The sequence below is a fragment of the Seohaeicola zhoushanensis genome (assembly GCF_014656415.1).
GTDB lineage: Bacteria > Pseudomonadota > Alphaproteobacteria > Rhodobacterales > Rhodobacteraceae > Seohaeicola_A > Seohaeicola_A zhoushanensis.
The window spans coordinates 706618-760113 of record NZ_BNCJ01000001.1 but is presented as its reverse complement, the minus strand read 5'-3'; the positions used below and the strand labels follow the sequence as shown (position 1 = coordinate 760113).

58 protein-coding genes and 1 riboswitch (2 of these 59 cut by a window edge) are annotated in these 53496 nt (G+C 68.4%); of the genes, 23 read left to right on the top strand and 35 right to left on the bottom strand.

Features of this window, described 5'->3' with window-relative positions:
- The 4 genes in view from IE266_RS03750 to IE266_RS03735 are tightly spaced (each overlapping or abutting the next) and all read right to left on the bottom strand, a layout consistent with a single transcriptional unit that may run on beyond the window.
- On the bottom strand, window positions 1–488 hold the 5' portion of the coding sequence (locus IE266_RS03750; protein WP_189678685.1) for a pyridoxamine 5'-phosphate oxidase family protein. 130 nt of this gene lie to the left of the window's left edge; 488 of the gene's 618 nt are visible here — the first part of the coding sequence; its start codon is at window positions 486–488; its stop codon lies beyond the left edge, outside the window.
- Entirely contained in the window at window positions 472–1206 is a 735-nt protein-coding gene (locus tag IE266_RS03745) for a lysophospholipid acyltransferase family protein (protein WP_189678684.1), read from the bottom strand. Before IE266_RS03745 ends, IE266_RS03750 begins: the two co-directional genes overlap by 17 nt.
- On the bottom strand, window positions 1206–2105 hold the full coding sequence (locus IE266_RS03740; protein WP_189678683.1) for a cell division protein FtsX: 900 nt from the start codon (window positions 2103–2105) through the stop codon (window positions 1206–1208). Before IE266_RS03740 ends, IE266_RS03745 begins: the two co-directional genes overlap by 1 nt.
- Entirely contained in the window at window positions 2102–2779 is a 678-nt protein-coding gene (locus IE266_RS03735) for a cell division ATP-binding protein FtsE (RefSeq protein ID WP_189678682.1), read from the bottom strand. The genes IE266_RS03740 and IE266_RS03735 overlap by 4 nt, the downstream gene beginning before the upstream one ends.
- A gap of 178 nt (window positions 2780–2957) precedes the next feature.
- On the opposite strand from IE266_RS03735, the gene IE266_RS03730 reads away from it, so the two are divergent.
- Window positions 2958–3725 carry a zinc-ribbon domain-containing protein gene (locus IE266_RS03730; protein WP_189678681.1) on the top strand — a complete coding sequence of 256 codons (768 nt, stop codon included), beginning with the start codon at window positions 2958–2960 and terminating at the stop codon, window positions 3723–3725.
- A gap of 3 nt (window positions 3726–3728) precedes the next feature.
- On the opposite strand, the gene IE266_RS03725 is transcribed toward IE266_RS03730, so the two are convergent.
- Window positions 3729–4157 (bottom strand): organic hydroperoxide resistance protein, encoded by a 429-nt coding sequence (locus IE266_RS03725; protein ID WP_189678680.1) that lies wholly within the window; start codon window positions 4155–4157, stop codon window positions 3729–3731.
- A 123-nt stretch (window positions 4158–4280) separates the two neighbouring features.
- Between IE266_RS03725 and IE266_RS03720 the strand changes: the two genes are divergently transcribed.
- Together IE266_RS03720 and IE266_RS03715 are read left to right on the top strand one after the other, a co-directional pair.
- Window positions 4281–4718, top strand: coding sequence for a MarR family winged helix-turn-helix transcriptional regulator (locus IE266_RS03720; protein WP_229863876.1), 438 nt, complete (start codon window positions 4281–4283; stop codon window positions 4716–4718).
- Between the two features lie 120 nt (window positions 4719–4838).
- Window positions 4839–6392, top strand: a complete 1554-nt coding sequence (locus IE266_RS03715; RefSeq protein WP_189678678.1) for an alkaline phosphatase D family protein — start codon at window positions 4839–4841, stop codon at window positions 6390–6392.
- A gap of 54 nt (window positions 6393–6446) precedes the next feature.
- Here the strand turns inward: IE266_RS03715 and IE266_RS03710 are convergent, their stop codons facing one another.
- From IE266_RS03710 to IE266_RS03695, 4 genes are read right to left on the bottom strand one after another with little or no spacing between them, the layout of a single operon-like run.
- Window positions 6447–7829 (bottom strand): PepSY-associated TM helix domain-containing protein, encoded by a 1383-nt coding sequence (locus tag IE266_RS03710; protein ID WP_189678677.1) that lies wholly within the window; start codon window positions 7827–7829, stop codon window positions 6447–6449.
- 41 nt (window positions 7830–7870) lie between these two features.
- Entirely contained in the window at window positions 7871–8251 is a 381-nt protein-coding gene (locus IE266_RS03705) for a hypothetical protein (RefSeq protein ID WP_189678676.1), read from the bottom strand.
- 49 nt (window positions 8252–8300) lie between these two features.
- Window positions 8301–8891, bottom strand: a complete 591-nt coding sequence (cobO, locus tag IE266_RS03700; protein WP_189678675.1) for a cob(I)yrinic acid a,c-diamide adenosyltransferase — start codon at window positions 8889–8891, stop codon at window positions 8301–8303.
- 29 nt (window positions 8892–8920) lie between these two features.
- The gene (locus tag IE266_RS03695; protein WP_189678674.1) at window positions 8921–9859 is read right to left on the bottom strand and encodes a DMT family transporter; all 939 of its coding nucleotides are present in this window, start codon (window positions 9857–9859) and stop codon (window positions 8921–8923) included.
- 100 nt (window positions 9860–9959) lie between these two features.
- Here IE266_RS03695 and IE266_RS03690 point away from each other — a divergent pair, with 100 nt between their 5' ends.
- The gene (locus IE266_RS03690) at window positions 9960–11465 is read left to right on the top strand and encodes a malonate--CoA ligase (protein ID WP_189678673.1); all 1506 of its coding nucleotides are present in this window, start codon (window positions 9960–9962) and stop codon (window positions 11463–11465) included.
- Window positions 11466–11576: 111 nt separating this feature from the next.
- Here IE266_RS03690 and IE266_RS03685 read toward each other — a convergent pair whose 3' ends face one another.
- Window positions 11577–12521 carry an AEC family transporter gene (locus IE266_RS03685; protein ID WP_189678672.1) on the bottom strand — a complete coding sequence of 315 codons (945 nt, stop codon included), beginning with the start codon at window positions 12519–12521 and terminating at the stop codon, window positions 11577–11579.
- A gap of 4 nt (window positions 12522–12525) precedes the next feature.
- The gene (gene aroC / locus IE266_RS03680; RefSeq protein ID WP_189678671.1) at window positions 12526–13629 is read right to left on the bottom strand and encodes a chorismate synthase; all 1104 of its coding nucleotides are present in this window, start codon (window positions 13627–13629) and stop codon (window positions 12526–12528) included.
- 163 nt (window positions 13630–13792) lie between these two features.
- Here aroC and IE266_RS03675 point away from each other — a divergent pair, with 163 nt between their 5' ends.
- From IE266_RS03675 to IE266_RS03655, 5 genes are all read left to right on the top strand, one after another.
- Window positions 13793–14662, top strand: a complete 870-nt coding sequence (locus IE266_RS03675; protein ID WP_189678670.1) for a 1-acyl-sn-glycerol-3-phosphate acyltransferase — start codon at window positions 13793–13795, stop codon at window positions 14660–14662.
- A gap of 35 nt (window positions 14663–14697) precedes the next feature.
- Window positions 14698–14797, top strand: a riboswitch (TPP riboswitch).
- A 34-nt stretch (window positions 14798–14831) separates the two neighbouring features.
- Window positions 14832–15812 carry a thiamine ABC transporter substrate binding subunit gene (gene thiB, locus IE266_RS03670; RefSeq protein ID WP_189678669.1) on the top strand — a complete coding sequence of 327 codons (981 nt, stop codon included), beginning with the start codon at window positions 14832–14834 and terminating at the stop codon, window positions 15810–15812.
- The gene (locus IE266_RS03665; protein ID WP_189678668.1) at window positions 15788–17335 is read left to right on the top strand and encodes an ABC transporter permease family protein; all 1548 of its coding nucleotides are present in this window, start codon (window positions 15788–15790) and stop codon (window positions 17333–17335) included. The genes thiB and IE266_RS03665 overlap by 25 nt, the downstream gene beginning before the upstream one ends.
- Window positions 17322–18014, top strand: coding sequence for a thiamine ABC transporter ATP-binding protein (locus IE266_RS03660; protein WP_189678667.1), 693 nt, complete (start codon window positions 17322–17324; stop codon window positions 18012–18014). The genes IE266_RS03665 and IE266_RS03660 overlap by 14 nt, the downstream gene beginning before the upstream one ends.
- A gap of 234 nt (window positions 18015–18248) precedes the next feature.
- Window positions 18249–18677 (top strand): hypothetical protein, encoded by a 429-nt coding sequence (locus IE266_RS03655; protein ID WP_189678666.1) that lies wholly within the window; start codon window positions 18249–18251, stop codon window positions 18675–18677.
- A 5-nt stretch (window positions 18678–18682) separates the two neighbouring features.
- Here IE266_RS03655 and IE266_RS03650 read toward each other — a convergent pair whose 3' ends face one another.
- Window positions 18683–19252 carry a DNA-3-methyladenine glycosylase I gene (locus tag IE266_RS03650; protein WP_189678665.1) on the bottom strand — a complete coding sequence of 190 codons (570 nt, stop codon included), beginning with the start codon at window positions 19250–19252 and terminating at the stop codon, window positions 18683–18685.
- 108 nt (window positions 19253–19360) lie between these two features.
- Between IE266_RS03650 and IE266_RS03645 the strand changes: the two genes are divergently transcribed.
- From IE266_RS03645 to phbB, 3 genes are all read left to right on the top strand, one after another.
- The gene (locus tag IE266_RS03645; protein ID WP_373310487.1) at window positions 19361–20200 is read left to right on the top strand and encodes an EAL domain-containing protein; all 840 of its coding nucleotides are present in this window, start codon (window positions 19361–19363) and stop codon (window positions 20198–20200) included.
- 139 nt (window positions 20201–20339) lie between these two features.
- Window positions 20340–21515 (top strand): acetyl-CoA C-acetyltransferase, encoded by a 1176-nt coding sequence (locus IE266_RS03640; protein WP_189678664.1) that lies wholly within the window; start codon window positions 20340–20342, stop codon window positions 21513–21515.
- A 179-nt stretch (window positions 21516–21694) separates the two neighbouring features.
- On the top strand, window positions 21695–22417 hold the full coding sequence (gene phbB / locus IE266_RS03635; protein WP_189678663.1) for an acetoacetyl-CoA reductase: 723 nt from the start codon (window positions 21695–21697) through the stop codon (window positions 22415–22417).
- Between the two features lie 46 nt (window positions 22418–22463).
- Here phbB and IE266_RS03630 read toward each other — a convergent pair whose 3' ends face one another.
- Window positions 22464–22625, bottom strand: a complete 162-nt coding sequence (locus IE266_RS03630; RefSeq protein WP_189678662.1) for a hypothetical protein — start codon at window positions 22623–22625, stop codon at window positions 22464–22466.
- Between the two features lie 110 nt (window positions 22626–22735).
- On the opposite strand from IE266_RS03630, the gene IE266_RS03625 reads away from it, so the two are divergent.
- Both IE266_RS03625 and yddG read left to right on the top strand, forming a co-directional pair.
- Window positions 22736–23683, top strand: coding sequence for a transcriptional regulator GcvA (locus tag IE266_RS03625; protein WP_189678661.1), 948 nt, complete (start codon window positions 22736–22738; stop codon window positions 23681–23683).
- Complete coding sequence (gene yddG / locus IE266_RS03620; protein WP_189678660.1) at window positions 23680–24546, top strand: aromatic amino acid exporter YddG; 867 nt, start codon at window positions 23680–23682, stop codon at window positions 24544–24546. Before IE266_RS03625 ends, yddG begins: the two co-directional genes overlap by 4 nt.
- Here yddG and IE266_RS03615 read toward each other — a convergent pair.
- The 3 genes from IE266_RS03615 to IE266_RS03605 all read right to left on the bottom strand — a co-directional run bounded on the left by IE266_RS03615 (window position 24543) and on the right by IE266_RS03605 (window position 25812).
- The gene (locus IE266_RS03615; protein ID WP_189678659.1) at window positions 24543–24707 is read right to left on the bottom strand and encodes a YdcH family protein; all 165 of its coding nucleotides are present in this window, start codon (window positions 24705–24707) and stop codon (window positions 24543–24545) included. The two genes, yddG and IE266_RS03615, sit on opposite strands and share 4 nt — an antisense overlap.
- A 125-nt stretch (window positions 24708–24832) precedes the next feature.
- Window positions 24833–25603: a tRNA1(Val) (adenine(37)-N6)-methyltransferase gene (locus tag IE266_RS03610; protein ID WP_229863888.1), complete on the bottom strand. Its 771-nt coding sequence runs from the start codon at window positions 25601–25603 to the stop codon at window positions 24833–24835.
- Complete coding sequence (locus IE266_RS03605; protein WP_189678658.1) at window positions 25597–25812, bottom strand: putative signal transducing protein; 216 nt, start codon at window positions 25810–25812, stop codon at window positions 25597–25599. Before IE266_RS03605 ends, IE266_RS03610 begins: the two co-directional genes overlap by 7 nt.
- Window positions 25813–25868: 56 nt before the next feature.
- Here IE266_RS03605 and IE266_RS03600 point away from each other — a divergent pair, with 56 nt between their 5' ends.
- The gene (locus IE266_RS03600) at window positions 25869–26867 is read left to right on the top strand and encodes a polyprenyl synthetase family protein (protein ID WP_189678657.1); all 999 of its coding nucleotides are present in this window, start codon (window positions 25869–25871) and stop codon (window positions 26865–26867) included.
- A 7-nt stretch (window positions 26868–26874) separates the two neighbouring features.
- Here IE266_RS03600 and IE266_RS03595 read toward each other — a convergent pair whose 3' ends face one another.
- The 5 genes from IE266_RS03595 to soxR form a co-directional block, all read right to left on the bottom strand.
- A complete protein-coding gene (locus IE266_RS03595; protein ID WP_189678656.1) occupies window positions 26875–27708 on the bottom strand; it encodes a 4-(cytidine 5'-diphospho)-2-C-methyl-D-erythritol kinase in 834 nt (277 codons plus the stop codon).
- The gene (locus tag IE266_RS03590; RefSeq protein ID WP_189678768.1) at window positions 27695–29410 is read right to left on the bottom strand and encodes a tetratricopeptide repeat protein; all 1716 of its coding nucleotides are present in this window, start codon (window positions 29408–29410) and stop codon (window positions 27695–27697) included. Before IE266_RS03590 ends, IE266_RS03595 begins: the two co-directional genes overlap by 14 nt.
- 235 nt (window positions 29411–29645) lie before the next feature.
- The gene (locus IE266_RS03585; RefSeq protein WP_189678655.1) at window positions 29646–31295 is read right to left on the bottom strand and encodes an electron transfer flavoprotein-ubiquinone oxidoreductase; all 1650 of its coding nucleotides are present in this window, start codon (window positions 31293–31295) and stop codon (window positions 29646–29648) included.
- 95 nt (window positions 31296–31390) lie between these two features.
- Entirely contained in the window at window positions 31391–32236 is an 846-nt protein-coding gene (locus IE266_RS03580) for an isocitrate lyase/PEP mutase family protein (RefSeq protein WP_189678654.1), read from the bottom strand.
- Window positions 32229–32744: a redox-sensitive transcriptional activator SoxR gene (gene soxR, locus IE266_RS03575; RefSeq protein ID WP_189678653.1), complete on the bottom strand. Its 516-nt coding sequence runs from the start codon at window positions 32742–32744 to the stop codon at window positions 32229–32231. Before soxR ends, IE266_RS03580 begins: the two co-directional genes overlap by 8 nt.
- Window positions 32745–32828: 84 nt before the next feature.
- Here soxR and IE266_RS03570 point away from each other — a divergent pair, with 84 nt between their 5' ends.
- From IE266_RS03570 to IE266_RS03560, 3 genes are all read left to right on the top strand, one after another.
- The gene (locus IE266_RS03570; RefSeq protein WP_189678652.1) at window positions 32829–33215 is read left to right on the top strand and encodes a VOC family protein; all 387 of its coding nucleotides are present in this window, start codon (window positions 32829–32831) and stop codon (window positions 33213–33215) included.
- A 118-nt stretch (window positions 33216–33333) separates the two neighbouring features.
- On the top strand, window positions 33334–33804 hold the full coding sequence (greA, locus tag IE266_RS03565; protein WP_189678651.1) for a transcription elongation factor GreA: 471 nt from the start codon (window positions 33334–33336) through the stop codon (window positions 33802–33804).
- A gap of 13 nt (window positions 33805–33817) precedes the next feature.
- Entirely contained in the window at window positions 33818–34843 is a 1026-nt protein-coding gene (locus IE266_RS03560; RefSeq protein WP_189678650.1) for a hypothetical protein, read from the top strand.
- Window positions 34844–34849: 6 nt separating this feature from the next.
- On the opposite strand, the gene IE266_RS03555 is transcribed toward IE266_RS03560, so the two are convergent.
- From IE266_RS03555 to IE266_RS03530, 6 genes are all read right to left on the bottom strand, one after another.
- A complete protein-coding gene (locus IE266_RS03555) occupies window positions 34850–36190 on the bottom strand; it encodes a hypothetical protein (protein ID WP_189678649.1) in 1341 nt (446 codons plus the stop codon).
- A gap of 149 nt (window positions 36191–36339) precedes the next feature.
- Window positions 36340–37590, bottom strand: coding sequence for a molybdopterin-binding protein (locus IE266_RS03550; RefSeq protein ID WP_189678648.1), 1251 nt, complete (start codon window positions 37588–37590; stop codon window positions 36340–36342).
- Window positions 37587–38399 carry a molybdopterin guanine dinucleotide synthesis gene (locus tag IE266_RS03545; protein ID WP_229863875.1) on the bottom strand — a complete coding sequence of 271 codons (813 nt, stop codon included), beginning with the start codon at window positions 38397–38399 and terminating at the stop codon, window positions 37587–37589. The genes IE266_RS03550 and IE266_RS03545 overlap by 4 nt, the downstream gene beginning before the upstream one ends.
- Window positions 38396–38887: a molybdopterin-guanine dinucleotide biosynthesis protein B gene (gene mobB, locus IE266_RS03540; RefSeq protein ID WP_189678647.1), complete on the bottom strand. Its 492-nt coding sequence runs from the start codon at window positions 38885–38887 to the stop codon at window positions 38396–38398. Before mobB ends, IE266_RS03545 begins: the two co-directional genes overlap by 4 nt.
- Window positions 38884–39492 carry a molybdenum cofactor guanylyltransferase MobA gene (gene mobA / locus IE266_RS03535; protein ID WP_189678646.1) on the bottom strand — a complete coding sequence of 203 codons (609 nt, stop codon included), beginning with the start codon at window positions 39490–39492 and terminating at the stop codon, window positions 38884–38886. The genes mobB and mobA overlap by 4 nt, the downstream gene beginning before the upstream one ends.
- Window positions 39493–39564: 72 nt before the next feature.
- Complete coding sequence (locus IE266_RS03530; protein ID WP_189678645.1) at window positions 39565–40455, bottom strand: formate dehydrogenase accessory sulfurtransferase FdhD; 891 nt, start codon at window positions 40453–40455, stop codon at window positions 39565–39567.
- 49 nt (window positions 40456–40504) lie between these two features.
- Here IE266_RS03530 and IE266_RS03525 point away from each other — a divergent pair, with 49 nt between their 5' ends.
- Together IE266_RS03525 and IE266_RS03520 are read left to right on the top strand one after the other, a co-directional pair.
- Window positions 40505–41221, top strand: a complete 717-nt coding sequence (locus tag IE266_RS03525; protein ID WP_189678644.1) for an AzlC family ABC transporter permease — start codon at window positions 40505–40507, stop codon at window positions 41219–41221.
- Window positions 41218–41562, top strand: a complete 345-nt coding sequence (locus tag IE266_RS03520; RefSeq protein WP_189678643.1) for an AzlD domain-containing protein — start codon at window positions 41218–41220, stop codon at window positions 41560–41562. The genes IE266_RS03525 and IE266_RS03520 overlap by 4 nt, the downstream gene beginning before the upstream one ends.
- On the opposite strand, the gene IE266_RS03515 is transcribed toward IE266_RS03520, so the two are convergent.
- The 5 genes from IE266_RS03515 to IE266_RS03495 all read right to left on the bottom strand — a co-directional run bounded on the left by IE266_RS03515 (window position 41551) and on the right by IE266_RS03495 (window position 45705).
- A complete protein-coding gene (locus IE266_RS03515; protein ID WP_189678642.1) occupies window positions 41551–42162 on the bottom strand; it encodes a hypothetical protein in 612 nt (203 codons plus the stop codon). The two genes, IE266_RS03520 and IE266_RS03515, sit on opposite strands and share 12 nt — an antisense overlap.
- A 14-nt stretch (window positions 42163–42176) precedes the next feature.
- Window positions 42177–42311 (bottom strand): aa3-type cytochrome c oxidase subunit IV, encoded by a 135-nt coding sequence (locus tag IE266_RS03510; protein WP_189678641.1) that lies wholly within the window; start codon window positions 42309–42311, stop codon window positions 42177–42179.
- A 65-nt stretch (window positions 42312–42376) separates the two neighbouring features.
- A complete protein-coding gene (locus tag IE266_RS03505) occupies window positions 42377–42859 on the bottom strand; it encodes a DUF6173 family protein (RefSeq protein WP_189678640.1) in 483 nt (160 codons plus the stop codon).
- 78 nt (window positions 42860–42937) lie between these two features.
- Window positions 42938–43996 (bottom strand): MBL fold metallo-hydrolase, encoded by a 1059-nt coding sequence (locus IE266_RS03500; RefSeq protein WP_229863874.1) that lies wholly within the window; start codon window positions 43994–43996, stop codon window positions 42938–42940.
- A gap of 2 nt (window positions 43997–43998) precedes the next feature.
- Window positions 43999–45705 (bottom strand): acyl-CoA dehydrogenase, encoded by a 1707-nt coding sequence (locus tag IE266_RS03495; RefSeq protein ID WP_189678639.1) that lies wholly within the window; start codon window positions 45703–45705, stop codon window positions 43999–44001.
- A gap of 135 nt (window positions 45706–45840) precedes the next feature.
- Between IE266_RS03495 and IE266_RS03490 the strand changes: the two genes are divergently transcribed.
- The gene (locus tag IE266_RS03490; RefSeq protein ID WP_189678638.1) at window positions 45841–46788 is read left to right on the top strand and encodes an L-threonylcarbamoyladenylate synthase; all 948 of its coding nucleotides are present in this window, start codon (window positions 45841–45843) and stop codon (window positions 46786–46788) included.
- A gap of 139 nt (window positions 46789–46927) precedes the next feature.
- Here IE266_RS03490 and IE266_RS03485 read toward each other — a convergent pair whose 3' ends face one another.
- On the bottom strand, window positions 46928–47482 hold the full coding sequence (locus IE266_RS03485; protein WP_189678637.1) for a YqgE/AlgH family protein: 555 nt from the start codon (window positions 47480–47482) through the stop codon (window positions 46928–46930).
- A 163-nt stretch (window positions 47483–47645) separates the two neighbouring features.
- Here IE266_RS03485 and IE266_RS03480 point away from each other — a divergent pair, with 163 nt between their 5' ends.
- A complete protein-coding gene (locus IE266_RS03480; protein ID WP_308434560.1) occupies window positions 47646–48452 on the top strand; it encodes a protein-disulfide reductase DsbD domain-containing protein in 807 nt (268 codons plus the stop codon).
- A 6-nt stretch (window positions 48453–48458) separates the two neighbouring features.
- Complete coding sequence (locus tag IE266_RS03475) at window positions 48459–48875, top strand: NUDIX hydrolase (RefSeq protein ID WP_189678635.1); 417 nt, start codon at window positions 48459–48461, stop codon at window positions 48873–48875.
- 7 nt (window positions 48876–48882) lie between these two features.
- Here IE266_RS03475 and IE266_RS03470 read toward each other — a convergent pair whose 3' ends face one another.
- Window positions 48883–52275 carry an efflux RND transporter permease subunit gene (locus IE266_RS03470; protein WP_189678634.1) on the bottom strand — a complete coding sequence of 1131 codons (3393 nt, stop codon included), beginning with the start codon at window positions 52273–52275 and terminating at the stop codon, window positions 48883–48885.
- A 4-nt stretch (window positions 52276–52279) separates the two neighbouring features.
- A protein-coding gene (locus IE266_RS03465) for an efflux RND transporter periplasmic adaptor subunit (protein ID WP_189678633.1) crosses the window boundary here: on the bottom strand, window positions 52280–53496 show its 3' portion. It continues 244 nt past the right edge of the window; the window shows 1217 of its 1461 coding nt (coding positions 245–1461); its start codon lies beyond the right edge, outside the window; its stop codon occupies window positions 52280–52282.

Genomic DNA, 53496 nt, shown 5'->3' with positions numbered 1-53496 from the left:
CAGGTGCCGGCGCGCATGAGGGCGCGGGCGCATTGGCCGTAGATCTCGTCGATGGAGATGACGATCACGGTGATCGGCAGCCTGCCCTTCTTCTCGAAACGCTGGCGCATTGCTTCGTCGGCGGTCACCTTGGCGGTGCCGTTGACGCGGATCACGTTGGCCGAGCCCGGCACCATGAACATCAGCGAGACGCGGCCGTCGTTGACGATGTTGCGCAGCGAGTCGATGCGGTTGTTGCCGTGCCAGTCGGGCATGGCCAGCGTGCCGGGGTCGAGTTCCAGCACCACCGGGCCATCGTCGCCGCGCGGGCTGCCGTCGGTGCCATCGGGGCCGACGGTGGTCAGCATGCAGAGCCGCGAGGCCATGATCCAGTCGCGGTAGGCCGGCGTCATGCGCCGCGCCACTTTCTTTATCGCCGCTTCGGGCGGGGTGCCGTAATGCGACTCGAGCGTCGCAATGTCTTCGATGAAATCAGTCTTTGTGCTCATAACCCGCCTCGCGCATCAATGCATTTGACCGCGTCTCGATATCCGACTCCAGCCGCGACATGAAAGTGTCCTTGTCGAGCCCCGGCGGGATCGGGTCGAGGAATTCGACCACGGCGAGGCCCGGCTTGCGCAGGATGCCCTTGCGCGGCCAGAACAGGCCCACGTTGGTCGCCGCCGGGTGGCAGGTTTCGCCGAGTTCCTTGTAGAGGATCGCGGTGCCGACCTTGTAGGGCTTGGAAACGCCGGGCGCGACCCGCGTGCCCTGGGGATAGATCACCAACTGGCCCGGATCGGCGAATTCGGCGGCGACGTCCTTGACCATCTTGGCGATGGCCGAGCCGCGCTTGTTTCGGTCGACCGGCACGCAGCCAACGCGCTTGGCGTAGAGGCCGATGATAGGGGTCCAGAGCAGCTCGCGCTTCATGATGAACTTGGCGCGGGGCACCGCCTGAAAGATCAGCAGGATGTCGAGGAACGACTGGTGCTTGGCGGCGATGATCACCTCGCCGGTGGGGATCGGGCCGCGGACCTCGGTGCGCAGGCCCACCATCCAGCGGGCGGTCCAGCGGGTGAAGGCGCAGAAGCTGTTGCAGGCCATGAAGGCCGCTTCGCGCGTGAAGAGTGCGAAGGGGGCGAAGACCAGCCCCAGCACCAGCATCGCGAAATAGATCATGACGATGAAGATCAGCGACCGGATCCACTGGATTGCATAGGCCATCAGCTCAACTCTCCAAGGCGGCGCCGCGCCGCGAACAGGGTGGCGGCGAAAGCCACCAGTGCGCCGAGGGGCGGGATCACCAGCGGCAGCAGCCAGCCCGCGCCCTGGAAGCCGAGCCCGGTGAGGAAGCCGCCCTCGTCCGACGCTTCGGGCAACAATGCCACGCCAATCATGCCCGTCGCAACGCCGACGCCGGCCCCGATGAGCGCGCGCAGGGTAAAGCGGCGCACGAAGGCCTGGGCGATATAGCCGTCGCGCGCACCGACAAGGCGCAGCACCTCGATCACCTGCTGGTTGGCGGCCAGCGCGGCATTGGCGGCGAGCGTGATCATCGCCGCCGTCGCGCCGCCGATCAGCAGAACCGAGATCAGCGCCAGCCGGCGCAGGCTGTTGGCGGCATCGACCAGCGGGCGGCGCCAGCGACCGTGATCGTCGAGCACCGCGCCGGGCACCTCGGCCGAGAGCCGCAGGCGCAGGCCGGCGGCGTCATAGCCGGTGTCGTCCTCGATCACCTCGATCAGCTGCGGCACCGGCAGCGACTCGAGCGGGAGATCGGCGCCGAACCAGGGCGCGAGCAGGGCGGCCTGCTCCTCCATGCTGAGCGCGCGGGCGCTGGCGACGCCGGGGGTCTGCTGGAGGATCGCCAGCGCGGCTTTGGTCTGCTCGGTGCGCTGGTCGGCCGGGGCGTTGATGCGCAGCGTGGCGCTGCGGGCCAGTTCCTCGGCCCAGCGGTCGGCCAGACGGCCCGAGGCGGTCGAGAGCGCCAGGGCGAAGACGGCCAGGAAGGCCATCGCGCCGGCGGCAAACAGCGTGAGATGCGCGGTGAAGCCCGAGGGCGGCACCACGCGGGCGGCCTGCGGATCGCCCAGCAGCAGGTTCCGGATACGCCCCGCGTTCACAGGTCAGCCCCCGCCAGTTGCAGCTTGTGGTTGGAGATGCGCAGCACCCGCGCCTGCACCTGGCTCTTGGCGGCGCGGATCAGCGCGAGGTCGTGGGTGGCGATCAGCACCGCCCTGCCCATGCGGTTGAGCTCGATCAGCAGGTGCAGCAGGCGCTGCGACATTTCCCAGTCGACGTTGCCGGTGGGCTCGTCGGCGATGATGACGTCGGGCGACATGATGACCGCGCGGGCCAGCGCAGCGCGCTGGCGTTCGCCGCCCGAAAGCTCTGGCGGCAGCGCGTCGAAACGGCCGGCCAGGCCGACCCATTGCATCAGCTCGGTCAGGTTTCCGGCCTCGTCGGCAAGGTTGTGGCCTGAGACGGTGAGCGGCAGGGCGATGTTGTCGGCCAGGGGCAGGTGGTCGAGAAAGCGGCAGTCCTGGTGCACCACCCCGATGCGGCGGCGCATCAGCGCCATCTGGTCGCGGTCGAGCGCGCGCAGGTCGGTGTTGAACAGCGTCGCCCGGCCCCGCGTCGGCAACAGCGCGCCATAGCAGAGCTTGAGCAGCGTGGTCTTGCCCGAGCCGGAGGGCCCGGTCAGGAAATGGAACGAGCCCGGGCTCAGCTTGACGCTGACGTCGCTCAGCAGATCGCCGCCGCCGTAGCTGTAGCCCACATTTTCGAGAGTGATCACGCCTGCACCTGCTTTCGCCGACCTTTTGCCCAAGATCGCCGGCCGGTTCAACGCGCATTTGCAACGGCGCTTTCTTCGGTTAAGCGAACGGGCAATTGTCACTAGGCGCGCGGCGCGCATTTGCTTAAGGTGTGCGGAAAAATTTCGCGCAGGCAGATATTAGTAGCAGGAGCAATCGATGCGGATTACTTGCCCGAACTGCGGAGCGCAGTACGAGGTACCCGACGAAGTGATCCCGACCGAGGGGCGGGATGTGCAATGCTCGAACTGCGGTGACACCTGGTTCCAGACGCATCCCGACTTTGCGCAGGATCCCGAACCCGAGGTGATCGCCCCGCCCGCTCCGCCGCCGCAACCGACCCGGCCGCAACCGACCCGGCCGCAGCCGCGCGCCGAGCAGCAACCGCCGCAGCCGCGTCCGCGCCAGATGGACCCCGGCGTTGCCGATATCCTGCGCGAGGAGGCCGAGCACGAGAGCCGCCTGCGCGCGCGCGAAAGCACGACGCTGGAAAGCCAGGGCGACCTCGGGCTCGACTCTCTGCCGCCCTCGGACCCGGCCGCCAATGCCCGCGAGGCGCGCGAGCGCATGGCCCGCCGCCGGGGCGAAACACCCGTTGCGCATGAACGGCCGCGCAGCCGCCTGCTGCCGGACGTGGAAGAGATCAGCTCGACGCTGAACGCCGGGGACAAGGCCGAGGCCACGCCGCCGCCGCAGCAATCGGCGGTGGGGTTCCCGGTCGAGCAGCCTCCGAAGCGTCGCGGTTTTGCGCGTGGCTTTGCCCTGGTGCTGCTGCTCGCCGTGGTCCTTGTGGTGGCCTATACCCAGGCCGACCAGTTCGCCGAGTCCGTTCCCGCCGCGGCCCCCGCGCTGGAGAGCTATGTCGCGGCGGTCGACGGTCTGCGGCTGTGGGTCGACACCAAGCTGGGTGCCTATATCCCGCGCTGAGCGTCAGGCGACCGAGGTCGTCACCGCGACATTGCCCTTGATGGCGTTCGAATAGGGGCAGATCTCGTGCCCGGCGTCGGCGATCTTCTGAACCTCGGCCTTGTCGAGGCCGGGCATGGTCACTTCGATATCGACCTTGATGCCGAAACCCTTGTCGGAACGCGGGCCGATGCCGACCTTGGCGGTCACGGTGGTGTCGGCGGGCACCTTGGCCAGCGACTTGTCCTGCGTGGTCGCGAATTTCATCGCGCCGAGGTAGCAGGCGGCATAGCCGGCGGCGAAGAGCTGTTCGGGGTTGTTGCCCTCGCCCTTGCCGCCCATCTCGACTGGCACGCCGAGCTTGACGTCGAGCGAACCGTCATGGGTTTTCGACCGGCCGTCTCGGCCCCCGGTGGCAGTGGCGGCGGTGGTGTAGACTGGGGTGATTGTCATTTTGACCTCCAATTAGATCGTGCGCGATTCAATCGTGAGCGATCACATAGCCCGAGTCGGGACCGGTTTCAATCCCTTGCGATCAAGTCGTGCGCGATCTATATTTCCGCCATGACCCAGCCCATGCAAATCTCCGACATGCTCTGCTTCTCGCTCTACTCGGCGAGCCATGCGATGACGCATCTCTACCGCCCGCTGCTGGCGCCGCTGGGGCTGACTTATCCGCAGTACCTGGTGCTGGTGGCGCTCTGGGCCGAGGACGGCCAGAACCTGCGGCAGCTGGGCGCGACGCTGGAACTGGAGTCGAACACGCTGACCCCCCTGCTCAAGCGGATGGAGGAGGCGGGGCTCATCACCCGCACCCGCTCGCGCGAGGACGAGCGGATGGTGCTGGTGTCGCTGACCGAGAAGGGCCGCGCCCTGCAGGCGGATTCAGAGCGCATCACGCGCTGCGTGCTGGAGGCCTCGGGGTTGTCGATCCCCGAGGTGATCGAGCTGCGCCGCAAGATCACCGCACTGAAACAGGCCCTAAGCAGTTTCGCAGAGCCTGTTGCGGGCTGAACGCCGTCACCAAAACTTCGCGCTGCCGTTACCGAAACGAACCGCAGATTTCACATAACTGCGGTTGAAGGCCCCTGTTCACTCCTGCCCGCTCTCCGGGCCAGCACAGGGATCTGCCAGATGACCAAACTTCTCCGCCCCACGCGCCGCGCCATCCTGGCCGGCGGCACAGCATTCGCGGCCAGCCTCGCCATGCCCAGCCTCAGCCGCGCCTCGGCCCGGCCGGTCTTCACCCACGGCGTGCAGTCGGGCGATGTCGACACCACCTCGGGCATGATCTGGACCCGCACCGACCGCCCGGCCCGCGTGATGATGGAAGTCTCGACCACCGAGAGCTTTGCCGACGCCCGCAAGCTGGCCGCGCTCGACGCGCTGCCGGACAGCGATTTCGCGGTCAAGCGCCTGATCGAGGGGCTGCCCTCGGACCAGGACATCTTTTACCGCTTCACCGCCGCCGACCTGTCGGACATCAACGCCGTCTCCGAGCCGCTGGTCGGCCAGTTCCGCACCGCGCCGATGTCGCGCCGTGACATCCGCTTCGCCTGGTCGGGCGACACCGCCGGCCAGGGCTGGGGCATCGACGACGAGGGGATGCGCACCTATGCCACCATGGCGCAGCATCGCCCCGACTTCTTCCTGCATTCGGGCGATACGATCTATGCCGACGGCCCGATGAAGGACACGGTCGAGAAGGACGGCCAGCTGATCTGGAAGAACGCCGTGCTGATCGACGAGAAGCGCAAGGTTGCCGAGACGCTGGACGAATACCGCGGCCAGTGGAAATACAACATGATGGACGAGCATGTGCGCGCGCTGAACGCGGTCTGCCCGACCTTCTTCCAGTGGGACGACCATGAGGTGGTCAACAACTGGTCGGCCTCGAAGGATCTGAGCGCCGACGACCGCTATACCGAGAAGAACGTCGGTCTGCTGGCCGCCCGCGCGGGCCGCGCCTTCCACGAGATGACGCCGATCCGCTATACCCCGGCGGAGCCGGGCCGGGTATATCGCAAGATCGCCTATGGGCCGATGCTCGACATCTTCTTCCTCGACATGCGCAGCTATCGCGGCGCCAATACCGACACCCCGCAGTCGGAGCTTTCGGATGCCGCGCGCATCCTCGGCGCGGAACAGGTGGCCTGGCTCAAGCGCGAGCTGGCGCAGTCGAAGGCGACCTGGAAGGTGATCGCCTCGGACATGCCGCTGGGGCTGGTGGTGCCGGATGGCGAAAAGATCGAAGGGGTGGCCGACCGTGGCACCGGCGCGCCGGGCGGCCGCGAGATCGAGATCGCGGAACTGCTGCGCTTCATCAAGTCGGCACGGATCCTGAACACGGTCTGGCTGACCGCCGACGTCCACTATACCGCCGCGCATTACTACGACCCTAACAAGGCGAAGTTCCAGGATTTCGAGCCGTTCTGGGAATTTGTCTCGGGCCCGCTGCATGCCGGTACCTTCGGCCCGAACGACCTTGACCCGACCTTCGGACCCGAGCTGAAGTTCATCAAGGCGCCGGAGGCCGGACAGGCCAACCTGCCGCCCTCGGCTGGCCTGCAGTTCTTCGGGCTGGTCGATATCGACGGCGCCACGCAGCAGATGAAGGTGCGCCTGATGGACCGCGGCAATGCCGAGCTGTGGTCGGTGACGCTCGACCCGGTGACGGCCTCGATCTGACCCCACCTTCGGGACAAGGACGCGCCGGTGCGGAAAGCGCCGGCGCGTCTGTTTTCAGGACAGCGCGCGGCGCAGCGCCGGAAGGCGCGCGACCACCAGCTGGTCGAAGGCCAGCACCGCCAGCAGCGTCACCCCGGCCAGGGGGAAGGCCAGCGCGACGGCCAGGCCGACCAGCGCCGCGGCGGGCCAGCGCGGCATGTCACGCGGCAGCGGCGGCGCGGCCAGCCGCAGGGTCCCGGCGGGGCGGCGCAGCCACCACATGACCACGCCGCTGAGGCAGAGGAAGATCACCGAGAGGCAGAAGAGCGTGTTCAGAGCCACATTCCACGCGCCGAGGTCGCCCTCGTGGAAGGCGACGCCCACCGCCATGCCCTTGCCCCAGACCGAGTAATCGGCAAAGCGCACGTCGGCCAGGACATGGCCGGTGAAACGGTCGAGATGCAGGGTGTGGTCGCTGGTGGGATCGGCGCTGTCATTGCTCATCGAGTCGCGCGAGAGGGTCCAGACGCCGGCATCGCCCGACGGCAGGTTGAGTTGGAAGCGGCCGTCGAACCCGATGGAGCGGGCGAAGGCGACCACCGTGTCGAGGGTAATCGGCGCGCCCTCGGGCAGGCCCTTCGCACCGGCCTGCGAGCCGGAGGCGGGCATCGGGGTCTGTTCCAGCGCCCAGGGCACCTCCTTGGCCGCGCCGTGGTTCATGCCGGCGTGAACAGAGTCTGACAAGGGCACATTGTCCCATTTCTCGGCCGGGAAGCTGCTCCAGGCCTGGACGAACTTCTCGCCCCAGATGCCGGCCCAGGACAGGCCCGAGACCAGGAAGACCGCGAGCAGCAGGGCGGTCCAGGCGCCGACCGTGGCATGCAGGCGTTTCCACAGGGCGCGGCCTCTTGCCTTGCCCACACGTGGTTCGCGCGGCCACCAGAGGTAGAGGCCGGTGGCGAGCAGGACCATCGCCAGCGAGGCGGCGATCTCGATCATCCGGTCGCCGGTTACGCCGAGCAGCAGGGTGCCGTGGATCTCGTTGGCGAGGTCGTAGAGGCCGGCGCGGCGGGAGAATGTCGCCAGCACCTCGGCGCGGTAGGGGTCGACGGCGACCATATGCGCCGCGCCCTCGGCATCGACGCGGAAGATCGCGGCGAGGTCGGGCGCGCGGGGGGCGATGTATTGCACCAGCGCGCCGCCGGGGACCGCAGCCAGCGCGGCCTCGGCCTGGACCGAGACCGCCTGCGGCGCGCCCAGGGGCGCCACCGCGACCCATTCGCCGTCGCGACCGGAGAGTGCGCTGGTCCAGAGCATGATCAGGCCGGTGGTGGCGAGCATGAGCAGGAAGGGGATGACATAGAGACCGGCATAGAAATGCCAGCGCCATGCCGCGAAATAGAAGCTTTGGCCGCGCGCGGCCTGATCCGGCGCGCCGGACGCGTTGATAGAGACCATTGGGTCGTCCTCTGAACAGGGTCTAAATGGGGGTTTAGAGCTCAGAGATGGCCGGGCGGACCGCGCGCGCCGGGAGAGGAGGCATCGCGCCGGGGGACCAGCGCGCGGCGGGCGGGCGCGGGTTCGGCGGCGGCGAAGGTAACGGGGCGCGCCTCTGGCGCCGGCAGGTCGCCGAGCAGTGCGGCCGCGCCGTGGACCAGCGCCCAGTCGCAGAAGGCGGCCGCGCTGTCATCGGGCGCGCCGTCGGGGTCGGTGGTGAGAACCTGCGGGCCATAGGCCGTGCAGATCACCAGCTCGGCGCCGCCCGAGGCGAAGGCCGGCATGACGCCGGGCGCGAAGAGCGCGGCCAGCAGGACATGCAGGCCCACGACCCAGCCAAGGGCCTGTCTCCATGTCAGCCGGTGTGCCGCGCGCCGTGTCATGTGGGCTACTTCCCACGGTGCGGCGGAGCGCGCCAGAGCTTTCGAGACCTCAGAAGTCGATCCCGCGCTGCGCCTTTATGCCGGCCTTGATCGGGTGCTTGATCTCGGTCATCTCGGTGACGAGGTCGGCATAGTCGCAGATCTCGGGCTTGGCGTCGCGCCCGGTCAGGATCACCGCGGTGCGCTTGTGCCGGGCGTCGAGGCCGGCCAGTACCTCGGTCACCGAGAGATAGTCGTAGCGCATGGCGATGTTGATTTCGTCGAGCACGACGAGGTCGAAGTCGCCGCTTTCCATCATCTCGCGCGCCTTGGCGAAGGCGGCCTGCGCCGCGGCGATGTCGCGCGCGCGGTCCTGCGTGTCCCAGGTGAAGCCTTCGCCCATCGAGTGCCAGGCCACGCCCAGATCCTCGAAGAAGCGCCGTTCGCCCGTGACCCACTTGCCCTTGATGAACTGCACCACGCCGACCGACTGCTTCCAGCCCAGCGCGCGGGCCAGCACGCCGAAGGCCGAGGAGGTCTTGCCCTTGCCCTTGCCGGTGTGCACCAGCACCAGCCCGCGCTCGGGGTCGCGCAGCTCGGCCTTGCGGGCGGCCTTGTCGGCCTGAACGGCCTGCATCTTGGTCTTGTGATCGTCACTCATGTTGCAATTCCCCCTTTGCAGAGCCTGTTTCAGGTCTTCGGCTGACCCGCTGCGCGGGCGCGCTGGCGTTCGATCCCCAGCTGGCGTTCGCGCAGGATCACCACCACGTTGCCCAGGATCACCAGCGCCGCACCTGAGAGCATCACCAGCGTCGGCAGCTCGGAGAACCAGAAATACCCGAGGATGATGGCGAAGATCATCGAGCTGTAATCGTAGGAGGCCAGCATCGACGCCGGCCCGTAGCGATAGGATGAGGTCATTAGCGCCTGCCCCACCCCGCCGATCAACCCCGCGCCGACGAGCAGCGCCAGCATCTCTCCCGAGGGCATGACCCAGCCGAAGGGCACCGTCAGCAGGGCCAGCAGGCTGGCCGAGACCGAGAAGTAGAAGACCACCGCCGCCGGATGCTCGGTCTGCACCAGCTGGCGGATGTGGATCTGCACCATGGCCCCCATCAGCGCCGACCCCAGCGCCAGCATCGCGCCGAGGGTCGCCCCCTCTTCCGAGGGGCCGCCGCCGGCGATGCGCGGCCAGAGCATGATGAGCACGCCGACCAGCCCCAGCACCACCGCCGAGATCCGGATCAGGCGGATGCGCTCGCCCAGCATCAGCGCCGAGAGGATCAGGGTGAAGATCGGCATGGCATAGCCGATGGCGGTGACCTCGGGCAGCGGCAGGATCGAGACCGCGCCGAAGTTGAGCCCCATTGCCGCCGTGCCGAGCGCGCCGCGCAGGAAGTGGCCGCGGATGTTGTGGGTGACCAGCCCGCTGCGCAATTCTCCCCGCTTTACCAGCCACAGAAGGATCACCGGGATCGCGAAGAGCGAGCGGAAGAAGACCGCCTCGCCGGGCGGCACTTCGGCGGTGGCCGCCTTGACCATGGCGAACATGCAGGTCAGCAGCGCGACCGCGCTGAGCTTCAGCGCGATGGCAAGGCCGGGGCGGTGGGGAGTGAGGGTATCAGGCATTGCGCGGACCCTGCTCTGCTGCGTCGGAAAGATCAACGGCACGGGTTGATTTTTTACCGTGCCGCCGGGCAGATAGGGGCGTTCTTCCGGAGGGGCCGCGATGTATGACCAAAACCACCTGATCCATGCTTTGCGCGCGGCCAGCGCCGGGCGTGACGGCGACACCTTTGCCCGCCTGCCCGGCGGCGAAACGGTGAGCTTCGGCGCGTTGTTTGCCGGGGCCGAGCGGATGGCGGCGGCGCTGGTCGCGCTGGGTGTCGTGCCCGGTGACCGGGTGGCGGTGCAGGTGGGCAAGACCATCGAGGCGATCCAGCTCTACCTCGGGACGGTGATGGCCGGCGGAATCTTCCTGCCGCTGAACACCGCCTATACCGCTGCCGAGATCGGCTATTTCATCGGCGATGCGACCCCGCGCGTGGTGGTCTGCGACCCCAAGCGGCTGGCCGAGACCGAAGCGATCGCCGGCGCGGCGCGGGTGATGACGCTGGATGCGGCGGGCCGGGGCAGCCTGCGCGAGCTGGCCGATGCGCAGGGCGGATTCGACCCTGTGCAGAGGGATTCGGGCGATCTGGCGGCGATCCTCTATACCTCGGGCACCACCGGGCGGTCGAAGGGGGCGATGCTGAGCCATGCCAACCTCGCGTCGAACTCGCAGGTGTTGCGCGACCACTGGCGGTTTACGGAGGAGGACGTGCTGATCCACGCGCTGCCGATCTTCCACACCCACGGGCTGTTCGTCGCCACCAATATCGCGCTGCTGGCCGGCTGCCAGGTGGTTTTCCTGGCCGGTTTCGACCCGGATGCGATCGTGGAGGCGATGCCCGAGGCCACCGCGCTGATGGGGGTGCCGACCTTCTATACTCGCCTGCTGGCCGATGACCGCCTGACCCGCGAGCGCGCCGCCAACATGCGGCTCTTCGTCTCCGGTTCGGCGCCGCTGCTGGTGGACACCCACGAGCAGTGGGAGGCGCGCACCGGGCACCGCATCCTGGAACGCTACGGGATGACCGAGACCAACATGAGCACCTCGAACCCCTATGACGGCGAACGCCGCGCCGGGACCGTGGGCTTTGCCCTGCCCGGCGTCGAGGTGCGCATCATGGAGAACGGCGCCGAGGTTGCGCCGGGCGAGATCGGGGTGCTGGAGGTGCGCGGGCCCAACGTCTTCCAGGGCTATTGGCAGATGCCGGAGAAGACCGCGGAAGAGCTGCGCCCGGATGGCTGGTTCATCACCGGCGACCTCGCGCGGCAGGCTGCGGATGGCTATTACATCATCGTCGGGCGGCAGAAGGACCTGGTGATCACCGGCGGCTTCAACGTCTACCCGAAGGAGCTGGAGAGCCTGATCGACGAGATGCCCGGCGTGCTGGAAAGCGCGGTGATCGGGGTGCCGCATCCCGATTTCGGCGAGGCTGTGGTGGCCGTGGTGGTGCCGAGCGCGCCGGGACTGGAGGCCGAGACGATCTCGGGCGCGCTGTCGGGCGTGCTGGCGAAGTTCAAGCAGCCCAAGCGGGTGATCCTGGTGGACGAGCTGCCGAGGAACACCATGGGCAAGGTGCAGAAGAAGGCTCTGCGCGAGGAATATGCGGGTCTGTTCACGGGGTGAGGGGGCGTTTTCCGTCGCGGAAAACGTCCGAATTCCTGCGAGGAATTCGGGACCGGCGGGGTTTTCCTCGTCGGGAAAACAGGCCGAAATCCTCGCAGGATTTCGGCGCGGTCAGGTGAGCCAGTAGAGCGCCAGGCTCAGCGTGACGAAGGCGCCCGAGGTGGCCGCGAGCTGGGCCAGCGCGGCGGCGCCTTCCAGCCCGCGTTCCTGCGCCAGCACCGCGTAGATGCCGAACATGGGCACCGCCGCCGTCAGGATTGCCGCGCGGGCCATGTCGGGTGACAGCAGCCCCGGCGCCAGCGCGCCCAGCGCCAGGATGACGCCGACCACAACCGCCGGATGCAGCAGCAGCTTGCCCGCCGCGATCTGCAGCGCCATCACCCGGTTGCCATGCATCGGCAGCCCGACCAGCGAGCCGCCGATCACCAGCAGTGCCAGCGCCGCCGAGGCATTGGCCACCATCTGCAGGAAGCGGTCGACCGGCACCGGCAGGGTCAGCTCCATCGCCGAGGCGGCCAGACCGGCGAGGATGGCGAGGATCATTGGCCGCTTGAGCAGGTCGCGCAGGATGCGGCCGATCACGGCGGCGACATGCACCTCGTCGCGCGGGCGGGTCAGGTCCAGCAGGATCAGGCAGATCGGGATCACGATGACATTCTCGACCAGCATGTTCAGCGCCAGCACCAGCCCGGCGAGGTCGGGCAGCACCAGGAGCATCACCGGATAGCCGACGAAGCCCGAGTTCGGGCAGACCGTGCCCATCACCGCCACCGCGCGGCGCGCCTTGTCGGGGGCGGTCAGGGTGAACCAGGCGAAGGAGAGCGCGATGGTGACAAGCGCGCCCACGAGGATCGTGAGGATGTAGCCGGGGTCGGCGATCTCGGTCAGCGGCCGCGCGACGATGGCGCGGAACAGCAGCGCCGGCATGGCGATGTTGACCACATATTGCCCGAGCACCCGCATGTCGGCGCGGCTGAACATGCCGCGCGCCACGATGACATAGCCCAGCGCGATGGCGGCGTAGATCGGGAAGGTGATCGAGAGGATCGCCGCCAAGAAGTCAGCCGATCCTGCCGCGGTTCTCGCCGACCTGGCCACGGTGCAGCAGCAGGTGGTCGAGGATCACGCAGGCCATCATCGCCTCGCCCACCGGCACCGCGCGGATGCCGACGCAGGGGTCGTGGCGGCCCTTGGTGATGATCTCGGCCGCCTCGCCCGACTTGGTGATGGTCTGGCGCGGCTTGAGGATCGACGAGGTCGGCTTGACGGCAAAGCGCACCACCAGCTCCTGCCCGGTCGAGATGCCGCCGAGGATGCCGCCGGCGTGATTGGACGAATAGACCGGCTGGCCGTCGTTGCCCATGAAGATCTCGTCGGCGTTCTCTTCGCCGGTGAGCATGGCCGCGGCCATACCCTCGCCGATCTCGACGCCCTTGACCGCGTTGATGCTCATCATCGCCGCCGCCAGGTCGGTGTCGAGCTTGCCGTAGACCGGCGCGCCGAGGCCGGCGGGCACGCCCTTCGCCACCACTTCGACCACAGCGCCGACCGAGTTGCCCGACTTGCGCAGCCCGTCGAGGTAGTCGGCCCAGGTCGCGGCCATCTGGGCATCGGGACACCAGAAGGGGTTGTTGCCGATCTCGGCGGCGTCGAAGCGGGTGCGGTCGATCTCGTGGATGCCGACGCGGGTCATGTAGCCGGTGATCTCGACCCCCGGCACCAGCGCGGCGATTGCCGCGCGGGCCAGGCCGCCGGCCGCGACGCGGCTCGCCGTCTCGCGCGCCGAGGAGCGCCCGCCGCCGCGATAGTCGCGGATGCCGTATTTCTGCCAATAGGTGATGTCGGCATGGCCGGGGCGGAACTTTTCGGCGATCTCGGAATAGTCCTTGGACCGCTGGTCGGTATTCTCGATCAGCAGCTGCACCGGCATCCCCGTGGTCTGCCCCTCGAAGACCCCCGAGAGGATCCTGACCTCATCCGCCTCGCGCCGCTGCGTGGTGAACTTGGACTGGCCCGGTTTGCGCTTGTCGAGCCACTGCTGGATGAAGGCCTCGTCGATGGCCACGCCCGGCGGGCAGCCGTCCACGGTTGCGCCGATGGCCGGCCCGTGGCTTTCGCCCCAGGTGGTGACGCGGAACAGATGGCCGAAGCTGTTGGTTGACATGGGGCGGGCTCCTTTCGGCACGGTGTAGTCAGGGTGCGCGCCGCAAACAAGATGGGATTGCCGGATGACAGCTCCGCAAAAGGTTAACGCATTCGCGGTATGGAATACATGACCACACCCGCGGGCGGCACCGTGCTATTGTGGCCGTCAGGAGGAGCCAGCGATGATCGCCAGCCACGAGCGGCACATGGACGACGTTCTGCGCGCGCGCCTGCACCTGGCGGGCGACGCGAAGCTGCGGCTGGGCCTGTTGCGCGGAGCCATCGGCGCCGCCGATGGTGCGAGCCGGCTGCTCTTCGGCAAGCCGTTCTTCGCCCTGCGCGAGAGCGAGGCGCTGCTGTCGCGGCTGGCCGAGGTGGCGAAGGACGAGCTGGTCACCACGGTCCTGGGCCTCGACGGCGGCACGACCATCTTGCCGCACGGGCTGGAGCATGTGCCGCCGACAGGCCCGGTGGTGATCGCCTCGACCCATCCGACGGGGATGTTCGACTTTGTTGCCCATGCCGCCGCACTGGGGGCGGTCCGGCGCGACCTCAGGGTCGTGGCCAACCAGGAGGCGGCGGCCTTTCTGGGGCCCGACATGATCGTCCCGGTGCGCATCGACCGCGAGAACCGGGCGATTTCGACCAAGCCGGTGTTTACCGCGATGCAAGCGCATCTGGGCCAGGGCGGGGCGCTGCTGATCTTCGGCTCGGGCCGGGTGCCGCACAGGCGCAACGGGCAGCTGGTCGAACCGGCCTGGCGCAGCGGCGCGACGCGGATCTCGGAGCTGACGGGGGCACCGGTGATCCCGGCGGCGCCGGATGCGCGCAACTCGCGCTATTACTACCGGCTGCGCAGCGCCGCGCAGGCGCTTGGCGGGGGCGACGACAATATCGGCGCGATGGTCGCCTCGCTGCGCTATGCCGCCGAGCTGCTGGAGAAGCTGGGCGGGCGCTATGACATCCATTACGGCCCGGCCCTGCCGCCGGGCACCTCGCCCGAAGCGCTGAAGGCGGCGGCCGAGGGGCTGGTGCCCGGCCTCTACGGCTGACGCGCTTGCCCGCGTGGCGCGCGCGCTTTATATCCATCCATACCTCGGGGTGCCCGGAAGGGCTGAGATGCCAAAAGCAGACCCGTCGAACCTGAACCAGTTAGCACTGGCGGAGGGAAGGTCATGGACATCATCCACCCTTGCCCAAAGCCGCACCAAAGAGGATGCCATGAAACATCTGACATTTGCTGCGGGAGTTCTCTGTGCCACGGGCGCATTCGCCCAGACACCGGAACTGACCGTTTACACCTATGACAGCTTCGTCTCGGACTGGGGGCCGGGCCCGCAGATCGAGAAGGCCTTCGAGGCGACCTGCGGCTGCGACCTGAAGTTCGTCACCGCCGGCGATGGCGCGGCGCTGATGGCGCGGATCCGGCTGGAGGGCGAGCGCACCGGGGCGGACGTGGTGCTCGGGCTCGACACCAACCTGACCGCCGCCGCCCGCGCCACCAACCTCTTTGCGCCGAGCGGGGTCGAGGCGGACTACGCGCTGCCGATCGAATGGAGCGACGACACCTTCGTACCCTATGACTGGGGCTATTTCGCCTTTGTCCACAACACCAAGCTGGAGCATGTGCCGCAGGACTTCCTGGAACTGGCGCGGTCCGACCTCAAGATCATCATCCAGGACCCGCGGTCCTCGACCCCCGGCCTGGGCCTGCTGCTCTGGGTCAAGGCGGCCTATGGCGACCAGGCGGAACAGGTCTGGAAGGATCTGGCCGACAATATCGTCACCGTGACCAAGGGCTGGTCCGAGGCCTATGGGCTGTTCCTGGAGGGCGAGGCCGACATGGTGCTCTCCTACACCACCTCGCCGGCCTACCACGTCATCGCCGAGAGCGACACGACCAAGGAGGCGGCGGCCTTTGACGAGGGGCATTACATGCAGATCGAGGTGGCCGCGCGGCTGGCGTCGAGCAAGCAGCCCGAACTGGCCCAGCAGTTCCTGCAGTTCATCACCACCGATGCCTTCCAGTCAGTGATCCCGACCACCAACTGGATGTATCCGGCGGTGATGCCCGAGGGCGGCCTGCCCGAGGGGTTCAACGACCTGGTAGAGCCGCGCAACTCGCTGCTGATCCCCGAGGCGGAGGCAGAGGCGGTGCGTGACACCGCGCTGGCCGAATGGCTTTCGGCGCTCAGCCAGTAAGGACCTGGCCCGGCCTTGCCGCGGCGGCGCTGGTCGCCGCGGTGATGCTGGCCGCGCTGGTCGCGGTCGCACTGCGCGCCGAGACGGGCGCGGGGCTGGGGGCGCAGGACTGGTCGGCGATCCGCTTTACCGTGCTTCAGGCGGCGCTTTCCGCCCTGTTCAGTGTCGCATTGGCCATTCCCGTGGCCCGCGCGCTGGCGCGGCGCAGCTTTCCGGGGCGGGGGCTGCTCATCACCCTGCTGGGCGCGCCTTTCATCCTGCCGGTGATCGTCGCGGTGCTGGGCCTGCTGACCGTCTTCGGGCGGGGCGGCTGGCTGAACGCGCTGCTGGGGCTGGCGGGCCTGCCGCCGGTCAGCATCTACGGGCTGCACGGCGTTGTGCTGGCCCATGTTTTCTTCAACCTGCCGCTGGCAACCCGGCTGATCCTGCAGGGCTGGCAGGAGATCCCCGCCGAACGCTTTCGCCTGGCCGCCCAGCTGGGCGCCGGCCCCCGCGAGATCTGGCGGCTGCTGGAGCGGCCCATGCTGGCGCGCACCGCACCGGGGGTAGCCGCGCTGATCTTCGCGATCTGCCTGACCAGCTTTGCCGTGGCGCTGACGCTGGGCGGCGGGCCGAAGGCGACCACCATCGAACTGGCGATCTACCAGGCCTTCCGCTTCGACTTCGACCTCGGGCGGTCGGCGCTGCTTGCGCTGGTGCAGATTGTCCTGACGCTCGCCGCCGCCACGCTGGCGCTTGGCGTTTCGGCGCGGGGCGGTTTCGGCGCGGGGCTCGACCGGGTGGTGCAGCGCTGGGATGCGCGGACGCCGGGGTTGCGGGCGCTGGACGCGGGGTTGATCCTGGCCGCCGCGCTGTTCCTTCTGGCGCCGCTGGCGGCCATCGCCGCCGCCGGGCTGCCGGGGCTGCTGCATCTGCCGGAACAGGTCTACATGGCTTGTCTAGTCTCTGTTTTCGTGGCCGCGGTGAGTACCATCCTGCTGCTCTGCCTCGCCCTGCCGATCGCGCTGGCCGCCGCGCGGATGCCGCTGGTCGAACAGGCGGGTCTGCTGGGGCTGGCGGTCTCGCCGCTGGTGCTGGGGGCCGGGCTGTTCCTGCTCATCAACCCCGTCGCCAGCCCCTTCGCGCTGGCGCTTCCGGTCACGGCACTGGTCAATGCGCTGATGGCACTGCCCTTCGCGCTGCGGATCCTGACCCCGAAGGCGCGCGAGGAGGTCGACCGCCACGCCCGCCTTGCCGCGACGCTGAACATGGGGGCCTGGGGCTTTTTCCGGCTGGTCCTGCTGCCCCGGATGCGGCCGCAGATCGGCTTTGCCGCCGGGCTGGCGGCGGCGCTCTCGATGGGCGACCTCGGGGTGATCGCGCTCTTCGCCGACCCCGAAACCGCCACCCTGCCACTTCAGATCTACCGCCTGATGGCCGCATACCGTATGGAGGCGGCCTCGGGCGCGGCACTGCTGCTCCTGATCCTTTCCGTCACCGCCTTCTGGCTGTGCGATCGTGGGGGCCGCCATGCTGCGCCTTGATAATATCCGCGTCGATAATGGCGGCTTCTTCCTTGATGCCGACTTGGGCGTCGAACCCGGCGCAAGCGTTGCCGTCATCGGCCCTTCGGGCGCCGGCAAGTCGACCCTGCTCGGGGCGATTGCCGGATTTCATCCGGTGGTGCGGGGCCGGATCCTGTGGGGCGGCACCGATATCACCCATGACACGCCAGGCCAGCGCCCGGTGGCGATGCTGTTTCAGGACGGTAACCTGTTTCCGCACCTCACTGTTTCGCAGAACGTCGGTCTCGGCATCCGACCGGACCTGCGGCTCAATGTCGCAGAGGAGGACCGGGTGCGGGACGCCCTGCTGCGGGTCGGCCTGCGCACGCTGGGCGAACGCAAGCCCGCGGCACTGTCGGGCGGGCAGCAGAGCCGTGCCGCGCTGGCCCGCGTGCTGGTGCAGAAACGCCCGCTTCTATTGCTGGACGAGCCCTTCGCGGCCCTCGGCCCGGCCCTGAAGGCCGAGATGCTGGACCTCGTGGCGGCGCTGGCGCGCGAGGCCAAGGCCACCCTGCTGATGGTGAGCCACGACCCGAACGATGCACGGCGCATCGCCGAACAGGTGATCCTCGTCGCCGAGGGGCGTGCAGAGGAACCTGCCCCTACGGAAGAACTGCTTGACAATCCGCCGCCCGCGTTGCGCGATTACCTTGGCTAAGTGTCAGATTTCTCAGCACGTTAGCCGGAATACAAGGAACTAACTCAGAATGCCCACAGTATCGAGCGACCGGACCCAACGGGTACGGCCTTTGTCCGCCTTTCGGTTGATGACATGCCAATATCGCTTCCCAGGCAGCGCTCCCGGAGATTTCATTCGGTCGTCCACCGGAATCGTGTCAGTATCGCTGTCAAGCAGTTCAACCCTTAGCCGGATGTCGCCAGGGGGTGCACAATGACCTGCCGATACGACATCTTTCCGGACCTCAACGTGGCCCGCATAATCTATGCGGGCTATCCGAAGGCGCGCGACGTCGTGGAGCTGATCGATGCGCTGGAGCGCGACCCCAAATACCATCGAACTGTGGATGAAATAATACATCTTAGCTGCATCAAATGGCCCAAGGTCGACCTCGCGGTGGTCGACAATCTTTGCGAGCTGATCGGCGGGCTGTTCCGCATGAACAACCGCTGCAAGCGAATCGCCGTGGTCGCCTCGCAGGAGCCCGGCCGCTTGATCGCTGCGCGGTTCCTGCGTGTGATGGAGCGGAATTCGCGGCTGAGGGCGGCCTATTTCACCCAGACCCACCCGGCCATGCGCTTTCTGGGCGTCTGCGACGGGCGGCTGCTGGAGCACGCAGCCCCTACGCCCCGGCTGGTCTGACCGGGTCAGCCCGCCAGCCGCGCCACCTCGGCGTGGCGGTGGCAGGTGGTGACGTGGTCGTTGACTATGCCGACGGCCTGCATGAAGGCATAGACGATGGTCGGCCCGCAGAAACGGAAGCCCGCGCGCTTGAGGTCCTTCGATATCTGCTCGGAGAGCGGGGTGAAGGCGGGCACCTCGGCCTTGCTGGCCCAGCGGTTCTGGATCGGCTGGCCGCCGACCCGGTCCCACAGGAAACGGTCGAAGCCGCCCGCCGCCTCGATCTGCTGCCAGGCGCGCGCGTTGGAGATCGTCGCCTCGATCTTGCCGCGGTGGCGGATGATGCCGGGATCGGCCAGCAGCCGCGCGACCTCAGCCTCGCCCCAGGTGGCGACGACGTTGGGGTCGAAGCCGGCAAAGGCGGCGCGGAAATTGTCGCGCTTTTTAAGGATTGTGATCCAGCTGAGGCCTGCCTGGAAGCCGTCGAGGATCAGCTTTTCCCAAAGCGCGCGGCTGTCGTATTCGGGCACGCCCCATTCGGTGTCGTGATATTCGACGTAGATCGGCTCTTCGCCCGCCCATGCGCATCGCTGCATCGCCTGCCCCCGGTTGTCTTCGACAAGTTTCAGCAAAACACGCGAAAAGGCGAAGGTTAAGCCCCCTTTCACCTCTCTGCGCGACACCGGGAGCAAGGTGGAGGTGCCATGCGGATTCTGAAACGACGGGCCAGGACGATTATCCCGGAGGGCGCAGAGAGCCCCCTGGCCGCCGCGCTGCACGGGCGCGACCGGGCCCTGCCCGAAACCGTGGCCGAGGCGATCCGCCACCGCGAGACGCTGCTTGCCTACCAGCCGGTCTTCCAGGCCCAGCGGCCGCATGGCGCGATGTTTCACGAGGGGCTGATCCGCGTACTCGACCCCGCCGGCCGGATCATCCCGGCGCGCGAGTTCATGCCGGCGATCGAGGCGAGCGAGCTGGGGCGGATGCTCGACTGCAACGCGCTCGACGCCGGGCTGAAGGTGCTTGCGCGCCACCCGGCGCTGCGGCTCTCGATCAACATGTCGGCGCGCTCGATCGGCTACAAGGCATGGATGAAGGTGCTCGACCGCAACCTCGCCCGCGACCCGACCCTGGGGGAGCGGCTGATGCTGGAGATCAGCGAGGCCTCGGCGATGACGGTGCCCGAGCTGGTGATCGACTTCATGGACCGCCTGCAACCGCATGGCATCGCCTTCGCGCTGGACGATTTCGGCGGCGGGGCCACGGTCTTCGGCCATTTCCGCGAGTTCTGCTTCGACGCGGTGAAGATCGACGCCCAGTTCGCGCGTGACCTGGCGCGGTCGCCGGACAACCAGGCCGTGGTGCAGGCGCTGGTCGCGGTGGCGCGGCAGTTCGACATGATGGTGATCGCCACCGCGGTCGAACGGGTCGAGGATGCCGAGTTCCTGGTGCGGACCGGGGTCGACGGGTTGCAGGGCCGTCTCTTCGGTGCGCCCACCATCCGCCCGGACTGGGAGGGGGAGGCGCAGCGCCGGCGGGCCTGAGCCACCTGACGCCGCGGCATCCCCGCATGTTGCCGCAAGGGCGCCGATCGTCTAATCATTCGGATGGGATGAACAGAAGCCGACCGCGACTCGCGAGGTAGAACGGCCTTCTGGTCCCTGGCAGAGGAATTTGCGACACATGACCAACGTAGTTATTGCATCCGCGGCGCGCACGGGCGTCGGCAGCTTTGGCGGCTCGTTCGCCAACACTCCGGCACATGATCTGGGCGCCGCCGTTCTGTCCGCGCTTGTCGAACGCGCCGGCATCGACAAGGGCGAGGTGAGCGAGACCATCCTCGGCCAGGTTCTGACCGCGGCACAGGGCCAGAACCCGGCCCGCCAGGCCCATATCAACGCCGGCCTTCCCAAGGAAAGCGCGGCGTGGAGCATCAACCAGGTCTGCGGTTCGGGCCTGCGCGCCGTGGCGCTGGCCGCCCAGCACATCCAGCTTGGCGATGCCGAGATCGTGGCAGCCGGCGGGCAGGAGAACATGTCGATGAGCCCCCACGCGCAGAACCTGCGCCAGGGCTACAAGATGGGCGATGTCTCCTACATCGACACGATGATCCGTGACGGCCTGTGGGACGCCTTCAACGGCTATCACATGGGCCAGACCGCCGAGAACGTGGCGCAGCAGTGGCAGATCAGCCGCGAGGCGCAAGACGAGTTCGCCGTTGCCAGCCAGAACAAGGCCGAGGCGGCGCAGAAGGCCGGCAAGTTCAAGGACGAGATCATCCCCTTCACCATCAAGACCCGCAAGGGCGACGTGGTGATGGACAGCGATGAGTACATCCGTCACGGCGCGACCATCGACGCGATGGCCAAGCTGCGCCCGGCCTTCACCAAGGACGGCTCGGTGACAGCGGCCAACGCCTCGGGCATCAACGACGGCGCCGCCGGCGTGCTGCTGATGAGCGCGGCCGAGGCGGAAAAGCGTGGCATCACCCCGCTGGCCCGCATCGCCTCCTATGCCACCGCGGGTCTCGACCCGTCGATCATGGGGGTCGGACCGATCTATGCCAGCCGCAAGGCGCTGGCCAAGGCCGGCTGGAAGCCCGAGGACCTGGACCTGGTCGAGGCCAACGAGGCCTTTGCCGCCCAGGCCTGCGCGGTGAACAAGGACATGGGCTGGGATCCGTCGATCGTGAACGTGAACGGCGGCGCCATTGCCATCGGCCACCCGATCGGTGCGTCGGGTGCGCGGATCCTCAACACCCTGCTGTTCGAGATGCAGCGCCGCGGCGCCAAGAAGGGCCTTGCGACCCTTTGCATCGGCGGCGGCATGGGCGTCGCCATGTGCCTGGAACGGCCGTAACGCGAGCCACTGAGAAAGGCGCCTTCGGGCGCCTTTTTTCATGCAATGCCAAAGATTTGCGCGAAAAGCTCCTTTTCGGGGCGATGCCAGGCAAAAATTCGTCACGCAACAATATTGCGTATCTTCACCTCGACAGGTAACAGAGTTACAAAGCAATTCCCAATGGAGGAGACAGACCAATGGCCAGAACGGCACTCGTGACCGGCGGCAGCCGCGGCATCGGCGCGGCGATTTCCAAGGCGCTCAAGGACGCGGGCTATAACGTCGCCGCCACCTACGCGGGCAATGACGAAGCCGCCGCCAAGTTCACCGAGGAAACGGGAATCAAGACCTACAAGTGGAACGCGGCCGACTACGATGCCTCGAAGGCAGGCATCGCCAAGGTCGAGGCCGAGGTCGGCCCGATCGACGTGGTGGTCGCCAATGCCGGCATCACCCGCGACGCGCCCTTCCACAAGATGACGCCGCAGCAGTGGCACGAGGTCATCGACACCAACCTCACCGGCGTGTTCAACACCGTCCATCCGATCTGGCCGGGGATGCGTGACCGCAAGTTCGGCCGGGTCATCGTGATCTCGTCGATCAACGGCCAGAAGGGCCAGTTCGCCCAGGTGAACTATGCCGCCACCAAGGCCGGCGATCTTGGCATCATCAAGAGCCTGGCCCAGGAAGGCGCCCGCGCCGGCATCACCGCCAACGCGATCTGCCCGGGCTATATCGCCACCGACATGGTGATGGCGGTGCCTGAGAAGGTGCGGGAAGGCATCATCGCGCAGATCCCCGCCGGCCGCCTGGGCGAGCCGGAAGAGATCGCGCGCTGCGTGGTCTTCCTGGCCTCGGACGATGCCGGCTTCATCAACGGCTCGACCATCTCGGCCAACGGCGGTCAGTTCTTCGTCTGATATCCGAATTCGGGGTAAGGCCGGTTCAATGCGAACCGGCCTTTTCTCATTCTGCGGCGATCGGGGCGGCAGCGGAACAGGTCACGTCCCTGGCGGGCTGAGCGCGACGGAACAGCCAGGCCAACATGGCCCGCATCGCCTTGCCGCGTTCCTCGTGCGCGCGGTTCATCGCGCGGAGGGTATCCATATTCGTCGGGTTCTCGATCATGACGATCTCCTTGGGCAAGAAATCCTCTCCCAAGGCCACTATCCTCGATTGACATCCTCGTGGACAAACGAGACTTTCACCTCGTTCACTCAAGAAAATCTTGATCGATCATGGCCACCTCACTGCCGCCCCTGACCGCCCTGCGCGCCTTCGAGGCGGCGGCACGGCACATGTCCTTTGCCAAGGCGGCGGACGAGTTGCACGTGACGCCGGCGGCGCTGTCGTTCCAGATCAAGTCGCTGGAAGAGCACCTGGGCCGGCCGCTGTTTCATCGCCTCAACCGGGCGGTCGAGCTGACCGACGAGGGCCGCGCGCTGGCGCCGGGCACTGCCGAGGGGTTCCGCACCCTGACCGCCGCCTGGGCGGCGGCGCGGCGGTTGCAGGATTCTACGACGCTGACCGTCACCGCCGGTCCGGCCTTCACCGCCAAGTGGATGGCGCCGCGGCTCTACGAGTTCGCGCGCGCGCACCCGGAGATCGAGCTGCGGTTTTCGGCGAGCCTGCGGATGATGGATCTCGACCGTGACCAGATCGACGTGGCGATCCGCTTTGGCTATGGGCCGGACCTGGGTCTCTATGCCCTGCCGCTGGCCACCGAATGGCTGACGCCGGTGATGACGCCCGAACTGGCCGAACGCTATCCGACGCCCGACAGCCTGCGCGAGGCGCCGCTGATCCACGACCAGTCGATCGACTTCCTGGATCCACCCTGCAACTGGCCCGAGTGGTTCCGCGCCGTCGGGATCGACCATGTTCCGACGCAGGGCGCGCGGTTCAGCCATGGCGACCATGCCGTCGACGCGGCCCTGGCGGGCATGGGCGTTGCGCTGGGACGGCGCGCGCTGGTCATCAAGGACGTTTACGAGGGCCGGCTCGTCGCGCCCTTCGGCATCGCCATCTCGACCAAGGCGCAGTTCCGCTTTCTCTGCGCCGAAGGCACCGAGAACCGCCCGCAGATCCGCGCCTTCCGCGAATGGATCCTTGCCGAGATTGCCAAGACCGCCAGCGTGACCGAAGGTCTGCGCATCATTCCTGTCGAGGACCTGCCCGCCAAATGACCCGTTCCCGCGCAACCGCCATCGGCTTTGGCGCCGTCCTGTTGTGGTCTCTGCTCGCCGCGCTCACGGTCGGGTCCGCCCCGGTGCCGCCGCTGATGCTGAACGCCATCTGCTTTGCCATAGGTGGCGCTGTGGGTCTGGTCTGGGCCGCGTCGAGCGGCGGGCTTGGTCGGCTGCGCGCCGTGCCGCTGTCGGTCTATGCCTTCGGGACGCTGGGGCTGTTCGGCTATCACGCGCTCTACTTCTCGGCGCTGCGCCTTGCGCCCGCCGCCGAGGCCGGGCTGATCGCCTATCTCTGGCCTTTGCTGATCGTGCTGCTGTCGGGCCTGCTGCCGGGCGAGCGGCTGCGGCCCGCGCATCTGCTGGGCGCGCTGCTGGGCTTTGGCGGCGCGGCGCTGATCATCACCGGAGGCTCGACCGGGTTCCAGGCGCAATATGCCGCCGGCTATGGCCTGGCGCTGGCCTGCGCGTTGACCTGGTCGGTCTATTCGGTCGTGTCACGCCGCTTCGGCGCGGTGCCCACCGCCTCGGTCGCCGTTTTCTGCGTGGCGACAGCCATCCTGTCGACCGGCCTGCATCTCGTCTTCGAGACGCCGGCCTGGCCGGTTGGCCCTATGGGATGGGCAGCGACAATCGCCCTTGGCCTGGGCCCGGTGGGGCTGGCCTTTTACGTCTGGGACATTGGCGTCAAGCGCGGAGATATCCAGCTTCTCGGCACGAGCTCCTATGCTGCGCCACTGCTGTCCACCTTGTTGCTGGTCCTTACGGGGCTTGCTGCGCCGTCATGGACGCTGGCGATTGCCGCCGTGCTGATCACTGGCGGCGCGCTGATCGCAGCGCGCGCCAGCCTCAGACGCGCCTAGTGTGACAGGCGCTGGATCTCTTCCTTGAGCTTCAGTTTCTGCTTCTTCAGGGATGCCAGTTCCAGCTGATCCGCGCCGGGATGCCGCTGTGCCTGTTCTACCTCGTTGCTCAGATGTTCGTGCTTTTTCTTCAGTTCGGCCAGGTGTGAGCTAAGGCTCATGTCGGTCCTCCTTTGAACAACTTGCCCCTTCAGTTGAGCATATCCTCCCGAGTCTGTCACGCGTACTGCGCGCCTCGTGGTCAACAAACTGTTACAATGGCGGTCTGCCGCTTAACGGTGCCTTTTCAGGCCTCGGGCCAGGGCAGAGGCGCGGCATCGGCCTGCACGGCGGCAATCGCGGGGCTGTAGTTCTTGCCGTTGCCAAGGCTGCGGTCGTCGGAATGCAGCACCAGCGGCGCGTGCAGCCGGAAGGGCGCGCGCCCGTCCTTGCGCGCGCGCAGGATCACCAGCTCGGGCGCGCGGCCCGGACGCGCGGCCAGCGGCAGCAGTTCCAGCGCGCCGAGCCGTCCGGCGCAGCCGGCGAGCATGTCGGGCAGGCGGTCGGCGCGCTGGATCATGTGGAAGAACCCGCGCGGCTTGAGCCTGCGCGCGGCGGTGGCGATCCATTCGGCAAGCGGCAGCGCCTCGCCCAGGGCGGTCTGCCGCCCGGCGTCGCTGGCCCGTGTGTGCGCCCCGGCGCGGTAGTAGGGCGGATTGGCGATGACGTGGTCGAAGTTCTCGCCCTGCAACGCCCGCGCGCCATCGGCCACGTCGCCCAGCACCGGGCGGAAGTCGACACCGTTCTCGGCGGCGTTGCGCAACGCCAGTTCGTGGTAGGCCGGCTGGATCTCGAGCCCCACCGCCCGCGCCCCCGGCACCCGCGCCAGCAGGCAGAGCGCCGCGGCCCCCACGCCGCAGCCGAGGTCGAGCACCGACTGGCCGGGCAGCACCGGGGCCGCCGCCGCCAGCAGCACCGGGTCGAGCCCCGAGCGATAGCCGGATTTCGGTTGATAGAGCCACATCCGCCCACGCAGGAAGGCGTCGCGCGACAGATCCTCGGGCGCGAAACTCACGATGAAACCGCGATGCCGTTGTCGCGCATCACCTGCGCCGCGCGGTCGTAATCGTCGCCCCGGACCATCAGCCGGCGCGGCAGTATGCCCAACCCGCCTTCGAGGACGCTCATGTTTACGTCTATCTCAAAGCAGTCTATATCCTCGCCCCGAAGAAGGGCGTTGGCAAAGGCGAAGATCGTCGGGTCTGTGCTGCGCAGAAGTTCCTTCATGATTGGGGATGTAAGGTCAGGCCCGGCAGCTTGTCGAGCCTCGAAGCGGAAGTTGAATGGACGTCGTGACTGCCCAGAAACCGCAAGACCGGCTGGCCGCCCTGCTGGCCGAGGATATGAACGCCGTGAACACGCTGATCCGCGAGCGGATGGCGTCGAAACATGCCCCGCGCATTCCCGAGGTGACGGCCCACCTGGTCGAGGCCGGCGGCAAGCGCCTGCGGCCCATGCTGACCCTCGCGGCGGCACGGCTCTGCGGTTACCAGGGCAGCGACCACGTCAAGCTGGCCGCCACGGTGGAGTTCATCCACACCGCCACCCTGCTGCATGACGACGTCGTCGACGAGAGCAAGCAGCGGCGCGGGCGGCCCACTGCGAACCTGCTGTGGGACAACCAGTCGAGCGTGCTGGTCGGCGATTACCTTTTTGCCCGGTCGTTCCAGCTGATGGTCGAGACCGGCTCGTTGCGGGTACTCGACATCCTCGCCAATGCCTCGGCCACCATCGCCGAGGGCGAGGTGCTGCAGCTGACCGCGGCCCGTGACCTGGCGACCACCGAAGCGACCTATATCCAGATCGTGCGCGGCAAGACGGCGGCGCTGTTCTCGGCGGCGACCGAGGCGGGGGCGGTGATCGCCTCGGCCAGCGACGAACAGGAGCGGGCGCTGTTCGCCTATGGCGACGCGCTGGGGATCGCCTTCCAGATTGCCGACGACCTGCTGGATTACCAGGGCGAGAGTGGCACCATCGGCAAGAACGTCGGCGACGACTTCCGCGAAGGCAAGCTGACCCTGCCGGTGATCAAGGCGATTGCCGCGGCGGATGCCGAGGAGCGCGCCTTCTGGCAGCGCACCATCGGCGCGGGCAAGCAGGAGCCGGGCGACCTGGAAACCGCTCTGGGCCTGTTGCAGCGCCATGGCGCGCTCGAGGCGACGCGGCGCGATGCGGTGGTCTGGGCTGGCAAGGCTCGCTCGGCGCTCGAGGCGCTGCCCGACCTGCCGGTGCGCGACATGCTTGCCGACCTTGCCACCTATGTGGTCGACCGCCTGAACTGAGATCCCGTCAGGGCAGAACCGGCCCCTGCGCCCGCCACCAGGCGGGATCGAGCCCCGTGACCTGCGCCGCCGCGGCCGGCGGGTAGAGCGCGAAGCAGGTCGCACCCGACCCGGACATGCCGGCGAAAAGGCAATCGCTGGCGCGCAGCGCCGCCAGCACATCGGCAATCTGTGGTGCCACCGCGATGGCCGGGGGCTGGAGATCGTTGCGCTGTTCCGCGAGCCAGGCCGCGAAGGCGGCGGCATCACGCCATTCCGGCAGTTCCGCCGGCATCGCCGGGTTGTCGCGCCGTTCGAGGCGGCGGAAGACCTCGGGCGTCGGCACGGCGATGCGCGGGTTGACCAGCAGGATGTCCATTGCCGGAAGGGTCGGCACCGGGGCCAGCTCTTCGCCGATGCCACCCATCCGCAGCGCCTTGCCCAGGAGGCAGGCCGGCACGTCGGCGCCAAGCGCCAGAACGGCCTCCGGCGCCGGCAGCGGCAGATCCCACAGCCGCGCCAGCGCGCGCAGCGCCGCCGCCGCATCGGCCGAGCCGCCACCGATCCCCGAGGCCACCGGCAGGCGCTTGGTCAGCCGGATCTCGGCCCCGCGCCCCGGCCCGAGCAGCCGCGCGGCGCGCAGCACGAGGTTGTCGCCCTCGCCCGCAAGCCCCGCGCCTTCCGGCCCGTCGATTGTCAGGGTCAGCTCGTCCGAGGGCGTCACGGTGATCTCGTCGCCCACCCCGGCGAAGACGACCAGCGAATCGAGCAGGTGATAGCCGTCGGGCCGCCGGCCGGTGACATGCAGCGTCAGGTTGACCTTGGCCGGCGCAAAGACGCGGACCGGCTCAGTTGCCGCCATTCGCGACCTTGAGCGGCGGCGCGCCTTCCTCGGCGAGGACCTTGTCCAGGCCGACTTCCAGCTTGCGGCGGATCCGGTCGGGGTTGGCCTCGCCGTCGGTGTCGTCGGGCTTGATGAAGGAGAGCGCGCGCTTCCACTGGAACTGCGCTTCGCGGTGGCGGCCCACGGCCCAGAAGACGTCGCCAAGGTGATCGTTCACCACCGGGTCGACCGGCATCAGCTCGACCGCCTTTTCCATGTTCCCCACCGCCTCGGCATAGCGGCCCATGCGATATTGCACCCAGCCGAGCGAATCGACGATGTAGCCGCTGTCGGGCCGCGCCGCGACGGCGCGCTCGATCATGCCCAGCGCCTCGTCCAGCTTCTCGCGCCGTTCGACCAGCGAATAGCCGAGATAGTTGAGCACCTGCGGCTGGTCGGGGTTGAGGTCGAGCGCGCGGCGCAGGTCGGCCTCGGCGCTGTCCCATTCCTTCAGCCGTTCATGGCTGATGCCGCGGGCATAGAGCAGGAACCACTCGCCGGCGGACCCTTCCTCGCTGTAGTCGATGGCCTTGTCGTAGGCACCGACCGCGGCGGCGTATTTCTCCTGCTGGCGATAGAGGTCGCCGAGCGCCGAGTAGACCAGCGGCAGCGTCGGATAGTCCTGGCTGAGCCGTTCCAGCACCTCGATGGCCGCGTCGGGCTTGGCCGAGCGGCGCAGCGCCTCGGCGCGGCCCAGTTCGGCGGCGCTGTGGTCGGGGCTGTCGGCGGGCACCTGGCGGTAAGTCGCGACGGCCAGGTCGAACTGCTTGAGGTTGTCGAGCAGCTCGGCGCTGAGCAGCAGCGCGTCGATATGGCCGGGGCGCAGGTAGCCGGCGATGCGGGCATAGACCAGCGCGTAGTCGTCCGAGCTTTCGCCCATCAGCGCCTGGCCGATCGAGAAGAAGACCTCGGCCAGCCCCTCGGTCACCGAGGTGACCACGTCGAAGGGCAGCGTCTCGCCGGCGGCGAGCTTGTCGGCGATGCTGGTGAGGCCGGGATCGTAGGACGTGTTGAAGGCCTCGGTCAGCACCTCGAGCGCCATCTCGTTCTTGCCGAGCTGCGACAGGATCTCGGCCCGCGCGATGGCGGCACGGCGGCTCATCCGCGCGAGGCCGCCGTTGCCCTCGACGAAGATCGCCTCGGCCGCCTCGTAATCGCCGGTCGTCGCCAAGGCGAGCGCCTTGTGATACATGGCAAAGCTGCGCAGGCCGTTGCCGCTGGCCACGGCGTCGAACTCGGCCATTGCCGCCTTCTCGTCGCCCGATCCCAGCAGCGCCCAGGCCTTGACCAGCCCGTCGACCAGCGGGCCGATGCCCTGGGTCTCGGGATCGCGGGCCAGAAGCGCCTTGTAGTCCTTGGCGGCGATCAGGTTCGACACGATCACCATGCCGGCGACCTGGCTGCGCACGCCGCGCGCCTCGAGCACCTCGGCCACCGGCAGCGCCCGGTCGACCTGGCCAAGTGCCAGCTGCGCCAGCACCACACTGTCCATCAGCTGGGCATTGCCCCGGTCACGCGCCAGCGCGCGGGAATAATAGGTCGCGGCGGCGTCGAAATCGCTCAGGAAGAGCGCCTGTCGCCCGGCCAGATACGACCCGGAGGCGGATTGCGCCAGAAGCGGCAGGGGCAGGGCGACCGACAGGGCTGCCGCCAGCGCGGCCGCCTTGGAAAATGCCTTGATCACGCGAATACCTCGGATGATGGACAAGCTGGACTTCAAGCTATGCCCTCGCGCCGCCACAGGCAATGGCAAGCGCCCGAAGGCGCCGCCGAGACGTGTGCTTTTTGTCTAAAATCCGCGTGAGGGGCTGATTGTCGCCGCGTACGCGGGAAATGCGCCCCGAGAGGGGCGCCGAAATCCGTGGCGGATTTCGGCCGTTTTCCTCGAAGGAAAACGGCCACCGGCCCGGCTGGGATCACATGTTGGGGTAGTTCGGTCCGTCGCCGCCCTGCGGCGTGGTCCAGACGATGTTCTGCGCCGGGTCCTTGATGTCGCAGGTCTTGCAGTGGACGCAGTTCTGGAAGTTGATGACGAAGCGCGGCTTGCCCGGCTCCTCTTCCACGAACTCGTAGACGCCCGCCGGGCAGTAGCGCGAGGACGGGCCGGCATATTTGGCGTAGTCCACCGTGACCGGCACGTCCGGGTCCTTGAGCTTGAGGTGCGGCGGCTGGCTTTCCTCGTGGTTGGTCATCGAGAAGCTGACGTTGGTCAGCCGGTCGAAGGACAGCTTGCCGTCGGGCTTGGGATAGTCGATCGGCTGGTGCTTGCTGGCCTCTTCGGTAGCCGCCGCATCGGATTTGCCGTGGCGCTGGGTGCCGAAGAGCGAGAAGCCGAAGGTATTGGTCCACATGTCGAAGCCGCCGAGCGTCAGGCTCGCCAGCAGGCCGTATTTCGACCAGAGCGGCTTGACGTTGCGCACCTTCTTGAGGTCCTGGCCGATCGCGCCGCTGCGCACTTCGGTCTCGTAGTCGCTCAGCTCGTCCGCGGAACGCCCGGCCTGGATCGCGGCATAGGCCGCTTCGGCCGCCGCCTTGCCCGAGAGCATCGCGTTGTGGTTGCCCTTGATGCGCGGCACGTTGACCATGCCGACCGAGCAGCCGAGCAGCGCCACGCCCGGCGCGACCATCTTCGGCATCGACTGCCAGCCGCCCTCGCTGATCGCCCGCGCGCCATAGGCCACGCGCTTGCCGCCCTTCAGCAGCTCGGCCACCATCGGGTGGTGCTTGAAGCGCTGGAATTCCATGTAGGGGAACAGGTAGGGGTTCTTGTAGTTCAGGTGCACCACGAAGCCGACGTAGACCTGATTGTTCTCAAGGTGGTAGATGAACGACCCGCCGCCAGCATTGCCGCCGAGCGGCCAGCCCATGGTGTGGGTGACGGTCCCTTCCTTGTGCTTGGCCGGGTCGATCTCCCAGATCTCCTTCATGCCGATGCCGAACTTCTGCGGGCAGTGGCCCTTGGAGAGGTCGTATTTGGCGATGACCTGCTTGGCGAGCGAGCCGCGCACGCCCTCGGCGATGAAGACATACTTGCCGTGCAGTTCCATGCCCGGCTCGTAGTTGGGGCCCATGGTGCCATCGGCTTCCTTGCCGAACTCACCCGCGACAACGCCCTTCACCTCGCCGTTCTCGCCGTAGACGAGTTCCGAGCAGGACATGCCGGGGAAGATCTCGACGCCCAGCGCCTCGGCCTGTTCGGCCATCCAGCGGCAGACGTTGCCCATCGAGACGATGTAGTTGCCGTGGTTGTTCATCAGCGGCGGCATCGGGAAGTTGGGGATGCGGATCTTGCCCGCCTCGCCCAGCATGTAGAAGTTGTCTTCCTTCACCGGCACGTTGAGCGGCGCGCCCTTTTCCTTCCAGTCGGGGATCAGCGCGTCGAGACCGCAGGGGTCGAGCACTGCGCCCGAGAGGATATGCGCGCCGACTTCGGAGCCCTTCTCCAGCACCACGACGTTCAGATCGGCATCCAGCTGCTTGAGCCGGATCGCGGCGGACAGGCCCGCTGGTCCTGCGCCGACGATCACAACGTCGTATTCCATTGCTTCGCGTTCGACTTCGGCCATTTCGGGCTCCTCTGGTGGCTGGAGGCGCAATAATGTTTCGCGGCTCATACCCTTTGCCGTCACTCGTGGTCAATTACAAGCGGGCAAAGGGCGGTTTAGCGACGTTCGGTCAGTTTGATATCCGACATCATCTCGGTGATCGTGCCCGGCCGCGCGGCATCCTTTGCATAGCGGAATGTGCCGTGTTCGAGCATCTCTTCGGCGGCGCGCATCATCGCGCCCAGCGCGGCGCGGGCGAGCGAGCCGCCGACGCTGATGCGCTTGACCCCGGCCTCGGCAAGGTCCGCAACGGTGAAGGTAGGGCCGACGAGGCCCATGACCACGTTTACCGGCTTGTCGACCTCGCGGCAGAGCGTGCGGATGTCGTTCAGGTCGGACAGGCCCGGCGCGTAGAGCACATGGGCGCCGGCCTCGGAATAGGCCTGCAGGCGCTCGATGGTGTCGGCGAGGTTGTGACGGCCCCAGAGATAGTTCTCGGCCCGCGCGGTCAGCAGGAAGGGCTTGCCCCGCGTCGCATCCGCCGCGGCGGCGATGCGTTCGGCGGCGAGCACGGTCTCGTAGATCGGGGCGTGGGGGTGGCCGGTGGCATCCTCGATCGAGCCGCCGACCAGCCCGGTCTCGATGGCCATCTCGATGGTCTCGGCGCAGATCGCCGGTTCGGTCCCGAAGCCGTCCTCGAGATCGGCGGAGACCGGCAAGTGCGTCGCCTCGACGATGCGGCGGGCGTTTTCGAGGATCTCGGCGCGGGTCAGCGCCGCATGGGAATCGCGCTTGCCAACCGAGAAGGCATAGCCGGCGCTGGTGGTGGCGAGGGCCTGGAAGCCGAGCTGGGTCAGGATCCGCGCTGTACCGGCGTCCCATGGGTTGGGGATCAGGAAGGCGCCCTTGTCCCAATGCATGGCCCGGAAGCGTTCGAACTTCTCCCGCTGCGCGTCACTCATCGAGACCTTCTCCCTCTGGTTGTCCCTGCCCGCCCTTATCCCGCGCCGCACGCGGGCTGTCACCCATCACATAGCGCGGCCCCTCACCTAGCCGCGCGGCCGTGTCTTCCGGGTTATAGATGGCGCAGCGGTCCAGCGAAAGGCAGCCGCAGCCAATGCAGCCGTCGAGCTTGTCGCGCAGCGCCGCAAGCCCGGCCATGCGGGCGTCGATCCGGGCGCGGAAGCCCTCGGCCAGGCGGGTCCAGTCGTCCCGCGTCGGCGTCCGCCCCTCGGGCAGCGCGTCGAGCGCGGCGCGGATCTCGGCCAGGCCGAAGCCGAGCCGCTGGGCGATAAGCACGAAGGAGAGCCGGCGCACGTCGGCGCGCTGGAACACCCGCCGCCCGCCTCGGTCGCGGCCGGGGCTGACCAGGCCCTCTTCCTCGTAGAATCGGATCGCCGAGACGCTGAGTCCTGTGCGCTCGGCCACCCATCCGATGGGAAGCCCCCTGGCGTTTTTTGACAAACCCATGATTTTGCGCCTTTCTTATGCCTTGACCTAAACCTTACTTGAGGAAGGACATTGAGGCCATCAGAAATCAGGAAAGGAAATCCCATGTCCGCTGCACGGCTTGAACACGCCAACGTCACCGTCTCCGACCCCAAGGCCACCGCCGCATGGCTGGGCGATGTCTTCGGCTGGCACATCCGCTGGCAGGGGCCGGCGCTCAACAACGGGTTCACCGTCCATGTCGGCACCGATGATGCCTATGTGGCGCTCTATTCGCCCGGCAATGCGCAGCCGGGGCGCGACAATTCCTATGCGACGATCGGCGGGCTGAACCATATCGCGGTCTTCACCGATGACATCGACAGCGTGGAAAGCCGCGTGAAATCCGCCGGTTTCACCCCGACGAACCACAATGATTACGAGCCGGGACGGCGCTTCTACTTCGACGATTCCGATGGGATCGAATGGGAGGTAGCCAGCCACCAGCGGTGATTTGCCACCGACTCCCCTTGCATTTTGACGTCGCATTGCGTCTCTTGTTATCCGATTCCAGCGGCAGCCCCGGCGCATCCATGCGGCGGGGCGCCGATTTTTGTAGTGGACGAGGCCAATGGAAAAGATCCCGATGACCCCCGCCGGCCATGCTGCGCTCGAGACCGAGCTCAAGCAGCTGAAATCGGTCGAGCGCCCCGCGATCATCGCGGCCATCGCCGAAGCGCGCGAGCACGGCGACCTGTCGGAGAATGCCGAATACCATTCGGCGCGCGAAAAGCAGTCCTTCATCGAGGGGCGCATCAAGGAACTCGAGGGCGTGATCTCGCTGGCCGAGGTGATCGACCCGGCCAAGCTGAGCGGTGCGATCAAGTTCGGTGCCAAGGTGACGCTGGTGGACGAGGACACCGACGAGGAAAAGACCTGGCAGATCGTCGGCGAGCACGAGGCCAACATCGAGAAGGGCCTGCTCAACATCAAGTCGCCCATCGCCCGCGCCCTGATCGGCAAGGACGAAGGCGATACGGTCGAGGTGCGCACGCCTGGCGGCGAACGGTCGTACGAAGTCCTGAAGATCAGCTATACCTGAGCGGGGTCAGGCCATGCCCACCCCCGAGCGCCCCCAGCAAGAGACCCAGTCGACGCCACTGGGGATCTACGATCGTCCGCAGGCCCCCTCGATCACCGGGATCGAGATGGTTGCCATCGTGCTGTCGGCACTCTGGCTGGGCGGTGCTTTCCTGTTCTTCGCGCTGATGCCCGAGGGCGAGGGGCAAGGCGCAGGCGGGCAGGGTTTCCTCATCACGCTGCTGACCATCTTCATGCCGGTGGCGATGATCTGGGTCGCCGCCATCGCTGCGCGCGCGCAGCGGGTGATCCGCGAGGAGAGCGCCCGCCTGCAGGCCGCCATCGACGGCATCCGCCAGGCCTATGTCGCCCAGGCCCAGCGTGGCGCCGTGGGCAACGATCTGTCGGTCGCCAAGAAGCTGGACGAGATCGCCGCCTCGACCCGCAAGGCCGAGACCGCGCTGGCCACCTTCACCACCCGGCGGGACCGCGACCACGCGCCGGCGCCGCGCCCTGCCGCTGCGGCCGCCGAACCGGCGGAGGACCAGGGCTCGCTGGCGCTGGGCACGCCGGCCGAGGCGCTGGCCGCGCCGCCCTCGAACGACGATTTCATCCGTGCGCTGAACTTTCCCGAGACCGCCGAGGACGAGGTCGGCTTTGCCGCCCTGCGCCGCGCGTTGCGGGACCGCAAGACCGCGCAGATCATCCAGGCCAGCCAGGACGTGCTGACACTGCTGAGCCAGGACGGCATCTACATGGATGACCTGCGCCCCGACCTGGCCCGCCCCGATGTCTGGCGCCAGTTCGCCCAGGGCACCCGCGGGCGCGCCGTGGCGGCGCTTGGCGGGGTGCGCGACCGCTCGTCGCTGGCACTGACCGCCGGGCGGATGAAGCAGGACCCGATCTTCCGCGATGCCGCGCACCACTTCCTGCGGCTGTTCGACCGGATGATCGCGGCCTTCGAACCCAGCGCCACCGACGCCGAGATCCAGGCGCTGGCCGAAACCCGCACCGCCCGCGCCTTCATGCTGCTGGGGCGCGTGGCGGGCACGTTCGACTGAGGGCGGTCAGGCCGCCTTCTGCTTTTTCAGCTCGCGCGTGATGTGCTCTTCCAGAACGCTCTGAAGTTCCTTCTTGAAGGCGGCCATGTTGCTGGCAATCACATCGTCGAAGATCTTGTCGACCGCGCCTGACTTGATCACCGCCTTGGCCGCGCCGTCGCCGACGCCCTTGCCATCCTTGCTCATCAGCTCGCTCGGAGCGGTCTTGATCCATTCGAGCACCGCATCCTCGATGTAGCGCACGCCCTTGCCGGTGCCGATCGCCTTGTGCAGGGCCGCATTGCCGCCGCGCAGGAAGAACTTCATCGTGGCCTCGATCATCACCCGCTGGGTGTTGAGGTAGACGGTGCCTTTCGCCATGGCCTCGGGCGCGATCTTCTTGAGCGCGATCTCGACCTCTTTCTTGAAGACGGTGCCGCCCAGGCTCTGGCCCAGCCGGGCCGCCTGCGCCTTGAGGAAGGCGTTGTTGGTGATGAGCTTCATCAGCGGGCCCTTGAGCAGGGGCATCGCCTTGGCGAGGATCCCGGCCGCAATCGCGCCGGTGACGAAGTTCGCAGCAAAGCGCTTGCCGATCTCGCTCGCCGACATGGTCTTCATGCCGTTGGCCGCGAGGCCCACGTTCTCGCCGCCGTCATAGAGCAGGCCGACGCCCGCCGAGGACGCCCCGCCGACCAGCATGGCCGCCCCGAGCGTCGCGGGCGCGGCGATGGTCACCGCCGCCAGCACGCCGCAGAACTTGCCGACTTCCTTGACGCCCTTCAGCACGGTCACGGTGCCCTCGGCGGTGTCGATCAGCCCGTTGATCCAGTTGTGGACGTCGTTGGTGTAGATCGCGATTTCCTTCTCGCAGGCCGCGGCGGCCTTTTCGAAACCCTTGTAATCGCGCGCCTTCACCGTGCCTTCCAGCTTCTTGTAGGCCGCCTTGGCGACCTTCCAGCCGTTCTTCGGCTCGTCCACCGAGCTGAAGGTGCCGACCACCGAGGAGACGAACCACTGGTCGTCGTTGATCTTGATCTGCGCGTCGTGGCGGTCGCAGGCGTAATTGTAGTTGAGGCGCTGGCGTTCGAGGAAGGAATCCATCTTGGCATGGACCTCCTTCTGGAAGGCCTTGTATTCCTTCTCGGTGAGGACGACCTCGCCCTTGGCCGTCTTGACGACATAGACCTTGCCGTTGGGGTCGAGGACCCAGACCACTTCACCCTTGGCAAGCTTTTCGCCCTTCTTCAGGCGGGCGGCGATCTTCTTGTTGCCGTCATATTGCAGGATCGCCTTGGGATCCTTGTTCTTGTAGCGCTTTGCGATGATGTCGAGCGTGTCGCCCTCCTGGGCTTTTACGGAAATCCACATGGCCGTGTTCCTCGGTTCGGTTCCGGTTCAGACGGAGACCTGTTCGCGGCAACGCAGGCCTGTCCCGGAAGATGGGGTCGGTCTTGTGCGGTCATTAAACGGGATACGGGTAAGGCGGTCTGTAAAGCATATCACATTCGCGCCCCCGATCAGAGGCCGAAGCTGCCCCAGGGCAGGAAGCGCACCGGATCGCCGGGGCGGACATGCACCGCGCCGTCGGGCAGTTCGACCAGCCCCTCGGCCCAGCTGAGACCGCTGATGCGGCCCGAGCCTTCCGAGGCGAAGACCTCGGCGCGGCCCTCGCGGATGCGGGCGCGCAGGTATTCGCGGCGGCCCGGCTTCTTGCGTTTCTCGAAGGCGGCGGGCAGGTCGAAGCCCTGCGGCGCGCGCCAGCCCTGCCCGGCCAGCAGGCCCAGCGCGGGGCGGGCGAAGACCAGCGTGCAGACCATCGCCGCCACCGGGTTGCCGGGCAGGCCGAAGACCGGCTTGCCGCCCCAGAGGCCCAGCGCCAGCGGGCGCCCCGGCTTGACCGCGATGCGCCATTCCTGCATCGCCCCGGCCTCGGTCAGCAGGGCGCTGACGTGGTCCTCGTCGCCGGCCGAGGCGCCACCGCTGGTGAGGATGGCATCGGCCCCGGCCGCCGCGTCGAGCCGGGCGCGAAGGGTATCGCGGTCGTCGGGGACACGGCCCATGTCGACCGGATCGAAGCCCCAGCGCGCCAGCATGGCCAGCAGCATCGGGCGGTTGGCGTCGTAGATCTGGCCGGGGCCTGCCGCCTGCCCCGGCTCGACCACCTCGTCGCCGGTCGAGAGCACCGCCACCCGCAGCCGGCGGCGCACCTGCACCGCGTCGAGCCCCACCGCCGCCAGCAGCGCGAGGTCGGCGGGGGTGAGGGTGCGGCCCGCCACCAGCGCGGTGGCACCGGCCATGACATCCTCGCCCGCCCGGCGGGTATTGGCACCCTTCTTGAGCGGGCCGTGAAAGGCGATGGCGTCCGGTCCGGCGGCGACGTCCTCCTGCAGGATCACGGTGTCGACGCCTTCGGGCAGCGCCGCGCCGGTCAGCACCCGCAGGGCATGGCCCGGCGGCACCACTCCAGCGAAGGGCACCCCGGCGGCGGCGCGGCCCGCGATCAGCGGCAGCTGGTGCGCGCCCTCGGGCATGGCCCCGGCAAAGCCGTAGCCATCGACCGCCGTATTGGCCTGCGGCGGGTTCGCGCGCAGGGCGACGGCGTCGGCGGCCAGCACGCGGCCGGCCGCATCGGCGAGCGGCACGGTCTCGATGGCCGTGACCGGCCCCAGCCGGTCGCGCAGAAGGGCCAGCGCATCGTCCACCGGGGTCCAGTCGACACCGGGCGGCAAGGCGAAACAGTCGTTCTTCAGCGGGGGCGGTTCGGTCATGCGGCGAGCTCCCTGGCGGGGGCGGGAACGCCCAGGATCCAGCCCTCTTCGGGGGCATGGACGTCGAGCTGCGCCGCCAGAGTGTCGGGCGCCATGCCGGCGAGGGTTTCCGCGACATGCTGCACTTGCCATTCATCGCGGATCCAGCCCTCGGGCACCGGGGGCAGGTTCAGCGAGGGCCAGATTTCCAGCAGGGCGACGGGGCGGTCCAGCGGCTCGAACGGCCAGGCGGCGAGCTGGCCCGGAAAGCGGCGGCGCAGGCGGGCGAGGACGGGCAGGCCCATCATCACCTGGCTGCCGACCGCGCCCGCACCGGACATCTGCCAGCAGGTGAAGCTGCCCCTGGCTTGGCGTTCCACCGCGCGCCGGTCGGCGAAGGGGTTGCGGTAGCCCGCCTTGGTCCGGGGCAGCCCGTCGATGTCGCGTTGCAGCCCGTTGCCCCAGAACGGCCCCGCACCGCCGAAGCGGCGGTTGATCGCGCCCGCGATGTCGAAGCGGTTGTTGGCCCGTGGCGCGTCCTCGATGCGCGCCTCGAACCAGTCCCAGAGCGCCAGCGGCCCCTCCAGCCCCAGCGCACCGGCAAAGCCCGCCGGGTAGCCGAAGGGAAAGTCGAACCCCAGCGCAAGCCTGCGCCCCGCGGCCAGTTCGCCTTCGATCCGATCGCAAAGCCAGGCCTCGGCCAGCTGCCGGTTGCGCAGGTAGACCGGCGCCGCGCCCGCGCGGCAGGCCCAGATCGCGTCGCGCCTGGGCGTGGGGCCACGGTCGTTGCCGCCGGACCAGTCGACCATGACGAAGCTGTCGAACCTCACAACCCCACCTCGCGCAGGATGAAATCGGCGATGGCGGGGATATCGTCGAGGCCGAAGACCGGGCGGTCGAGGTCGAGCGGGGTGTCGGTGGCCACCGCACGGATGGTCGGATCGTCCCGCGCGATCAGCGGGTTGCCGGTGCCGGCGCGGAAAGCCTCGACCTTGGGGTGGCCTTCGCGCTTGTAGCCCTCGACCAGCACCAGGTCGACCGGCGAGAGCCGCGCCAGCAGGTCACTGAGCGGCGGTTCGGGCGCGCCGCGCAGCTCCTGCATCAGGGCCACGCGTGCGTGCGATGCGACCAGCACCTCGCGCGCGCCGGCCGTGCGGTGGCGGTAACTGTCGCGCCCCGGCTGGTCGACGTCGAAGGCGTGATGCGCGTGCTTGACGGTCGAAACCGAAAATCCGCGCCCGGTGATCTCGGCCACCAGCCGCTCCATCAGGGTGGTCTTGCCGGCGTTCTTCCAGCCGGTGACGCCATAGAGCCTCATCCCGCCAGCCTTTCGGCCTCGGCCAGGTCCTCGGGCGTGTTGACGTTGAAGAAGGGGTCGAAGGGATGGGTCGGAAACTCGGCCACCCGGCCGCCGTGGGTGTCGGTCCAGAGCACCACCTTGCGCAAGCCGCCCTCAAGCGCCGCGCGCAGGTCGTCGCGCAGGGCGACCGGCCAGAGGCCGAAGGTCGGGTGGCGATAGAGCTTGCTCGCCTCGCGGGTGGCGGCGAGCACCAGCGGATGCGCCATGCCCTCGCCCGCCAGCAGCAGGCGCGGTACCAGGTCCTCGGGGAAGAAGGGGGTGTCGGCGGCGGCGGTCACGATGCTCTCGGCCCCATGCCCCGCCGCCCAGTCGAGCCCCGCCAGCACCCCGGCAAGCGGCCCGGCATAGCCCGCGACCGTATCGGGCAGCACCGGCAGGCCGAGGTCCGCAAACCGCGCGGCATCGCCGTTGGCATTGAGCGCGAGGCCGGCCACCTGCGGCTCCAGCCGGTCGATCACGCGGGCCAGCAGGGACTGACCGCCCAGCGCCAGCAGGCCCTTGTCGCCGCCGCCCATGCGCGTTGCGAGGCCGCCGGCCAGAATCACGCCGAGAGGTTGCTTCATGCCGTCACCATCCGCGCCCAAAGTCTCGGGGAGACTTTGGGCAAAAGTTTCCTGGAAACTTTTGCTGCCCGTTCATTCCGCCGCGCTCTTCCGTCGGTGCTTCTTCTCTTCCTCGGGCACCGCGCTCGGGTCGGCGTCCCAGACCAGCCGCTCGGTGCCCGAGAGGCAGACGAACCGCTGGCCACGCATCCGGCCGATCAGCGTGAGGCCCACCTGCCGCGCGATCTCGACCCCCCAGGCGGTGAAGCCCGAGCGCGAGGCGAGCACCGGAATGCCCATCATCGCGGTCTTGATCACCATCTCGGAGGTCAGACGCCCGGTGGTGTAGAGGATCTTGTCGGCCGCGCCCTCGCCCGTCTGCAGCATCCAGCCGGCGATCTTGTCGACGGCGTTGTGGCGGCCGACGTCCTCCATGTAGACCAGCGGGCGGTCCTCACGGCAAAGCACGGTGCCATGGATCGCCCCGGCCTCGAGATACAGCGAGGGCGTGCGGTTGATCCTGGCCGAGAGCGTGTAGAGCCAGGAGGTGCGCAGCTCGCCCGCGGGCAGGGTCACGCCTTCCAGCCCCTCCATCATGTCGCCGAAGACGGTGCCGACCGCGCAGCCCGAGGTGCGGGTCTTCTTCTTCAGCTTTTCCTCGTACGAGGTCTTGCGGGCGGTGCGCACCACGACGGTTTCAAGTTCCTCGTCATAGTCGACGCCGGTGACGGTATCGTCGGGCAGCAGCATGCCCTGGTTCTTGAGGAAGCCGAGCGCGAGGTATTCGGGGTAATCCCCGATGGTCATGGCGGTGACGATCTCCTGGCTGTTGAGGTAGATCGTCAGCGGCCGCTCCTCGACCACGGCGATGCGGCCGGGCGCGCCGGTCTGGTCGACGCCTTCGACCGCGCGGGTCAGGCGCGGCGCCGCCGGATCGGGCGCGATGATGAAATCCGAAGGTTCCTGCGCGGTCGCCAATTGCAACCCCTCCCACACACCGTTAACCCTGTCGGGCGTACTTTAAGGACAGTCCATGCCGTCGGCCACATCCAAATCTTATTTCTGGAAGGCGGTGCGCGAGAGTTTCCCCTTCATCTTCGTCGCCGGCCCCTTCGGCCTGCTGTTCGGCGTCCTGGGCGCCGAGGCCGGGCTGAACCTGGTCGAGGTCATGACCTTCTCGGTCACGGTCTTCGCCGGGGCGGCGCAGTTCACCGCGTTGCAGCTGCTGCGCGAGGAGGCGCCGACGCTGATCATCCTCGCCTCGGCGCTGGCGGTGAACCTGCGGGTGGCGATGTATTCGGCCTCGCTCACCCCCTATCTCGGCGGTGCGCCGCTCTGGCAGCGGGCCTTCGCGGCCTACTTCACGGTCGACCAGTCCTATTCGCTCTCGATCGTGCAGTTCGAGAAGGAGCCCGAGATGACCCTGCCCCAGCGCATGGCCTATTTCTTCGGCTCCAACGGGCTGATCGCGCCGCTCTGGTATGTCGCCACGCTGGTCGGGGCCCTGGTCGGCGCGCGGATTCCCGAGGCCTGGGCGCTCGATTTCGCCCTGCCGATCGCCTTCCTGGCGATGATCGGGCCGATGCTGCGCACGCCGGCCCACGTCGTCGCCATGCTGGTGGCGATCGTCACGGCGATCCTGGCGGTCGGGGTCCCCTACAACCTCGGGCTGCTGGTCGCCGGGATCGCCGGCATGATGGCCGGCGCCCAGGCCGAGCTCTGGCTGACCCGCAGAGGATTGATGACATGACGGTTCACGGCACGCCTTTCGACCCGGTCACGCTTTGGATCGTCATCATCGGCATGGCGGTGGGCAGTTTCGCCCTGCGCTTCGTCTTCATCGGGCTGGTCGGCAGCCGGGCGATGCCGCAATGGGTGTTGCTGCACCTGCGCTACACCGCGGTGGCAATGATCCCGGCGCTGGTGACGCCGCTGGTGATCTGGCCCTCGGCCACCGGCGGGGAACCGGACCTGCCGCGCATGTCGGCGGCGGCGGTAACGCTGGTGGTGGGGCTCTGGACGAAGAACGTGCTGGCGGGCATCGCGGCGGGTGCCGCGACGCTCTACCTGCTGCTCTGGCTACTCGTTTAGCGCCGCGTTCGAGCGTTCGAGGCCGTCCTTCAGGTCGGCGCTGTCGCCTTCATAGTAGCTGTCGGTCCTCACACCGGGCAACTCCGCCACCTGGCTTTGCAGGTTGGTCGGGTAGAAGGTGGTCTTGATGCCTTCGAACCCCGGCACGCGCGAGAGCAGGGTCGAGGTCGCATTGGCGCAGAAGGCCCCCGGCACGGCGCCATTGGCCAGCGCCAGCTGATAGGCGGTTTCGGCCTGGGCGGCACTGACCGGCAGGGTCTGGCGCACCACGTGGAAGGTGCTGCGCGCATGGGCGCTGCGATAGGCCTGTTCTACGGCAGGGCTGATGCCGAAGAGCACGTCGTTCCGCTCGGGCACGATATCGGCGTAGAACGACCCCGCGGGGTCGAAGATCACGCTTTCCGAGGCATTGATCAGCAGCGCCGAATGGCCGCCCTTCCCGGTGCGGTTGTTCACCATCGTATAGAGGGTGATCGACGGCTGGGCCGGGTCGCTGTAGCGCGCCTTGGCCACGGTGGCATCATCGGCAAAGGGCGCCTTGGCGGCGCAGCCGGCAACGGCCAGCGCCATCGACGCGGCGATCAGGGATCGGACGAGCATGGGGTGCTCCGAAATCAGGTGATGAAGATCGCCATCCAGACGACAAGGAGAAGGATCACGATCACCGCCCGCGTGACGAAGGTCATGAACCCGTCGAAGGTGCGGGTGTGATCCGAGATGTCCATCTCGCCGTGCTTGTATTCAGCCATATCAGCGCGTCCTGTTTGTGTTCTTTTGCCGCTGGATAGCGGATTCGACCGACCGTGTCACCCGGTCATTCAGCCTGTGGCGAGGCGTCGCCGCCCTCTTCGAGGTGTTCGGCCAGCCGGAAGCCGATCCGGCGGGCGTGATCCTCCTTGCGCGGTTTCGAAACCGCGCGCAGCATCACGTTCAGCTGGCTGACGTGCTGCACCATCTGGGTTTTCGATCCGTCCAGATCGGTGCCGTAGAAGGTGAGGATATCGGGGTCGAAATAGCCCATGCCCTCGATCCGCAGCACCCCGGCCTCGCTGCCGGTAAAGCCCATCGCCACCTCGTGTTCGCCGTCGAGCTGCTTTTCGAAGTTCTGGATGTAGAGGATCAGCCGCTCGTAGGCCCATTGCGCCGCACTCTTGCCGGTGACCGGGTGGTTCAGCACGTCGGGCACGCAGTCGAGGCCCTCGCAGGCGGCGTCCTCGGTATGGACCTCGTAGAGCCGCGGCAGGATCGCGGCCTCCTCGGCCTCGGCGGTGGTGGCGATGTCCTGGGTCTCGGTCATGTTGGCTCCTCTTGTCGGGCGCGACACAATCCCCTTCGAAGGGGATTGTCAAAATCCTTCGAAGGATTTTGGTCCCGCTCAGGCCCCGGCGATCGTCTGGTAGGTGAAAGCCCCGTCCTGCCGCCGATCGCGCCGCACCGCGCCGATCTTCCAGAGGTGGTTCACGTGGGCCACCGCCTCGACCAGGGCCATGCCGTATTCCTCCTCGCCTATGTGCCGCTTGAACAACGTGGCAAAACACTCGGCGGCGGCGTGCGGTTCCTCGAGGAATTTCGACAGCCGGGCCAACGCGCCGTGGTGGTTGTCGATCAGCTGGTGCAGCCGGAACGGCAGGCCGGTGAAGGGCAGCTTGTGCCCGCCCAGCACCAGGTGATCCTCGCGCGACAGCGGCAGGAAGCGTTCGCAGCTGTCGAGCCAGCCCTGCAGCGGGTCGGCCTCGGGCTCGGTCGCATAGACGCCGATGTTGGGGCTGATCGAGGGCAGGATCTGATCGCCCGAGATCACCAGGTTGTCGTCCCGGCTCCAGAAGGTGGCGTGTTCGGGCGCATGGCCGTTGCCGGTGAGGATGTCCCAGCTCCGCCCGCCCATGCGGATGGTCTGGCCATCCTGGATCCGGCTATAGCCCAGCGGCATCGGATAGCAGATGTCGGCATAGTTGAACGGGCGCTGCGCGGCCCGCTTGGCCAGGATCTCCGGATCCATCCCCGCGCTGCGCCAGAAGGCCAGCGTCTCGGGCGGCGGCACCTCCTGGCAGTCGAGCAGCAGCATCCTGCCGAACAGCCAGGAGGTCCGCGTCGACAGCAGCTCGGCGCCGAGGTCGGTCTGGAACCAGCCGACATTGCCGATGTGATCGGGGTGTTGATGGGTCATGATGACCCGCCGCACCGGCCGCCCGCCCATCGGGCCGGCCATCAGCTCCTGCCACATGGCGCGGGTCTTCTTCGAGCCGAAGCCGGTGTCGATCACCGTCCAGCCGTCACCATCGTCGAGCGCGAAGACATTGACGTGATCGAGCTTCATCGGCAGCGGCAGGCGCATCCAGAGCACGCCCTCCGCCACCTCGACACAGCCGCCCGGCGCGGGCGGCGTGTCCCAGGGATAGCGGATGCCGCTGGCTCTGGGCGCGTCGCCGTCCACCCTCAGGCCGCCAACTCTTCGAGGCTGAGGGCGTAGAGATCCGCCGCGCCCGCCCGCGCATGGGCCAGCAGCCCGGCATGTTCCGGCAGCAGGCGCGAGATGTAGAAGGCCGCCAGCTTTGCCCGCGCGCCCTCCTTGTCGGCCAGGGCCGCGGCGAGGTGGTAATGCCCGCCCAGCACCCGCGCGAAGGCCTTGAGATAGGGCACGGCGCCGGCGAAACGGTCGTTCATGTCCTTCTGCGCGTTCAGCCAGTCGGTGGCCTCGCGCAGTTCCTCGGCGGCTTCCCAGACCGCGCCGGCCAGCTCGGGGAAGTCACCGCGCGCCTGCTCGGCATGGGCCTCGATCTCGTCCAGCAGCCGGTTGGCCGCCTCGCCGCCGTCCATCATCTTGCGCGCGACGAGGTCCATCGCCTGGATGCCGTTGGTGCCCTCGTAGATCGCGGTCACCCGTACGTCGCGGTAATACTGCGCCGCCCCCGATTCCTCGATGAAGCCCATGCCGCCGAAGACCTGCTGCGCGGTCTCGGCCACGTGGATGCCGGACTCGGTGCCCCAGGCCTTGGCGATGGGCGTCAGCAGCGCGGCGCGCGCGCCCCACTCCGCCTCGCCGGTGGCGGTGGCCATGTCGATCGCCCCGGCGCAGGCCATCAGGATCGCGCGCGAGGCGAAGAGCTCGGCCTTCATCGTCATCAGCATCCGCCGCACGTCGGCATGTTCGCCGATGGTGCCTGTGCCGCCGGTGCGGCCCTGCTTGCGCTCGCCGGCATAGGCCAGCGCGTGCTGGTAGGCGCCTTCGCCGGCGCCGACACCCTGGCCGCCAACCCCCAGACGGGCATTGTTCATCATGGTGAACATCGCCGCCATGCCGCCGTGCTCGGCGCCGACCAGCCAGCCGCGCGCACCGTCATACTGCATCACGCAGGTCGGCGAGCCGTGCAGGCCCATCTTGTGCTCGAGGCTCACCACCTTGAGGCTGTTGGCGACGCCCGGCTTGCCGGTCTCGTCAGGAATGTATTTCGGCACCAGGAACAGGCTGATCCCCTTGGTTCCGGCCACCCCATCGGGCAGGCGCGCCAGCACCAGGTGGCAGACGTTCTCGGAGAAATCGTTGTCGCCCCAGCTGATGAAGATCTTCTGACCCGAGATCGCATAGGTGCCGTCGCCGTTCGGCACCGCCTTCGAGGAAAGCGCGCCCACGTCCGATCCGGCCTGCGGCTCGGTCAGGTTCATCGTGCCCGACCACTCGCCCGAGATCAGCTTGGGCAGGTAGAGCTCCTTGAGCGCCTCCGAAGCATGAGCCTCGAGCGCCTCGATCTGGCCCATCGACATCAGCGGCGCCAGTTCGAGCGAGAGGCAGGCCCCCGACATCATCTCGTTCACGGCGGTGAGCAGCGTCACCGGCAGGCCCATGCCGCCATGCTCCTCGGGGGCGCTGATGCCGATCCAGCCACCCTCGGCGATGGCCTTCCAGCCCTCGGCGAAACCGGGCGAGGTGCGCAGCACGCCGTTCTCCAGCCGCGCCGGGTGCAGGTCGCCGTTGCGCTGCAGCGGGGCCATGACCTCCTCGCACATCTTGCCGGCCTCGGTGAGGATCGCGCTCACCGTGTCCTCGGATGCCTCGGCAAAGCGGTCGGTCGCGGCGACACGGTCGAAACCGACGACATGGCGCAGCAGGAATTCATACTCGGGGACGGGTGCGCGATAGGGCATGATCAAACCTCGGCAATTCAAGTGTCGGGCAGCGCGGACTTGGCTTTGCCGCGTTGGTTCTTTATGGGCCAGCGCAGGTTGAACTTCCAGCCCGCCATAAGCCCCTGCCCCGTTCAGAACGCTGCGTCAATCCCGATGAGCCCCGCCGCCCTCCGCCTCGCCCCCTCGCCCGAGGGCATCGCCCACGCCGCCCGGCTGCTGGCCGAGGGGCAGCTCGTCGCCTTCCCGACCGAGACAGTCTACGGCCTCGGGGCGGACGCGCGGAATGGCACGGCGGTGGCCGGCATCTATGCCGCCAAGGGCCGTCCCAGCTTCAACCCGCTGATCGTGCATGTCGCCGATGCCGGGGCCGCGCGCGCCTATGTCCAATGGACCGCGACCGCCGAGCGGCTGGCCGCGGCCTTCTGGCCCGGCCCGCTGACGCTTGTGCTGCCGCTGCGTCCGGGCCATGGCATCGCCTCGCTGGTGACCGCAGGCCTCGACACGCTGGCGATCCGGGTGCCGGCGCATCCGGCGGCCCAGGCCCTGCTGCGCGGCTTCGGCGGCCCGGTCGCGGCGCCCTCGGCCAATCCCTCGGGCCGGATCAGCCCGACGACGGCCGACCACGTGCTGGCGGGTCTGGGCGACCGAATCGCCGCCGTGCTCGACGACGGCCCCTGCCCGGTGGGGCTGGAATCGACCATCGTCGGACTGGACGGCGCACAGGCCACGCTGCTGCGTCCCGGCGGGCTTGCCGCCGAAGAAATCGAGGCGGCGCTCGCCGCCCCCCTCGCCCTTCCCGGCCACAATGCGCCCCTCAGCGCGCCGGGCCAGCTCGAGTCGCATTACGCGCCGCAGGCCCGGGTCCGCCTGAACGCCACCGCCCCCGAACCGGGCGAGCTCTTCCTCGGCTTCGGCGCGATGGACTGCGACCTGAACCTCTCGGCGGCGGGCGATCTGGCCGAAGCCGCCGCCAACCTCTTCACCCACCTGCATGCGCTCGACGCCCTGGGCCGGCCCATCGCCGTCGCCCCGGTGCCGGCCAGCGGCCTTGGCCTCGCGATCAACGACCGCCTGCGCCGCGCCGCCGCGCCCCGGCCCTGACCCCAGGCTTCTCTTCTTCAAAAATATCTCCAGGGGAGTCGACCGCAGGGAGACGGGGGCAGCGCCCCCATGCGACGGCAGCCACCAGCGTATGGACCTGCGGCAAACGCGTAGGGCGGGGTTTACCCCGCCGCCCGCGTCACGCGTGCCCGGCGCTGGCCGAGAGGGTCAGCGGGTCCACCCCGATCGAACGCAGCGCCGCGCTCCACTTCTCCTCGTCCGGCGTGTCGTAGACCAGGTCGGGGTCGGCCTCGGCGGTGAGCCAGCCGTTCATGCCGATCTCGGCCTCGAGCTGCCCCGGACCCCAGCCGGCATAGCCCAGCATCATCAGCGCCCGTCCGGGCCCCCGGCCGGCGGCGATATCCTCGAGCACGTCCAGCGTCGCGGTCATGGCGAACTCCTCGCCCACCACCATCGAATGCTCGCGCGGCGGCTCGCCCGGCGTGTGCAGCACGAATCCCCGCGCGCCCTCGACCGGGCCGCCGAAATGCACCGGCGTGTTGCGCCCCGCGCCCTTGGGGCCGATGGAGAGCTGTTCCAGCAGGTCCGAGAGCCGCACGTCCGCCGCAGGCTTGTTGACGATCAGCCCCAATGCGCCGCTCTCGTCATGGCTGCACATGTAGACCACCGAATGCTCGAAGCGCATGTCGCCCATGCCGGGCATCGCGATCAGGAGTTTTCCGGTCAGGTCCATGCGGGTTCCCTTCGGGCGGTCGGCGCCCTTGTCCCCAGAATGGCCTCCAAGCCGCCCGCCCGCAAGCCGCAGATCCACCCGGGCCGGCACGGCACGCGGATCGTCACAAATCTGACCGCAACGTGACTTGGCTTTTGCACGCTTCGCGCGCATCTAGATGGGCATGAAACCGCTCGCCGCCCTGTTTTTCGCCGCTCTCGCCGTCCTGCCGCTGACCGCCGCCGCGCAATCGCGGCCCGGCGAGGTGGTGCAGCTCGAGGTGCTCGACGGCGGCATGACCGCGCGCGGCACCTATCTCGCCGCCTTCCGCCTGACGCTGGCCGACGGCTGGAAGACCTACTGGCGCGCCCCCGGCGATGCCGGGATTCCGCCGCAGGTGATCTGGTCGGGCAAGGGCAATGTCGGCGCCGTTTCGATGTCCTGGCCCACGCCGCATGTCTTCGAACAGGGCGGCTACCGCAGCATCGGCTATACCCGCCAGGTCGTCCTCCCGGTCGAAATCACGCCGCGCCGCGAAGGCGGTGATTTGCGCCTCAGCGGGACGCTGGAACTCGGCGTCTGCAGCGATATCTGCGTGCCGGCGACGCTGGACTTCGACCATGTCGCCGATCTCAAGGCAGGCCGCCACCCGGCCATCGCCGCCGCGCTGGCGAACCTGCCCTATACCGCCAAGGAGGGCCGGGTCAGCGCCGCGCGCTGCCGCCTGTCGCCCTCGAAGGACGGGATGCGCCTGACCGCCACGCTCGACATGCCCTCGGCCGGCGCGCCCGAAACCGTCGTGGTCGAACCCGGCGCGCCGACGCTCTGGGCCTCGGAGACGAAGACCACCCGCAAGGGCGGCACGCTGGTGGCCGAGGCCGACCTCGTCAGCGCCGACGGCAAGCCCTTCGCGCTCGACCGTTCGGCGCTGCGCTTCACCGTGCTCGGGCAGAAGCACGCCGTTGACATCCGGGGCTGCACCGCCGACTGATCGGGCATGTCCCGGATCCCGCTCCTTGCCTCTCTCGCCGTCGTCCTCAAGGACGATCACGTCCTGCTGGCCCGCCGCGAGCGGGGCGGGGTGATGCTCTGGGGCTTTCCCGGCGGGCATGTCGAATGGGGCGAGACCGCGATGGCCGCCGCCGTGCGCGAACTGGCCGAGGAAACCGGCGTCACCGCGACGGCCGAGCGCTACCTCACCAATGTCGACGTGCTGATCGCCGGGACCAACGGGGCGACGCAGGTGCATTACCTGCTGGCCGCCGTGCTCTGCCGCTATGTCGAAGGCACCCCGCTGGCCGCCGACGATATCGCCGAGGCGCGCTGGGTGCCCTTCGCCGATGTGCTCGGCGCCCGCCTGACCCTGCACGATCAGGTGGCCGAGGTGCTCACCCTCGCCCGCGCCGTCGGCTAGGACGACCTCAACCGCGCCGCAACCTGCGCAGCGAGAGCGCGGCGGCGACATAGGCCGCGACCGCCAGCACCATCACCCCCGGCAGGAACAGCGCGAAGGCCGCGCCCATAGCCGGCATCGCCGCCAGCGCCGGCGAAAGTGCCGTCAGCACCGGCAGCAGCCCGCCCGTCACCGCCGCCCAGCCCACCGTCACCGCCAGCCAGCCCAGCGCCACCGCCAGCGTCGCTCCGGTCAGCAGCCGCAGGCGTGACGGCCCGCGCAGGCTGCGCTTCAGCGCCACCAGCGGGCGGGTCAGGTCGTGCTGGATCGCCAGCGCCGCCGGCACCACCAGCAGCACGATCGCCATGCCGAAGGCCAGCCCGTAGACCAGGGTGATCACCGTCGGCTTGAGGAACTGCGCGTCCTGCGAGCTCTCGTAGATCAGCGGCGCGAGGCCCAGCACCGTGGTCGCGGTGGTCAGCATCACCGGGCGCAGCCGGTCGGTGGTGCCCTCGATGATCGAGGGGATCAGCCCGCGCTCGGCGGCGTATTCGTCGATGGTCGAGACCAGCACGATTGAATCGTTGATGATGATGCCGGTCATGCCCAGCAGCCCCACCACGGTGAACATCGACATCGGCACGCCCCAGTGCCAGTGCCCCCATATCGCGCCCACGAGGCCGAAGGGAATCACCACCATCACCACCAGCGGCCGGGTCCAGCTGGCGAAGATCCAGGCCAGCACCAGGTAGATGCCGGTGAGGCAGAGGATCAGGCCGGTGGTCGCATCGCTCAGGAAGGCGCTCTCCTGTTCGCCGAGGCCCGCCACCTTCCATTCGACCTGCCGCTCGCTGGCGATCCGCGGCAGGATCTCCTCGACCAGCGCGCGCGAGATATCGGTGGCCCGCGCCGGGTCGTCCTCGGAGATGTCGCCGGTCACGCTGATCGTGCGCAGCCCGTTTTCGCGGATCACCGAGGAGAAGCCGGCCCGGCGCTCGACGGTGACGATATCGGCGAGCGGGATATAGGCCCCCGCCGGTGTGCGCATCAGCGTGGTTTCGAGGAAGTCTGCGGTCAGCTCGGATTCGGGCAGCTCCACCCGGATCGTCGCGCTGCGCGGGCCGTCGGGATAGGTCGCCGCCTCGATCCCGTTCAGACGCGCCCGCAGCGCGCGGCCCAGCGTGTCGGTGGTAAAGCCCACCGCCTCGCCCTTGGGAGTGAGGTCGAGCACCAGCTCTTCCTTGTCATAGGCCAGCGTGTCCTCGACCGCCGAGACCTCGGGATAGCGCAGCAGCGCCGCCTGCAGGTCCTCGCTCGCCGCCTTCAGAACCCCGGCGTCGGCGCCGTAGAACTCGACGTCGAGCGCATCGCCCCCCGGCCCCGAGCGGGCGCCGCGGAAGGCCAGCACCTCGGTCAGCGGGTGCTGGCGCACCCTGTCCTGCAGGTCGGCGGTGAAGGCATAGCTCGAGTAGTCGGGCCGCAGGTCGGCGTCGATCAGCTCGATCGAGATGCCGCCAAGCTGGTCGGCGTCCTTGGTCTCGGCCCCCGCCAGCCCCATGCCGGCATTGCCGCCGATCTCGGCCATGACATAGCGCAGCGGATTGACCCCTGTGCGCGCCTCGTAGTCCTTCGCCACCTCCTCGGTCGCGCGCTGCAATTCGCGCATCATCGCCAGGGTGTCGGCCCGCGTCGCCCCCTCGGCCATAGCGAAGTTGCCCGAGACCGAGCCCTGCTCGGGCGAGTTGAAGAAGCGCCACTGCACGTCGCCCCGGATAAAGAGCGCGGCCTGGCTCGCCAGCAGCGCCACCGCCCCGGCCACGACGACATAGCGCGCCCGCACCACCAGCCCGATCAGCGGCCCGAACCAGCGGTCGCGCACCCAGCGGAACCCCCGGTTCACCGTCCGGTTCGGCCAGTCGTACCAATGCCGCTTGTCGGCATGGGCCAGCCCGTGGCTCAGGTGGTTGGGCAGGATCAGGAAGCATTCCAGCAACGAGGCGCTGAGCACCGCGATCACGGTGAAGGGAATGTCCTGGATCATCGACCCGAAGCGCCCGCTGATCACGGTCAGGCCAAAGAAGGCGATCACCGTGGTCAGGGTCGAGGCGAAGACCGGCATCGCCATCCGCCGCGCCGCCGTCTCGGCGGCGACCACCGGGTGCTCGGCCAGCCGGCGGGCGCGGAAATCGGCGTGTTCGCCCACCACGATGGCGTCGTCCACCACGATGCCCAGCGTCAGGATCAGCCCGAAGAGCGAGATCATGTTGATCGTCAGCCCCGCCGCATACATCGCCGCCAGGGCGCAGAGCATCGAGGCCGGGATGCCCGCCGCCACCCAGAAGGCGATGCGGGCGTTCAGGAAGAGGAACAGCAGCACCACCACCAGCACCAGCCCCATGATGCCATTGTCGACCAGCAGGTCGAGCCGCGCGCTGATCGCCTCGGCGCGGGTGCGGGTCAGCTCGATATGCACGCCTTGCGGCAGGCTCGCCCGCATTGCCTCGGCGACCTCTTCGACCTGGTGCTGGATGCCGATCGAGTCGCCCTTTTCCGAGCGGCTGACCTGCACCGCGATGGCCGGGTTGTCTCCGACGAAATAGCTGCGCACCCGGTCACTGCCCTCGACCCGGATCCGGGCCACGTCGCCCACGGTCAGCTTGGAGCCGTCGGCATTCGAGCGTAGCGGGATCGCCGCGATCTCCTCGGGGCTGCGTTTCTGGCTGCCGGTGCGCACCCGCGCGTTGGCGCCGCTCACGTCGCCCGCCGGGTTGCCGTCGACCCCCGCGCCCACGGCAGCGGCGATCTCGGTCATGGAGATATCGTTTGCGATCAAGCTGGAGGAGGAGACCTCGACCACCGTCTCGGGTGCGGCCACGCCCCGTATATCGGCCCGTGTGACCCCGACGGCGAAGAGCCGCGCGACGAATTCATCGGCCAGAAGGCCCAGCTGGCGCGGTTCCAGCGGCCCCGAGATCACCACGTCGGTCACCCGGTCGCGCCAGCCGGCATAGCGCACCAGCGGATCCTCGGCGTCCTCGGGCAGGTTGGTCACCGTGGCGACCGCGCTTTCCAGGTCGCGGGTGGCGCGGTCCATGTCCCAACCTGGTTCGAATTCGACCGCGATCCGCGCCGACCCCTCGCGCGAGGTCGAGGTGGTGCGGTCGACCCCGTCCACCGCCATCAGCACCGGTTCGAGCACCTGGACAATGCCGTTGTCCACGTCCTCCGGCCCGGCGCCTTCCCATTTCACCGAGACGTTGACCTTCTCGATCAGCACGTCGGGGAAGAACTGGGTGCGCATGTTCGGCACCGCCGCCACGCCCAGCACCAGCAGCACCACCAGCAACAGGTTCGCGGCGGTGCGGTGACGGGTGAAATAGGACAGCAGGCCGCCCGCCGAACGGGGAATGTTGCGGATCATGGGGTCAGCCTCCCATGCGGGATTCGATCCGCTCGACCAACTGCGCCGGAACCCTGTCTTCGCCCAGTTGCGCCAGCACCCGCGCCTTGACCTCGGCGGGCATCCGGTTGTTTGCCTCGACGAAGGCCACCAGGCGCGCGCGCCGCTCGCTGGTCAGCTCCAGCAGTTCGGGCGCCGCGACCGCAGGTTCCGCGCCGCGCGGGCGCACCGGCGCCACGCGGATGCCCGCGCCCAGCAGCGGCGTGCGCGAGACCACCACCTCGCGCCCGTCCAGCCCCTCGGCGCTCACCAGCACCGTGTCGCCCTGCCGCCGCATCAGCGCGACCGGCAGCGATTCGAGGCGGTCGCCCTCACCCACCAGCAGCAGCGCGCCGTCCGAGCCCAGCGCCGAGGCGGGCAGCCGCGCGACATTGTCGAGCGGCGGCTCGTCGACATGGACGGTGACGAAATCGCCCGGCTTGAACCCCGGCGCAGCGTCCATCCGGGCATAGATCACCCGGCCGGTCAGCCCCTCGGCCGCCCCGGCGCTGTCGCGGCTGATCCGGCCCCGCGCCACCAGGTCGGCCCCGGCAAGCTCCAGCCGCACCGCGACCGGGGCGGCGATCAGCCGGCCCTCGGCGTCGAGCAGGCGCGCATATTGCGCGGTCGAGACCTGGAACGACACTTCCAGTGCCTGCGGGTCCACCAGCGTGGCTAGCTGTTCGTTGGTCTGTACCAGCCGGCCTTCGACCAGGGTGACACCGCTGAGCGTTGCATCGAAGGGCGCGGTCAGCTTGGTGTCGGCCAGGCGGCGCTCGGCCTCTTCCCGTGCGATCCTTGCCCGCGAGATCCGGGTCGCGGCATTGTCGACCCGCGTTTCGGCCTGGGCCACCGCCTGACGGCGTGACAGCACCACCTGCCGTGCCGCAGCCGCCGCCAGCTCGGCGGTCTCGACCGCCGACGCCGTGGCGACGCCGCGCCCGGCAAGCTCTTCCTGCCGCTTCGACGCCCGGTCGCGCAGCTCGGCCTGTTCCTCGGCGGCGGTCAGGTCGTCACGCGCCAGCACCAGCGAGCGTTCGGCATCGCGCTCTTCCGCCTGGCTGTCGAGCAGGTCGCTCTCGGCCCGGTCCAGTGCCGCCTCGGCATCGGCGGGATCGACCCGCACCAGCACCTCGCCGGCCCGCACGGTGCCGCCCTCCTCGAACCCGTCGGCAAGCCAGACCACCCGGCCCCCCGCCGCCG

Bases quoted from the DNA above. Each gene is read 5' to 3' on its own strand.
- IE266_RS03745 (WP_189678684.1), bottom strand. From the start codon at position 1,206: ATGGCCTATGCAATCCAGTGGATCCGGTCGCTGATCTTCATCGTCATG.
- IE266_RS03730 (WP_189678681.1), top strand. From the start codon at position 2,958: ATGCGGATTACTTGCCCGAACTGCGGAGCGCAGTACGAGGTACCCGAC.
- IE266_RS03725 (WP_189678680.1), bottom strand. From the start codon at position 4,157: ATGACAATCACCCCAGTCTACACCACCGCCGCCACTGCCACCGGGGGC.
- IE266_RS03720 (WP_229863876.1), top strand. From the start codon at position 4,281: ATGCAAATCTCCGACATGCTCTGCTTCTCGCTCTACTCGGCGAGCCAT.
- IE266_RS03715 (WP_189678678.1), top strand. From the start codon at position 4,839: ATGACCAAACTTCTCCGCCCCACGCGCCGCGCCATCCTGGCCGGCGGC.
- IE266_RS03710 (WP_189678677.1), bottom strand. From the start codon at position 7,829: ATGGTCTCTATCAACGCGTCCGGCGCGCCGGATCAGGCCGCGCGCGGC.
- IE266_RS03705 (WP_189678676.1), bottom strand. From the start codon at position 8,251: ATGACACGGCGCGCGGCACACCGGCTGACATGGAGACAGGCCCTTGGC.
- cobO (WP_189678675.1), bottom strand. From the start codon at position 8,891: ATGAGTGACGATCACAAGACCAAGATGCAGGCCGTTCAGGCCGACAAG.
- IE266_RS03695 (WP_189678674.1), bottom strand. From the start codon at position 9,859: ATGCCTGATACCCTCACTCCCCACCGCCCCGGCCTTGCCATCGCGCTG.
- IE266_RS03690 (WP_189678673.1), top strand. From the start codon at position 9,960: ATGTATGACCAAAACCACCTGATCCATGCTTTGCGCGCGGCCAGCGCC.
- aroC (WP_189678671.1), bottom strand. From the start codon at position 13,629: ATGTCAACCAACAGCTTCGGCCATCTGTTCCGCGTCACCACCTGGGGC.
- IE266_RS03675 (WP_189678670.1), top strand. From the start codon at position 13,793: ATGATCGCCAGCCACGAGCGGCACATGGACGACGTTCTGCGCGCGCGC.
- thiB (WP_189678669.1), top strand. From the start codon at position 14,832: ATGAAACATCTGACATTTGCTGCGGGAGTTCTCTGTGCCACGGGCGCA.
- IE266_RS03665 (WP_189678668.1), top strand. From the start codon at position 15,788: ATGGCTTTCGGCGCTCAGCCAGTAAGGACCTGGCCCGGCCTTGCCGCG.
- IE266_RS03660 (WP_189678667.1), top strand. From the start codon at position 17,322: ATGCTGCGCCTTGATAATATCCGCGTCGATAATGGCGGCTTCTTCCTT.
- IE266_RS03655 (WP_189678666.1), top strand. From the start codon at position 18,249: ATGACCTGCCGATACGACATCTTTCCGGACCTCAACGTGGCCCGCATA.
- IE266_RS03650 (WP_189678665.1), bottom strand. From the start codon at position 19,252: ATGCAGCGATGCGCATGGGCGGGCGAAGAGCCGATCTACGTCGAATAT.
- IE266_RS03645 (WP_373310487.1), top strand. From the start codon at position 19,361: ATGCGGATTCTGAAACGACGGGCCAGGACGATTATCCCGGAGGGCGCA.
- IE266_RS03640 (WP_189678664.1), top strand. From the start codon at position 20,340: ATGACCAACGTAGTTATTGCATCCGCGGCGCGCACGGGCGTCGGCAGC.
- phbB (WP_189678663.1), top strand. From the start codon at position 21,695: ATGGCCAGAACGGCACTCGTGACCGGCGGCAGCCGCGGCATCGGCGCG.
- IE266_RS03630 (WP_189678662.1), bottom strand. From the start codon at position 22,625: ATGATCGAGAACCCGACGAATATGGATACCCTCCGCGCGATGAACCGC.
- IE266_RS03625 (WP_189678661.1), top strand. From the start codon at position 22,736: ATGGCCACCTCACTGCCGCCCCTGACCGCCCTGCGCGCCTTCGAGGCG.
- yddG (WP_189678660.1), top strand. From the start codon at position 23,680: ATGACCCGTTCCCGCGCAACCGCCATCGGCTTTGGCGCCGTCCTGTTG.
- IE266_RS03615 (WP_189678659.1), bottom strand. From the start codon at position 24,707: ATGAGCCTTAGCTCACACCTGGCCGAACTGAAGAAAAAGCACGAACAT.
- IE266_RS03605 (WP_189678658.1), bottom strand. From the start codon at position 25,812: ATGAAGGAACTTCTGCGCAGCACAGACCCGACGATCTTCGCCTTTGCC.
- IE266_RS03600 (WP_189678657.1), top strand. From the start codon at position 25,869: ATGGACGTCGTGACTGCCCAGAAACCGCAAGACCGGCTGGCCGCCCTG.
- IE266_RS03595 (WP_189678656.1), bottom strand. From the start codon at position 27,708: ATGGCGGCAACTGAGCCGGTCCGCGTCTTTGCGCCGGCCAAGGTCAAC.
- IE266_RS03585 (WP_189678655.1), bottom strand. From the start codon at position 31,295: ATGGCCGAAGTCGAACGCGAAGCAATGGAATACGACGTTGTGATCGTC.
- IE266_RS03580 (WP_189678654.1), bottom strand. From the start codon at position 32,236: ATGAGTGACGCGCAGCGGGAGAAGTTCGAACGCTTCCGGGCCATGCAT.
- soxR (WP_189678653.1), bottom strand. From the start codon at position 32,744: ATGGGTTTGTCAAAAAACGCCAGGGGGCTTCCCATCGGATGGGTGGCC.
- IE266_RS03570 (WP_189678652.1), top strand. From the start codon at position 32,829: ATGTCCGCTGCACGGCTTGAACACGCCAACGTCACCGTCTCCGACCCC.
- greA (WP_189678651.1), top strand. From the start codon at position 33,334: ATGGAAAAGATCCCGATGACCCCCGCCGGCCATGCTGCGCTCGAGACC.
- IE266_RS03560 (WP_189678650.1), top strand. From the start codon at position 33,818: ATGCCCACCCCCGAGCGCCCCCAGCAAGAGACCCAGTCGACGCCACTG.
- IE266_RS03555 (WP_189678649.1), bottom strand. From the start codon at position 36,190: ATGTGGATTTCCGTAAAAGCCCAGGAGGGCGACACGCTCGACATCATC.
- IE266_RS03550 (WP_189678648.1), bottom strand. From the start codon at position 37,590: ATGACCGAACCGCCCCCGCTGAAGAACGACTGTTTCGCCTTGCCGCCC.
- mobB (WP_189678647.1), bottom strand. From the start codon at position 38,887: ATGAGGCTCTATGGCGTCACCGGCTGGAAGAACGCCGGCAAGACCACC.
- mobA (WP_189678646.1), bottom strand. From the start codon at position 39,492: ATGAAGCAACCTCTCGGCGTGATTCTGGCCGGCGGCCTCGCAACGCGC.
- IE266_RS03525 (WP_189678644.1), top strand. From the start codon at position 40,505: ATGCCGTCGGCCACATCCAAATCTTATTTCTGGAAGGCGGTGCGCGAG.
- IE266_RS03520 (WP_189678643.1), top strand. From the start codon at position 41,218: ATGACGGTTCACGGCACGCCTTTCGACCCGGTCACGCTTTGGATCGTC.
- IE266_RS03515 (WP_189678642.1), bottom strand. From the start codon at position 42,162: ATGCTCGTCCGATCCCTGATCGCCGCGTCGATGGCGCTGGCCGTTGCC.
- IE266_RS03510 (WP_189678641.1), bottom strand. From the start codon at position 42,311: ATGGCTGAATACAAGCACGGCGAGATGGACATCTCGGATCACACCCGC.
- IE266_RS03505 (WP_189678640.1), bottom strand. From the start codon at position 42,859: ATGACCGAGACCCAGGACATCGCCACCACCGCCGAGGCCGAGGAGGCC.
- IE266_RS03495 (WP_189678639.1), bottom strand. From the start codon at position 45,705: ATGCCCTATCGCGCACCCGTCCCCGAGTATGAATTCCTGCTGCGCCAT.
- IE266_RS03490 (WP_189678638.1), top strand. From the start codon at position 45,841: ATGAGCCCCGCCGCCCTCCGCCTCGCCCCCTCGCCCGAGGGCATCGCC.
- IE266_RS03485 (WP_189678637.1), bottom strand. From the start codon at position 47,482: ATGGACCTGACCGGAAAACTCCTGATCGCGATGCCCGGCATGGGCGAC.
- IE266_RS03480 (WP_308434560.1), top strand. From the start codon at position 47,646: ATGAAACCGCTCGCCGCCCTGTTTTTCGCCGCTCTCGCCGTCCTGCCG.
- IE266_RS03475 (WP_189678635.1), top strand. From the start codon at position 48,459: ATGTCCCGGATCCCGCTCCTTGCCTCTCTCGCCGTCGTCCTCAAGGAC.
- IE266_RS03470 (WP_189678634.1), bottom strand. From the start codon at position 52,275: ATGATCCGCAACATTCCCCGTTCGGCGGGCGGCCTGCTGTCCTATTTC.